The following is a 57,671-nucleotide window of genomic DNA, read 5'->3' on the forward strand; positions in this document are numbered from 1 at the left end:
ACCGCAGGCATGGTTCCAATGGAATGCTGTCGCCGGTAAAGTATGAACAGCAATATTTTATGAAGCTTGAAAGTGTCTAGCGAACTGGTGGCGATTCAGAAGGTGAGAATTACCGGTGGGCGAAGCTGCACCTCAACAAAGGGCTATCCTTCCGGCGAAAGCTAGAGGATGTTGGCTTCAGAGAGAAGAATACGTCAAAAAGGATTAATGGCCGCCAGAGCCGGAAGAAGGGGTGGATTCTGACTAACCACGGCCAGCCTAATGAATATGACCTGATTGAACGAGAGGACTCCCGCATCCTGAGAGAGAGTGAAGAAGTCTTTCCGGAGGATGCACTGCCAGATGGTCAAGACTACACGGTGTAACCATCTATTAGGAAGGGAGGCTGCAACCCCGATCACCCCGATCACAGAAAAGGGCCGGAGATATTGCCAATCCGGCCTTTGGAAAAATGACTGAGGGTGATGGGCAGCACCGATCACTCACTGGATCACACCCATATCAAGGGGTATCACTTTCCTCTTAGGCCCGCGTTATAAGTACAACGGTAAGCATCCTGCCTACCGTCATTCTTTGAACCATGCCCTAGTGGGAGACTTCTCCCGACCTGAAATTATCTCCCAATAGAGTCCATTCCAGGCTTTTGAGAGACATCTCCCACTGGGCCTAGAGTCTATTGGGAGGCCACTATGGCAATCATCGGTTACGCCCGCGTATCAACTACCGGGCAATCACTCACCGCTCAGCTCGAAGCACTGTCATCCTGCGACAAAGTATTTCAGGAGAAGGTCAGCGGCAGCAAGACAGACCGGCCTGAGCTGGTCGCGGCACTGGACTATATGAGAGACGGAGACGAGTTCATCGTCACCAAGCTGGATCGACTGGCGCGCAACACCAGTCACCTGCTGGAGATCGTCGATAAGCTGAACGCGAAGGGTATCACCCTGAAGATCCTGAATATTGGCATTGATACCGGTACGCCAACCGGCAAGCTGATGCTCACTATGATCGGAGCCATCGCCACATTTGAGCGGGAAATGATGCTGGAACGACAGGCTGAAGGTATCGCTCAGGCCAAAGCGAAGGGGATGTATAAAGGGAGGAAGCCGACAGCTCGGAACAAGGCCGGAGAACTGAAGGCCCTACTGGCGACAGGCATGACCAAGCGAAATGCAGCAAGCGAGCTTGGAATCAGCGAGTCCAGCTTATACCGAATAGCATCCAAGTTTGAAAAAGTACTTGCATAAAATCAAAAGACAAGGGATAGTTAATTCGGACGCGGCATACGAGTGAAGGTATTAACCGTAGCGAAGATGGCGCTCCGCTTCCGAGACCCGGGCATTCTATGTTCCGGGTCTTCGCGTTTATGGGAACAAGGAATGCTCTACATAGTGTATCTGGATGAGTTTGGACATATCGGTCCATACTTGTCTCATGACCATCCTAAGCATAAGACTCACCCCGCTTTCGGGTTAGCAGGCATTGTACTTCCGTACTATGAAGTTAGGAACTTTACTACGTTCTTTTTTCAACTGAAGAACAATCTACTCGCGATGGACCTCAAAAAGGCCGGTATCCATCCTGCCAAGTGGGAAAAAAAGGGGGCCAATTTATACCGCACAGGAAACGTCAAGAAGTATAGAGAGCTACGGCAAGCCACCTTCCGTCTGATCAGCAAGATTGATGAAATTGGCGGCTACGTTATATACGTAGGCTCAGAAAAGCCGCGCACCGAAAAAATTGATAGCAAGGAACTCTATCACCGAACTCTGCGAGAGCTGATTAAACGGATAGATGATCAATGCAAGCCCAGTAACGATAGATTCATGGTCATCCTTGATGAGCAAGAAGAGAACGTGATGCGCGGGGAGATAGTTGAACGAACAGGTATCGAAATGTTCGGAAGCAAGAACCGGCGTCAATTAATTGAACCCCCGATGCAAGCTGAAAGCAACCTTTACCAGACTCTCCAGTGTGCAGATTGGTTCTGTGGGCTCTTAGGAAGAATGGCTCACCTTGAGTTTGAACCTGAGCACAAGAAAGAATTTGAATGGTACAACACGTACTTCAAAGCTCGCATGAAGAGTATCTGTAAAAGAAGTGGATTGCAGCGAAACGGCCACAAGCCGGCTTCGGCAAAGAGTCTTGAACGACTAGTCAAGAGCGTGAATTCACGACGATAGTAAAGTGATACGCTTTGGGCACACATGTCCATCAACCACGATGGTTTGAAGGGCTGCTAACCCATATGATACGTGGCTTCTGTGGCAGCTGTGCCCTGTTCAATAAATAAAGATTCGAATTGGACTGGGTACTGAGATCCAATCAGTTGAGCATTTCAACACCCTACAGGTTAATCATCGTCGTCATCATCATCTTCCCCATCCGATTGAAACAGCTCACTCTCAATGTCGGAAAGAGACAGCTCCCCTGAGCGCAGATCCCTTAACTCAGATCCAATCGCTCTTGCAACAGGTAGCGCAGGCGCTCCTTCAAGAACACTCGCATAAGTAAGGCCGAATCCTCCATTCTCAAGTTCAATCATGAGTACCCCCATATCATTAAGCTCTTCAATAACCGCTTGAACAAAAACGCTTCTAAGCTGCTTTCGCCCTGAAATTTTCTTAAGCCTAATGCCTGACAAGCGCACTCTAGTTCGCTCAAAGCGCTTCAAAGCCAGCGCCACAAGTACGGCCGTTTCATATGATGAACGTTGCATATCTACCTCTCAGTATCATTAAAGTCCGAACCACTATAATCCAGAATACGGATCTTTGAAATACTTTTTTAGAATTTGAAAGATAATAAAACCAAATCATTTTGAGTGTGAGACTAAAACGGTCCCGTTTGAGAGAAGATACCTCCTCTTGCCGGTGATACACTTTTGGCACACATTTCCATCAACCACGATGGTCTGAAGGGCTGCCAGCCCGCATGATGCGTGGGTTCTGTGATAGCTGTGCCCTGTCCGCCTCTGGGCACCACGAATATTAAAGAGCCCGCATAGCAATATGCGGGCTTTTTTATTGCCTGAAATCCGGCGTCATCTCAGGTTCGATTCATCAGAGCCATCTATGGCTCTACTCCTGCGGACAGTCTGCGGCTGTGTAAATCTGTTCCGGACAGATTTGTCCTCGCACTGGAATCTTCTCACCAATTCGCCCAGCCTTTCTCCCGACTTTGCGCCAAACCGCTTTCTTGTTCTGAGGAAGATTCCACAGTATCGACTGATCATTTTTTAAACAATTTAAACGGGTGTTACAAAGCGTGGGGGACAGGGGGATTTTTCTTCAACTTATACTCAAAGTTATCCACAGATTCTGTGGGTAAACCGTAACAGAATCGCCATATAAAGAGTTTTTCTGTTAAAAACAACTCTTAATTCTGCTGATTATTAAAAAAAATGACTTGCCAACGCATTACTCTGAAAAACCTGACGGCTGTGTAAAAAACACCATAAAATCCTTGATTTTCAAGGGTTTCCGGTAATCCGGCCGATGCCGGACTGACACCATGGTAAAGCGTTGCAGGCCTGTTGCGGGCTGCAGGCAGTTATCGCCAGCTTATCCCTTAGTTATACACAGAATTCTGTGCATAAATAAACAGGCTTTCACTGAACAACCTCTGCCAGGGTGAAATTCCGATCAGGTTATTCACACAAAGAACTGCTTTTTCAGCGACTTAGATCAACGTCTGCAGATACTGCTACAGCAATTTCCCTTGCTGAACAAAAGGCCATTGGGTTAACTGACAGCTCTGCCCGGAACTACAGGATTACCCCCGTTGGAATTGCTCAAGCGCATGCTCTTTCCGGTCATTATGCTGCTGCTGGCGTTCAGCCTGTGGAGCAGTCCCCAGCTGCAGCAGATTGCTGCCGGTGTCGCTATCTTCCTGTTCGGCATGCTGTCACTGGAACGTGGCTTCCAGAGTTTCAGTGGCGGCCTGATCGAACGTGTCCTGCAGCGCTCCACCAATACCACCGGCAAAGCCCTGCTCTTTGGTGTGGCCGCCACCACCCTGATGCAATCCAGCTCACTGGTATCGGTGCTGAGCATCTCCTTTCTGTCGGCCGGGCTGATCAACCTCGGTGCCGGACTGGGCGTTATTTTTGGTGCAAATCTGGGCACCACCACCGGCGCCTGGCTGATTGCCGGCTTTGGTCTCGATATCAACCTTTCCCAGCTGGCGATGCCAATGCTGGTGTTTGGCGTCATGCTGCTGTTTCAGCCCAATCAGAGCCGCGCCGGTATCGGCCATATTCTGGCCGGCATGGGTTTTCTGTTTCTCGGCATTGATTACATGAAGGATGGCTTTGCCACTCTGCAGGGCAGTCTGGATCTCAGCACCATCAGCCCACAGGGCATTGCCGGGCTGCTGCTGTTCACCCTGTTCGGCATTATTGCCACGGTTGTGATGCAATCCAGCCATGCCACCCTGGTATTAACCCTGACCGCGCTGGCGGCCGGTCATGTGCAGTATATGGATGCGCTGGCACTGGCTATCGGCGCCAACGTCGGCACCACGGTTACCGCCGTGCTGGGCAGCCTTGGCGCCAATACGGCAGGCAAGCGGCTTGCTCTCGGACATTTGCTGTTTAACCTGCTGACCGGTGTTGTGGCCTTGGTGTTAATGCCGGTGCTGTTGTGGCTGGTTGAACATCTCAGCGTGCTGCTGGGTATCGGCGCCGATAACTACACACTGAAGCTGGCCCTGTTCCACACCCTGTTTAACCTGCTGGGCGTCATGCTGATGGTGCCGCAGCTGCTACGCCTGCAAGGCTGGTTGTTACGTCTGGTGCCGGAACGGGCCACCAGCCGTATGCAGCCGCAATATCTGAATCAATCGGCGATGGAATCCCCTTCTGCTGCCGTTGCCGTAACCCGCAGCGAAAGCATCCGCCTGTACGCGTTATCCACCGACCTGGTACTGCAGGGGCTTGGCTGGCAGGCCGATGAATTTCACCGAGGGCAGCCGATTGCACTGTTAAGCGACCAGAGCCACTCTGCCATTCATACCAACCTGCAACAGCTGTACGAACAACAGGTGAAGGGAATTTACTCGGCCATCATCAGTTTCATCAGCAGCGCACGGGAAAAAGCCAGCGGCCGTCAGGACGAACAGCTGCGCGAGTTGCGTGCCGCCGATCACTATCTGATTGAGGCCATCAAGGGCGTCAAACATCTGCAGCGCAACCTGCTGTTTTATATTCACAGCGAAAACCCGGATATGGCGCAGGCCTATCAGCAATTACGGCAGCAGATCGGCGACGTGCTGCGCGCCATCCAGCAGGTACGCCAGATCGATGACGTGGTGGAAAGCCGCCTCGCCCTCGACCACCAGCTGCTGCTGACCGAACGCGAGCGCGAACAGTCCGACAGCCTGATCGAAGGTCTGATCCGCACCCGTAAAATCAGCGCCGAGATGGCCACCTCACTGATGACCGATAAAGGCTACTGCCAGGAAGTCTGCCGCGCGCTGATTCAGGCTGCGCGCTATCTGTTTATTGATGAGCAGAGCCCACAGGGCGACACACCGGAAAGCCTGCAGCTGGAGCACGCCGACCTGTCGGCCATTAACAAGCAACTGGAACAGCAACGCAGTGATGAAGACACTGCCACCCCGCCACCGGAGCAAGGCTTATGAAATTTTCCCGACTGGTGAAAAAGCTCAATGCGCTGTTTAACCAGCAGCAAAGACACCAGCAGCGCCAGCGCAAAGAACTGGCTGCCGCGCTGAATAAGCTCAAACACAAACAGCATGAACTGAAAGCTAAGTTACAGAATTGCGACAGCGAACTGGAACGGGCGGAACTGGAAGAAAAGATTTCCATTCTCGCCACACAACGGCGCAAAGGGCTGGAAATGCTGCGCGAACTGGACAATAACGAAGACGATAACCTTTAGCCGCGCCCCACCCTAAAGAGGTCCGCTGCGTCCTTTACCCGCAACGCAGAAACCGCTAGAGTCTTTGCCGCTTGCATGACTGCACGATTTATCTGGCACCAGAAAAGGAATTCACTATGTCGAACGTCGCCGGCAAAGCCTATGGTATGAATGTACTCACCCCGCTGCGGTGGTGGACTGCCCTCTGGCAAAAACTGATTTTCTGGGTGGTGGTAAAAACCTTCCCCTACTTCCTCAAGGGTTTACTGACCCTGTCGCTGATTCACTACGCACGCTGGACCATAATTAACCGCTGGTCATTTCCACGCTTAGACAAAAGCCAGCCGAAAGAAAAACTGACCTACAGCTATATGCTGTTTGAAAGTAATTTTAACGGCAGCTGGGATCAGTACATCGACTCCTTTTCTTTTGCGATTCCCTCCGGCCTCGACATGTTCTGGCGCTGGAATATCAAATATCCGAAATCCATTCCGCTGCACGATTTTTATAACTATATCCGTTTTAACCAGATAGAGAGCGGCCATTACTACAACGCCTATCCGCTGGCCGCGGCCAACGATGTAAAAACGGCGCAGAAATTATTCACCAATCTGAACAATTTCCAGAAAAATACCGCAAGCCTCAGCGATGAAGAATTCTTCCAGACTTACCAGCAGTTTCTTGCCAGCAACCAGCACAACCTTGGCAGCATGGGTGAAAGCCCGCTGATGAGCGCATCGCACGAACTGGTGCAGGAACACCAGCACGCCAATCTTATGATGGCCCGCGTGGCCGGCAAGCAGGAGGCCTGAGCATGGCAAACACTTTCGGAAATTCCTACGGCCTGACCACGCTCTGTCCGCTGATCAACGGCGTCCATGACAAACAGACCTCATTCGACAAAATTACCCGCCGCCGCATTCAGCGTCTGGAAGAAGATGCCGGCAGCCCTTTTGCCCGTATTCCCAATACCTATTTTGCCCGTCTGTTTATTCTTAACGACGTGTTTTTTCAGCAGGGTAACGACGTTGCCCGCGATCACCTGAAATCCAAGTACCTGGTATTTACCAGTAACTTCCACGGTGAGCTGGAACCCTATCTGAAAGGCATGTGGGATAACGCTGAAGCCGATGTGCGCAGCCTGTGGCAATATGCTGTCGCCTTTGACAAAGTGCAGAACGCCGATGATTTCATCGCCTATATCAAAAAGTGTCAGCTCACTACGACGCTGTTCTTTAACGGCTCGACCGATGTGTCATTAAAAGAGCAACTGAAAGCCCTGTATGTAAAACAGGTTTTCAGCGAATTTACTCTCGCTCATCAGGGGCAGGATGCCGCAGCACTGCGTACAGCTTTTAATAACTTTATGGCAGAAATCAAACTGGCCGACCTGGACCAGCCAAGCTGGGCGCCCGGTCAGACCCGTCTGCAAAACATGTACTGAATTTCCCAGGGATTTATTCAGCGCGTGCGCGGCACGCCTGGCGACAAGGACTGATTATGAACCGACCTCTCGATCTGTACGATATTCAGGGCAATATCTGTAAAGGCTATGGCCGCTTTGGTTTTCCCAAGGCACGTTACTTTTTTCTCGAATTTCACGACTACGCCGGTGGCCGCAATTTTCTGCAGCAGTTAATTCCGCTGATTACCACCGCCGAACCCTGGAGTGAGAAAAAGCACCCGGATCAATCCGATAAGCCAGCAGCCACCACCAATATTGCCTTTACCTATCACGGTCTGTGCGCACTGGGCTTACCACGCCGCTCCCTCGACGGTTTTCCGCAGGAATTTAAAATGGGTATGAAACCCCGTGCCGCCATTCTGGGTGACAACGGCCCAAGCAGCCCGCAGCACTGGGACCCGGTATGGCAGGGTGACACCGTACACGCCTGGGTTTCCATTAACGGTCAGACCCAGGAAGCGGTGGAACAACGCTTCTCTCAGATCGAAGATCTGATACAAAGCGTACAGGGCAGTGTCAGCATCCGCCCGGGCCATAAAGGCCCGAACGGCAGCCTGCTGCCTTATCAGGATGCCTCCGCCGTTTTTGAAAATGGTAAAGCCACGCCCAAAGAACACTTTGGTTTTGTCGATGGTATCGGCAATCCTTACTTTGAAGGCTGCGGCCATGACCCGGAGCGCCTGCCCGGACGCGGCAAGCTGAACCGTGATGGTAAGTGGGAACCACTGGCGACCGGTGAATTTATTCTTGGTCATGTCGACGAAGCCAAAGAATACCCGCTGGCACCTGAGCCGCACCTGCTGGCACGCAACGGAACCTTTATGGTGTACCGCAAGCTGCATGAAAACGTAAAAACCTTTAACGACTATGTCGATAATATGGCGAAGGATTTTAACGGCAGCCGTGAATTATTAATGGCCAAATTTTCCGGTCGCTGGCCGGATAACGGCGCTCCGCTGGTACTGGCACCGGACGATAAAGCCAAGGCCGAACTGGACCAGAAAATGGCAGAGCTGCAGAAAAAAGCCGCCGAAGGTGATGCCTGTGCTATTGGCCAGTTAAAAGCACTGGAAGAGCAGTGGATCGACTTTACCTATAACGACGATAAGCACGGGGCAAAATGTCCGATTGGTGCTCATATCCGCCGCACCAATACCCGTGGCTCGCTGGAAACCGAAAAAGGTGCCTTTGACCGTCCCGGTGCGCTGGTCGACCGCCGCCGTTTAATGCGCCGTGGTCTGCCTTATGGCGGCCATGACGAGCTGACCAATGACAGCAGCGAACAGGGCATTATCTTTATGTGCCTTGGCGCCAGCCTTGAGCGTCAGTTCGAGTTCGTGCAGCAGCAGTGGGTGAATTATTCCAACGATTTTCATCTTGGTAACGACCGCGATGTTTTAATCGGTGCCAACAACGGCAAGCTGACCGACAAGGCCATTCTGCAGGTGAATCCGAAAGACGGTAAAGCACCGTTTTTCTGCACCCACCTGCCACGTATGGTCGAAACCCGTGGCGGCGATTACTTCTTTATCCCGAGCATTACCGCGCTGGATATGATCGCGCAGGGGATTATTGATCCGACCTGATGTTTGCTTTTTTGCAGTCATAAAAATGCCGCTTTAACAGCGGCATTTTTTTATTCCGGATGCTTAGGGCCTGTTTTTTTAACAGCAGTTCCGGCAACGGAATATCAGAATCCAGCGGTAAACCCTTAAACCCAGCGGTTGCCGGCATTTCGGACAACACAGGCGACCAGCCATCGCTTCCACCGCCAGTGCGATTAAAAAGCCCACCGCCGCCCAGATCGCAGGCACAGGGATGTCAGGGTCAACAATCAGGCTGAGCAGCAAACAACAGGCAAGCCAGATCAACTCGGCACTTACCAGCAGCCACTTCAGCTGCCGGTAACGGGCTCTGACCTCATCCATAATATGTTCTCCGATCACTACGGTGCTGATAACTCAACTGCTTACGCAGACGGAGTATCAGATATTAATTAACCGCGTTATGGCCACTGTTTCCTTCTTCCTGTAATTCCCGCAGCGGCCGTATTTCCACACTGCCGTAACGGGCCGGCGGAATTTTCTGCGCCAGCTGAATGGCCTGATTCAGGTCATTGGCCTCCAGCAGATAATACCCTGCCAGCTGTTCTTTGGTTTCGGCAAAAGGGCCGTCGGTTACCAGCAGTTTATCGTCGCGCACACGGATGGTGGTGGCCGACGGCGACTGCTCCAGCGGCGCACCATCGAGGAAATTCCCGCTCTGCTGCAGAGACCCTACGCAGGCGATGCACTCACGGTTAAGTGCATCCCATTCCTGTTGCGACATCTGGTTCATTGCTGATTCCTGGTAATACACCAGAGCCAGATATTTCATATTCTCTCCTGTTCTTATTTCCGCTCTTATTGCGGTTTTTTTATTGCCACTGCTATTGCTGCGGTGCTTTAAAGCCGCTGTTAACCATCCACGGAATACCCCAGGCATCGACCAGCATACCAAAACCTTCCGCCCAGAACGTTTCGCCAAATGGCATATGCACGCTGCCGCCTTCGCTTAACGCATTAAATACCCTGATCGCCTGCTGCATATCATCAATCTGCAGTTGCTGATAAAACCCCTGCGGTTGCTGATACTGGCCCGGCATCGCATCAGAGCCCATCAGTGTGCCCTTACCGTACGTAAGACAGGCATGCATGATTTTATCGCGGTCAGCATCAGTGATAACGCCGGCACAGCCATGTTCATCGGCGTTATTTTCTTCCGGCGGTAATGCTGCAAAGGTCTGCATCACATTAATTTCGCCGCCCAGCAGCTCAGCATAAAACTCAAAGGCTTCGCGGCAACGACCATCAAAGGTCAGATAGGTCGCGCAGCTCTGCGGCTGACGGGTGATTTTCTCAAACACTTTATGGGTGTCGGCAATACCACTGCCCGGCTCAAAATCCGACAGCTCATATAACCGGCGCAGTTCCAGCTGAGCATTACCGCCGCCATCCAGTACCGGCCAGCGTTTCATCCACTCAATGGCTTCGGCTTTATCTTGCACCTCAATCATGGTGAAACCCGCAACCAGCTCTTTGGTTTCGGTAAAGGGGCCATCGGTAACCAGCGCCTGACCGTTGCTGAAACTGATGCGGGCGCCCTCTTTACTGGGTTGCAGACCCGTCCCATCGATAAGCACACCGGCATTGGCCAGTTCATTATTAAAGGCTGCCATCTGCGCAATCAGCTCATTGCTCGGCATACAGCCCTGCTCGGTTTCGGCATCCGCCTTTCTGATCACCATAAAACGCATAGTACTTTCTCCGTATAAGTTAACGCCTGTTGGCATTAACTAATCGAATGGTGAAAGACGAAATCGACAGACAGATGAAAATATTTTTAATTTTTTTTATCTGCCGCCTGACGGCACTCGTCGATACGCCGCTGCAGGAAACGCAGCTCACTGCCGGAACTGGTCAGACTCAGTGCTTTTTCGTAGGCAGGCAGGGCTTCCGCCGGGCGCTGCAGACGCCTTAAGAAGTCGGCGCGGGCCGCATGCAGGAGGTGATAATCGTCCAGCTGGCCATGGCTCAGCAGCTCATCCACCAGAGTCAGCGCCACCTCAGGACCGCCGCCTTCGGTCATCATCGACACCGCCACCGCATGGTTCAGCGCCACAACCGGACTGGGTTCCTGTGTATAAAGACGCTGGTACAGTGCGGCAATCTGGCGCCAGTCGGTTGCGGCAAAATCGCGGGCTTCAGCATGCACGGCAGCAATGGCAGCCTGCAGGCTGTAACTGCCCACCGGCCCCAGCTGCAGCGCCCGAGTAATCCATTCCAGCCCTTCGCGGATCTGTGCGCGGTTCCACAGATCACGGTTCTGGTCTTCCAGCAAAATCAGTTCACCCTGCTCATCTATACGCGCCGCCCGGCGGGCATCCTGCAACAGTAATAAGGCCAGCAGCCCCATACTTTCGCTGTGCTCTTGCGGCAGCAGGGCGCAGAGTAAACGCGCCAGCCGGATCGCCTCAGAGCTTAAATCGTTGCGCAGTGTTTCATCGCCACTGGCCGCCGAATAGCCTTCGTTAAACAGCAGGTAAATCACCTTCAGAACACCGTTTAAGCGCTCCGGCAACTGGTTCTGGGCGGGGATTTCGTAGGGAATATTGGCGTCACGGATTTTATTTTTTGCGCGCACAATGCGCTGGGCGATGGCCGGCGCCTTGCTGACAAAGGCTCGGGCGATGGCTTCGGTAGTCAGGCCACAGACTTCGCGCAGTGTTAATGCCAGCTGTGCTTCCTGTGCCAGTGCCGGATGGCAGCAGGTAAAGATAAGCCGCAGCTGGTCATCGTGAATACTCATCTCACGCTCAGGGTCAAAGTCGTAAAAGCCGCTTTCCAGATCGGTCAGTTGCGGCAACAGGTTGTCATTGAAATGGCTGCGGCGACGCAGCTGGTCGATGGCTTTAAAACGCCCGGCCGAGATCAGCCAGGCAGCGGGATTATGCGGAATGCCATCATGCGGCCATTGTTCCAGCGCGCTCAGATAGGCGTCCTGCAGGGCATCTTCTGCCAGATCAAAGTCTTTCAGCAGGCGCACCAGTGTGGCAAACACCTGACGCGCGACCTGCTGATATATCTGCTCAATCCCTGTCTGCATCACGCATGCATCCTGTCAGCGCCCTGTCACCATAGCCGGCGTCAGTCGCCCGCCAGCACCATGGCCTTAATTTTTACCGCTTTTTCAAAATGATCGAGGCAATGGGTTTTAATCCACCATTCGGCCGCTTCCATTAACAGCTCCGGATCATCGTTTTTATTGGCGAAAAACGCATAAAAGGATACGCCGACATTATCGCCCTTGGCGGCTATTTTCTTGTCGCAAACCTGCACGATCTTAGCGCGTAGACTGGCTCTCACTGTATTTCTCCGCTGTGTTTCACTGTTTTATCGCCAGGGTCAGCGCGTATTCGGCCAGTTCATCCAGCGTCATATCACCATCGGGTTTATACCAGTTGGTGGTCCAGCTCAGTGCGCCGGTTAAGAAGCGGCGCAGAATAAAAGGTTCAATCGCCACCATGCCGGCAGCACGGGCTTCGGCCAGCGCATCCAGCCACAGCTGTTCATAAATATCGCGCAACTTCAGGATGTGCTGCTGGCTGTCGGGTTTGAGTGAACGCCATTCATACACCAGCACACTCATGGCTTCGCCGGTTTCACCGAGAATGGATTGCAGCTCGCAACGGATCAGTGCCAGCACTTTGCCGCGCGGGTCCTGCGCCTGCTTCAGCGCAATGCGCATCAGCGCGGTATTCAGCTGAATGGTCTCTTCCATTACCGCACGCAGAATATCTTCCTTACTGCGGTAATGGTGAAACAGGCTGCCCGACTGTATGCCGATTTCAGCAGCCAGATCACGCACGGTGGTGCGTTCGTACCCCTGCTGTTTAAACAGGCGCGCGGCGGCAGCCAGCAGGCGGCCACGGGCACTGCCCGGGTCGGTAATAACCCCTTCGGCAATCAGTTGTTCTATCACGGGTTTTCCTTATCTGAAGACGTCTGTATGACGCATGAGCCTATTAGGATGCGCCTATTGTAGGGGCAATCCCGGTCAGGCCGCAAAACTAAAAACCAAGCGCTTGCTTGGTTGTTCGATGATTGATAGTCTTAGGCAAACGCTAACAACAGGATTTCACCATGCAGGATACCGTCCGCATCGGCTGCGCCTCCGCCTTCTGGGGCGATACCGGCACCGCCGCCCACCAGCTGGTACAGCAGGGTCAGCTCGATTATCTGGTGTTCGATTATCTGGCCGAAGTCACCATGTCGATCATGGCCGGTGCACGCCTGAAAAATCCCGAAGCCGGTTTTGCCCCGGATTTCGTCCAGACGCTTAAGCCACTGCTGCCGGCCATCGCCTCCCAGGGCATTAAGGTGGTCAGTAACGCCGGTGGTATCAATGTTGAAGGCTGCGCCGCGGCGTTGCGCGCGTTAATCGCCGAAGCCGGGCTGAACCTCAGCGTCGGCACCGTACAGGGCGATAACCTCAGCGCCCGTCAGGCTGATTTTGCCGGCGTAAAAGATATGTTCAGCGACGAGCCGCTGCCCGGCCGCTGCCTGAGTGTTAATGCCTACCTCGGCGCTCCGGCCATCCGCGATGTTCTGGCGGCCGGTGCCGATATAGTCATCACCGGACGCGTGGTCGACAGCGCTGTGGTGCTGGGCCCGCTGATGCATGAATTTAACTGGAGCGAATCCGATTACGATCAGCTCGCGCAGGGTTCTCTGGCCGGCCATATCATCGAATGTGGTGCGCAGTGTACCGGCGGTAATTTCACCGACTGGCAGCTGGTTGAAAGCGGCTACGCCAATATGGGCTTCCCCATTGTTGAATGCTCTGCCGACGGCAGCTTTGTGGTCAGCAAACCAGCAAAAACCGGCGGCCTGATTTCGCCTTTTACCGTGGGCGAACAGCTGCTGTATGAAATCGGCGATCCGGCCTGTTATTTATTGCCCGATGTCTGCTGCGATTTTACTCAGGTAAATATCGTCCAGAGCGGCGAGCAGCAGGTCCGCGTCAGCGGCGCCCGCGGTTATGCACCACCGGCCGACTATAAAGTCAGCGCCACCTGGATGGACGGCTTCCGCTGCACCGCGACCTTTATGATCGGCGGGCGCGATGCCGTGGCAAAAGGCCAGCGCGTGGCCGAGGCCATTCTGCAACGCGTCAGCGTGCTGCATTCGGTACTGGGCATGGAGGCTTTTACTGCACAGGATATTGAAATTCTCGGCTCTGAAACCACCTATGGCGCCAATGCCCGCGCTGCAGACAACCGCGAAGTGATTGTTAAAATCGCCGTACGTCACGCCGATAAAAAAGCGCTGGAAGTGTTCGCCCGCGAAATTGCTCAGGCCGCCACTGCCATGGCACCGGGCTTAACCGGTATTGTCGGTGGCCGGCCAAAACCCAGCCCGAATATCCGCTTATTTTCTTTCCTCTGGCCGAAAGCCGATGTGCCGGTACAGATTCAGCTGGATGACAATAAAACAGCCGTGGCTATCGACTGCGCTGACCATGCTCCGCACTGGCCCTCAGCCAAAATTAATGCCACCGCTGAAACGCCCGACTCTGATATCAGTGTGCCGTTAATCAAACTGGCGGTAGCGCGCAGTGGCGATAAAGGTAATCACAGCAATATTGGTGTCATGGCGCGCGATGCGGATTACCTGCCATTTATTCAGGCCGCACTGGCGCCGGAAAATATCGGCCAGTGGTTCGCCCACGTGCTGGCCGATAACAGCGATGTTGAGCTGTTCGCCCTGCCCGGCTTAAACGCTTTTAATCTTTTATTGCGCAATTCCCTCGGCGGCGGTGGCATGGCCAGCCTGCGCATTGATCCGCAGGGTAAAGCCTTTGCTCAGCAGTTACTGGATTTACCGGTTGCGGTAACACCGGACATTGCTGCCCGGGCCGATGCTGAATATCAGCAGCTGCTGAATCGTTAAGGACACATCATGACCATTCTCACCTCAGAACTCGACAGCAACAGCGAACAGTTCCGCAATAACCAGCAGGCTATGCTGGCAGCGCTGGAAGAATTCCGTGCGGTCGAAGAAAAAGTGCGCGCCAAAGAACAGGAAGCGCAGGAAAAATTTCATAAACGCGGCAAATTACTGCCACGCGAACGTTTAAGTCTGCTGCTGGATGCCAGTTCCGAATTTATCGAACTGGGCTCACTGGTTGGCCATAAAATGCACGACGATAAAGACGGCAGCGGTGCCGGTGGTGGCATTATTGCCGGTATCGGCCGGGTTGCCGGTATCCGTTGTTTAATCGTGCTGAATAACAGTGCGATTAAAGGCGGCACCATTTCTCCCGGCGGTCTGGATAAAATCCTGCGTATTCAGGAAATTGCCCGCGAGAATAAACTGCCGGTAGTGACTCTGGCGGAAAGTGGCGGCGCCAACCTCAATTACGCCACCGATGTATTTATTCCCGGCGCCAAAGCCTTTGCCAATCAGGCGCGTATGAGTGCTGCCGGTATTCCGCAGGTAACGGTGGTGCATGGTAACGCTACCGCCGGTGGCGCCTATCAGCCCGGTTTATCCGATGTGGTGATTGCTGTACGCGGTAAAGCGAAAATGTTTCTCGCCGGGCCACCACTATTAAAAGCCGCCACCGGTGAAATTGCCACCGACGAAGAACTGGGTGGTGCTGAACTGCACGCCTGCGATGCCGGCACCGCCGAGTATCTGGCCGAAGACGATGCCGATGGTATCCGTATTGCGCGTGATGTGATGGCTGCCCTGCCGTGGAACGCCCAGCTGCCCTATCAGCCAGCCGCCGAATTTAACGAGCCGCTGTACAGCGCTGACGAATTACTCGGTGTGGTTCCGGCCGAAGCCAAACAACCTTACGACGTGCGCGAAATTATTGCGCGTATCGCCGATGGTTCAGAATTTCAGGATTTTAAAAACGAATTTGACCAGCAAACCGTGTGTGGATTTTCCCGCATTGGTGGCTTCTCCTGCGGCATTATCGGCAATAACGGGCCGATAACTGCCAAAGGTGCAAACAAAGCGGCACAGTTTATTCAGCTGTGCGAGCAGAATAATATCGCCCTGCTGTTCCTGCATAACACCACCGGTTTTATGGTCGGTACTGAATCCGAGCGCAACGGCATTATTAAACACGGTTCAAAAATGCTGCAGGCCGTCGCCAACGCTACCGTACCTAAGCTGTCGATTGTGGTCGGCGGTTCTTATGGCGCCGGTAATTATGCGATGTGTGGCCGTGGCCTTGATCCGCGTTTTATTTTCGCCTGGCCAAACAGCAAAACCGCCGTTATGGGTGGTGCTCAGGCCGGTAAGGTATTACGCATTGTCACCGAAGAAAAACAACGCAAGATGGGTGTTGAGCCCGATGAAAAAATGCTCACGCAGTTAGAGCAGATGACCGCCGCCAAACTGGAAATGGGCTCAACCGCCCTGTTCGGTACTGCCCGTCTGTGGGATGACGGCCTGATTGACCCGCGTGACACCCGCACTCTGCTGATGCATCTGTTAAGCATCTGCCACGAAGCGCAGCAGCGGCCGTTACGACCTAACACCTTTGGCATCGCCCGTTTTTAAACAATAATTTCAGGAAATTTTCTCATGCGTCTGACTCAGGAACATAAAGAACTTAAGCGTACCGTTAAAAACTTCGTCGAAAACGAGATTAACCCGCATGTCGACGAATGGGAAAAAGAAGGTATTTTTCCCGCCCATGAACTGTTCAAGAAAATGGGTAACCTCGGCCTGCTGGGTATCAGCAAACCGGAAAGTGCCGGCGGTTTAGGTCTGGATTTTTCTTATGAAATGGCCGCCGCTGAAGAAATGGGCGGCATTGCCTGTGGCGGTGTGCCTATGGCCATTGGTGTTCAGACCTGTATGGCGACGCCGGCCATTGCCCGTTTCGGCAGTGATTATTTAAAAGAGAACTTCCTCGCCCCCGCCGTTGCCGGTGATATGGTTGCCAGTATCGGTGTCAGTGAGCCCGGTGCCGGCTCCGACGTTGCCGCAGTAAAAACCACGGCGAAAAAAGACGGTGACGATTACATTATTAACGGCACCAAAATGTGGATCACCAACTCCACCCAGGCCGATTTTATCTGCCTGCTGGCCAACACCTCAGACGACAAGCCACACTCGAATAAATCCCTGATTGTGGTGCCGATGAATTCTCCCGGTATTACCCTGTCTCCACGTCTGAATAAATTAGGTATGCGCTCATCCGATACCGCCCAGATTTTCTTCGACAACGTGCGCGTACCACAGCGCAACCGTATCGGTGCTGAAGGCGCGGGTTTTATGATGCAGATGCTGCAATTCCAGGAAGAGCGTATGTACGCCGCCGCCATGTCACTGGTCGGTATGGAAACCTGCATTAACCAGACCATCGATTACTGCCGTGAACGCCATACCTTTGGTCAGCCACTGATTGATAACCAGGTAATCCACTTCCGTATGGCCGAATTGCAGACCGAAGTCGAAGCCCTGCGCGCCATGGTATATCAGGCCTGTGAAGGTTATCTGAACGGCGAAGATATGACCCGTCTGGCGTCGATGGCGAAATTAAAATCCGGCCGCCTGACCCGTGAAGTTTCCGACAGCTGTCTGCAGTACTGGGGTGGTATGGGCTTTATGTGGGATAACCAGGTCGCCCGTTTCTACCGCGATAACCGTCTGGGTTCTATTGGCGGTGGCGCTGACGAAATTATGCTCGGCATTATCTGCAAGTACATGGGCATTCTGCCTAAGCGTAAAAAATCCTGAGCGGAGGCGGTATGGAATTTACAACCCTGCAACTTGAGCAGCAGCCCGCCGTCTGGCGTGTACGCCTTAACCGTCCGCAGCTCGCCAACGCCATGAGCCTGACCATGGTGGAAGAACTGCTGGCGCTGATGAACAGCGCCCAACAGGCCGACTGCCGTGTACTGGTGATTGAAGGTAATGGCGATCATTTCTGTGCCGGTGGCGATATTAAAGATATGCAGGCGGCCGGTGGCGACAGCGCCCGTCTGGCCGAATTTAATCGCGCCTTTGGTCATATGATTGAAACCGCCAACCGCTTACCGGCGGTGGTTATCTGCGCTTTAAAAGGCGCTGTGATGGGCGGTGGTTTTGGTCTGGCCTGCGTCAGCGATCTGGCCATCGCCAGCAGCACTGCCCGCTTTGCCTTGCCGGAAACCTCGCTGGGTATTTTACCGGCGCAGATTGCTCCTTTTGTGGTGCAACGCATTGGTCTGACTCAGGCGCGCCGTCTGGCATTATTCGGCAACCGTATAAATGCTGAAGAAGCGCTGCGTTTAGGGATTGTTCATCAGCTGTGTGCCGACAATGCCAGCCTCGAAGCCGAGGTTAATAACGCCATTCAGCAGGCATTAAAATGCGCACCAGCCGCCACTGCCAAAACCAAGGCACTGCTGCATGCGGTCGCCGATGCTGAACAACCGCTGGCGCAATTACTGGATCAGGCCGCACAGAATTTTGCCGCCGCCGTCATGGGCGAAGGACGGGAAGGCGCCATGGCCTTTATGCAGAAGCGTCCGGCCGCCTGGGCTCAGGCTGCTGTGCAGGAGGAAAAGGCATGAATAAAATTCTGGTCGCTAACCGTGGCGAAATTGCCGTACGCGTATTACGCAGCGCCAAAGCAGCCGGTTACGAAACCGTTGCCGTTTACTCAGAAGCCGACCGCAGCGCACCCCATGTACAACTGGCCGATCAGGCTGTGTGCATTGGTGCCGCCGCCGTTGGCGACAGCTATTTAAATGCCGCACGGATTATTGCCGCAGCACAGCAGACCGGTGCCGACGCCATTCATCCGGGTTACGGTTTTTTATCTGAAAATGCCACCTTTGCCCGCAGCTGCGAGCAGGCCGGTATTATTTTTATCGGCCCGTCCGCCAGCGCCATTGAATTAATGGGCAGCAAGCGTTTATCAAAAATCGCCATGATCGAAGCCGGTGTGCCCTGCATCCCCGGTTACGAAGGTGCAGATCAGAGTGACGAAGCCCTGCACTGCGCAGCGCTGGCCATTGGCTTGCCGGTAATGCTGAAAGCCTCTGCCGGTGGTGGTGGCCGGGGTATGCGTCTGGTGAGTGATGCCGCGACCTTAAATGAACATATCCGTTCGGCCCGCTCCGAAGCGCAGAATGCTTTTGGCAGTGGCGAATTAATTATTGAAAAAGCGGTGCTGCAACCACGCCATATCGAAATTCAGGTATTCGGCGATCAGCACGGCAATGTGGTGTATCTGGGCGAGCGCGACTGTTCGGTACAACGCCGTCACCAGAAGGTTGTGGAAGAAGCACCATCGCCGTTTGTGAATGACAACCTGCGCCGCGCAATGGGCGAAGCAGCCGTTGCTGCGGCAAAAAGCTGCGGTTATTACGGTGCCGGTACGGTGGAATTTCTGGTCGATGCTGAGCAGAATTTTTATTTTCTGGAAATGAATACCCGTCTGCAGGTCGAGCATCCGGTGACTGAACTGGTTACCGGACTGGATCTGGTTGCGCTGCAATTACAGGTTGCACAGGGTGAGACGCTGGGCTTCACGCAACAGGATATTACCCTGCGGGGCCACGCCATTGAGGTGCGTTTATACGCCGAAGATCCGGCCAATAATTTCACCCCGCAAACCGGAAAACTATTACTCTGGCAGGCCGCCGATCAGCACAGCATTAACGATGGTATCCGCATCGACTCCGGTATTCAGCAGGGCCAGAAGGTTACCCCGCATTATGACCCGATGCTGGCCAAACTGATTGCCTTTGGCCGCAACCGCGAAGAAGCACGGCGGCGTTTATTGCGCACCCTGCGTGAGTCGCACTTGCTGGGCATTGCCGATAACCGCGCCTTTTTAGCCGCGATTCTGGCTCATCCGGCCTTTATTAACGGCGAGGCAACCACCGCATTTATCAGCGAGCACCTGAGCGACCACGCCAGCATGCAACCGCTGCAGCCTGAGCTTAATGATCTGGCACTGGCGGCAGCATTAATCGCTGCGCCTCAGGGTTTTACCAGCAGCCACAGCACGGCACGGCCGCTAAAATTAAAACAGGGCGAAACGGTATTTACCCTCAGCATCCGCCGTGACGGCCAGCAATTGCTGGTTAACCATAACGGCGAAGAGTGCGCCCTGCGCCTGCTGGAAAAAACCTCAGACCTGCTGCGTTATGAAATTGATAATGTGCAGCAAAGCATCGCCTGGGCGGAAGATAACGGCCAGCTCTGGCTGGACACGCCGCGTGGTAACCTGTGCTTCAGCGATGTCACGCTGGTCAGCAGCCGCGCCCAGAGCGCCGGTTCCGATCAGGTGCGCGCGGCGATGGACGGTGCCATTGTTACCGTACTGGCTGAAGCCGGCGAGCGCGTAACGAAAGGCCAGACACTGGCGGTACTGGAAGCCATGAAAATGGAACATCCGTTAAAAGCCGGTGTGGATGGTGTGGTGCAGGACATTCTGGTGCAGGCCGGAGATCAGGTAAAAGGCCGCCAGTTGCTGATCCAACTGCAGGCAGATGAAAGCGCCGAATAATTCTTACATATTAATAAAAAACAGGAGCTGAGCATGGCCAGCCTCAACAATAAAACCATTATTATTACCGGTGCCAGCCGTGGCATCGGGCGCGAAATTGCACTGGCCTGTGCCCGTGACGGCGCCAATATTGTGATTGCCGCCAAGTCCGACGAGCCGAACCCGAAACTCGAAGGCACCATTCATTCCGTTGCCCGTGAAGTGGAAGAAGCCGGTGGCCAGGCGCTGGCGATTAAAGTGGATGTACGCAGCGAAGAAGACGTCGATAACCTGATAGCAAAAACCGTTGAGCGTTTTGGCGGCATCGATGCCATCATCAATAATGCCGGTGCCATCGCGCTGGCCGGTGTGGAAAGCACGCCGCTGAAAAAACTTGATCTGATGATGCAGGTAAATTTCCGCGCGGTGTTTCTGCTCAGCCAGAAAGCGTTGCCACATCTGAAAAAATCCGACAATCCGCATATTTTAAGCCTGTGTCCGCCGCTGGATATGGATCGCCGCTGGCTGCGTAACCATTCGCCTTACACCCTGACCAAATACGGCATGTCGATGCTGACGCTGGGCATGTCGGACGAATTCAAACGCTATGGCATCAGCGTTAATGCATTATGGCCACGTACCGTTATTCACACCGCGGCAACCTCGTTTGGCGGTAAGCAGTCTTTTGACCGCGCACGTAATCCGCTGATTATGGCCGACGCCGCTCACACGCTGCTGCAAACCAGCGCACGTGAAGTCACCGGCCAGTTGCTGATTGATGAAGATTTTCTGCGCAGCCGTGGCGAAACCAATTTCGATCAGTACCGTGCCAACCCGGACAGCGATAAAACCGATTTAATGCCGGATTTATTTGTCCAGGCGCCGGATGCCTATGTGTATGGCGCACAGCCACCGCTGGGCGGTTTAAGCGAAGAATAAGGCAGGATAAATATGAGTCTGATCAGTTTACGCAGCGATGACAGCGGTAAGGTTGCCATTATCTCCTTCGATAACGGCGCCAACACTCACAATCTGCAGTTTGCCCGGGAGTTTGAGCAACACCTGCAGGCGGTGGAAGATAATATCGATTTTAAAGCGCTGGTAATTACCTCATCCGATGAAAAAAGCTGGAGCCAGGGTCTGGATGTACCCTGGCTGATGGGCTCCATTCAGGGTGGCCAGCATGATGATGTGAAAGAATTTATGCACACCATGGATCGTTGTCATGCACGGCTGATGCAGCTTCCTGTGCCAGCGATTGCCGCCATTAACGGCCATACTTTTGGCAATGGCTGTGTGATTGCCTGTGCTTGTGATTTCCGCGTGATGCGCAGTGACCGTGGCTACTTCTGTTTTCCGGAAGTGGATATGAGCATTCCCTTTGTGCCGGGTTTAATTGATGTGGTGCTGAAGAGTCTGCCGGCGTATCGCTACAACGACATGCTGCTGACTGGCCGCCGGGTCGGCGCGGCGGGATTACTCGCCGATCATTTCCTTACCGCTATTTTTGAAGGTAAAGACGCAGTACTGGAAGGTGCGCTGACGTTTGCCCGTACCTTTAATAAAAAACGCACTATTTTTGCCGAGCATAAAAAGCGCTTTCACAAGCCGGTACTGGATGCTTTGCGCGAAAAAAACCCACCGTTTATTGATGCCATGAAACTGCTCTGAGCAGAGCGCTGAACCGCTGACGCGAACACCTGGCCAGCCGCTCTCTGCGGCTGGTTTCTTCTGACAATTTCATCAGTTTAAATTCCGCCAAAAAAACAAGACCATCGTCTCATATTGTCATACTCCCTTCACAACCACAGGTCTAAGATAGTTCCTGCATGGAAGCTTATCTCCGTTGAGTGATCTCACGCCGCCACCGGAGAGCAATAAAAATAACTCTCCACTCTCTCTGTGAGGTCGGTATGAAAAAACCTTCTGTGCGCGCGCTGACCGCCGCATTATTGCTGTCAGGCACTGCGCTGGCAGTCCAGGCCGAAGACAAAGTCTGTCTGTATGAACATGCAGAATATCAGGGCGCCGAATGGTGTTATGGCGTTGGTGATAACAGCTGGATCGGCTCTTCCCGCAACGACAAAGTGTCGTCCATTAAACTGTACGGCAACAGCTATATCGAAATTTTCGAGCACAGCAATTACGGCGGTAAACACAGCCGGGTGATGGCCAATACCTACAAAATGGGCAATATGAATGACGGCATCAGCTCGTTTAAAGTGCGTAACCGTAACAGCAATGATTTTGCCTGTTTATTCGAGCATCCGGGCTTTCGCGGTACACCACACTGCTTGCAGGCCGGTGAAGGTGAATCCGATCTGAATAATGTATTACTGGGCCGTAACAAAGCCTCTTCGCTGCTGGTTGCCGGTAAAGCCAATGTCGAGATTTTTAATTACCCCGGCTTTAACTACAGCAAAGAAAACCGCATCCTGACGCGCAGCACGTCCAATCTGGAAGAACGTCCGGCCGGTTGGGTTGAAGATAATATCGACTCTTTCCGCGTGACTTCACGCGCACCTACCGCTCAGGAAGCTGCGATCGATATTACCGAAGCCGCCGGTTACCGCAGCCCTATCCGCGAAACCAATGCTCTGGCAGCCCACAACGCGTTTAACAGCACCGCGTATTTTGGCGGCCAGCTGATTCCCGGACCAAACCATCGTCGTGCGCTGATCGAACAGTTACAGCTGGGCGTGCGTTTCTTTGAACTGGATGTCAGTAAAGGTGGCAGCTACACCAAGGTCTGTCACTCGGTTGATTGCGGCACCACCTTTACCACCACGCTGCGCCGCATGCTGGGTGAAGTGGACAGCTGGCTGAAAGGCGCCGACGCCAATGACGTGGTGTTCTTCTACCTGCAGGACGATATCAACGGTGACAGCAGTGGCTATCAACAGCTGCAGAACGACGTCGCCTGGCTGGGCGATATCGTCTACACCGCCGGCAGTTGTCAGACCCTTCCCTACGACCTGACCTTCGAGCAAATCCGCCAACAGGGAAAACGGGTCTTTATTTATAAAGATGACGGCAGCACCGGCTGTGATATTGCCAAAAGTGTTGCTGTTAACTTTGAGCAAAACAAAGGTGTCAGTGGCCTGAACGTTTATGAAAATCACTTTAACAGCAGCCGCTATGTTCGCTCACAGGAATGCATTAACTATTTCTGTAACGACAACGTCAGCGCTGCAGATGCATTAACCGGCCTGCAGAACGGTATCAACGCTTTTGGTCTGGATATGATTGATGAAGGCGATATGGATAACAGCGGTGACCGCCTGAACAACCAGCTTTGGGCAGTCGGACCGGAAGGTGCAGGCTCAGCCTACAGCAACGGCCGCATTGCCCGTTTCCACGCCAGTGGCAATCGTTTTATGAGCGTTGCTGCCGACAACAGCCTGAACTATGCCTGCCGTAACAACAGCGGCCAGTGGGCCATCACTCAGGCGATGGGTAATGCCGCCAACGGTACCGCTGCATGTGCCGCTGAATATCCGGGCTATAGCTATACAACCCCGGCCAGTGCCTATGAAGCCCGCCTGCTGCGTAATGCCATCACCTCCGGCAGCGACGTGCATGTGAACTTTGCGGTCAGCAATGGTCAGTGGTTGCCGGATCGCTGGTAACAGCGTCTGCCGCTCGGCTCTGACCTTAAAATCCCGCGCCTGCGCGGGATTTTTTATTTCCGCTACAGCACAGAAAACTCTGCAGGCATAATGCTGTTTCCAAAGACAGCAGCCAACATCCGATGCGCAAATCAGGCAAGCCGACCACCGCATTAACTGAGCGCAGTTTTTATCGCGCCGGCCCCGACCATCGCAGCGTACTGGGTGGCGTCATTCCGGATTTTCTTACCATCCGTCAGCTGTTTGATTTTCGCGGTGTCGAAATTGGTCGCTGGGTAACACAGGATGAGCAGGAACATGCCGCGGCCTGTTTCTACGATGCATTGTGTGATTTAGCCCAGATTCTTGCCGGCCAGCCATTACCTACAGCAAAAACCCTGCGCCTGCGGCGCGAGCTGATCTCGTTACGCGGCACGCTGGCATTGCAATATGGCCGTGGTGGCCGCCCTGGCGTATCGGCCCATTATTCGCCGCTGCAACGCAGTTTTGCTTTAGCCAAAAATGCCGGTCCCGGCAGCATTGCTCACGAATGGTTTCATGCCTTCGACCACTATATGGCCACCAAAGCTTTTACCGGCGCACCGGCTATGAGTTTTGCCTCGTCCCTCTGGCTACAGAATAAAAGCGCGACAGAGCATCCGCTGAATACCTTATTGGGCGACTGCTTTAAAGCCATTCTGCTCAGCGTTGATGGCAACGATCCCAGCCCGTTGTTTATTGCTTCAGCCGCGCAGGATAAAGCGCTGAATATCCACTACTACAGTCAGCCGGAAGAACTCTGCGCACGCGCTTTCGAGGCCTTTATTCAGGACGCCAGTATCAAAAATGTTTTTCTGGTAAAAGGCAGTAAAGCATCGGCGGAAGCGCAATCAGGCCTGTATCCACAAGATGAACAGCGCCGCACTATCAATCTGGCTTTCAGCCGCTACTTCTCCGCCCTGTGTCAGGCATTGCTGCGCCAGCCCACAGAATTCAACCGTTGACCTGAAGCATTTATAAAGCCATTTCTTGTAATCTGGCTGTTGTTGTCCGGTAAGATAAGCCTCAGGATATACGTCAGGCAGTGCACTGTCCGGCAATCCTCAAATGTAACGAGTTGAAAAATATTGTCTTTGGCGCTGGAACTTCTGCCAGAGCTGAGGCAAAGGTTACCCCATGTTATTCGATATCCGCACCCTGGTTGCCGTAATGGCAATCACCACCCTGGTCAGTGCCATCACCCTGTTTTTATTCTGGCGCCTGCTGCCGGAAGAGCGCGGCTTACGCCCTGCTGTATTTGGTGCTGCATGCCAGTCGCTGGCCACCATACTGATTCTGCTTCGTGGTCAGATTGCCGATGTTTTATCCATCTTTGCGTCGAATATATTATTACTGCTGTCATACGCATTGCTGTATCAGACGATGCGTATTTTTTGCGGTAAGACGACCGAGTGGCGCTTGCCTGCAATCATTATTATTGCTCTTGCTCCGGTTTTCTTATTTTTTCCCGGCAATGAATATCTCGGCATGCGGGTAATCGCCAGCGCGATTGGTATTGGCTCGCTGTGTTTTCTGATTGCACTTGTTCTCTACCGTGAACGACAGCAGCAACTACCAGCCCGCCGCGGTGTCGCCATTGCCTTTGCCGGAGCGTCAGTCTGCAGCCTGATCCGCATTGTTGTGACACTGAAGTACCCGCCCGGTGATATTCATTTTCTCGATAAAAGCGACGATTCCCTGATTTTTATCTGGGGCATTATCCTGGCATTTATTTATGCGTTTTCCATCATCATGATGACGTCAGAGAGACTGCGGGAATCACTGAAACAAAAGCTTAATGATGAGCAGAAAGCACACCAGGTTGCCGAGCGGGCTCTGCAGGAACAGCGGGCTTTTGTCACTATGCTGTCACACGAATTCCGCACACCACTGGCCATTATCCGCGCCAATACCGACGCTATAACCCTGCTCTCTGATCATCAGAACAATGATATTGATACCTCGGTGGAACGGATCAATCGTGCCAATTTACGCCTTACCACGCTGGTTAATGGTTGTCTGAACAACGACCGTGTACAGAATCTTCTGACCGACAGCCAGGAAACCTTCAGTGACGTCAACCTGACCTGTGTGTTGCAGGAAGTTGCCGATGAATATGACGTGCAGCTGCACGGTGATAACAGATCGCCGATCGTCGTACAGGGTGACCGTGATCTGTTATTTATTCTTTTTTCTAACCTTATCAATAACGCGATCAAGCATTCAACCGACCGCAGAAATATTGAATTTTCCTGGTACCTGGATGCTCACGCCGTACATATCGATGTCGCCGATGACGGCCCGGGCATTGCTGCAGAAGCCCGTGAAAAAATATTTGAAAAATACTTCCGCATTAACGCCGACAAGCGCACTCCCGGTACCGGTTTAGGATTGTATTTTGTGCGCGTTATCGCCGGACAACATCATGGAAAAGCAAGGCTGATCGACGGGGACAGCACCCGTTTCCGCATCAGCCTGCCGTTAAAGGAGAACACATAATGAGCGACATCCGCGTATTGCTTGTGGATGATGAAGACGACTTCCGTGCACCGATCGCCATGATTCTGGCCAGTCAGGGCATGGATGTGTGCCAGGCAGATTCTGCCGAAGCGATGGACTATGTACTGCAGAGTTATCAGCCTGATGTCATCGTACTGGACGTAAACCTGCCCGGAGAGAATGGCTTTGAAGCTGCCCGGCGCCTGAAACAAAAGAACAGCAGTAAAATTATTATGCTGACCGCTTACGGCGCGCTGGAAGATCGTCTGCAAGGTCTGAGCTCTGGTGTCGATTATTACCTGCCCAAACCGGTCGACAGCCGCGAATTGCTGTTAATTATCAGGAACCTGGCCGGCAGACAACAACAGAGTATTCAGCTGCCGCCAGAGGTTCCGGTTCTGCACCAGGAGGCTCCGCTGACAATCCCGGCCGGTGAACAGGTCTGGCTACTGAACCTGCCGGAATGGCAAATTATTATGCCGCAGAAAACCACGCAGAATCTGAATTTGTCGGAATTAAAATTATTGCTGAAGCTGGCCAAAACGCCGGGGACAGCAATCTCACGCAAAGAACTTTATGCCGCCCTCGGTTTTAAACAATATGCACCGGAAACCCGCAGTCTGGATGTGATGGTGTCGCGCCTGCGTCGTCGCTGCAAAGCTGATGGCCAGGAAATGCCGATTAAAACCGTGCACAGTATCGGCTATTCCTTTAACGGCGCGATTGAGATTATCGGCAGCTCTGCACTGGCCGAAGAGGTGGAGGCCATGTAGGCCTCAGCCGGCAACCGACAGTGCCAGCAGCTGGCTGATTTCATTCAGCGAGCGCCCACTGTCGGCACGCCACTGATCAAACGCCTGCTGCACTGTCGCCCGCGCTTTGGCAGAACCCGGCATGCTGTTGGTAACACCTTCAAGCTTCAGTGCGGCCAATACATCGTTGGAATAGATCGGCATATCCACCCCCATACGCCGCAGCCACAGCTGTCCGGTTTTGCCACCAAGACGGGCACCGGATTTTTGCAGGGTGGCGATATTGGCGCAGATATCTTCCGGCTGCCAGGCGGCAAAGAATGCGGCAACCGAGCCGTACTGTGCTTCCAGTCCGGCCAGATAATCGGCGTTACTCTGAATAGAACGGGTCTTGCTCCAGTGTTTGATCAGCCCGTCTTCCTTCATCATGGCTTCGAGCTGCTCGTCCGATAACTGACGGCAGTAGGCGAGATTAAATCCGCCGAATACCTGTTCAAAGCGCGGCCATTTATCGTCCACCACCTGCCAGCGGAAACCTGACTGAAACACCGCGCGCGAGGCTTCCGACAACCACTGTGGCGCCGGAATCTGCAACAGCTCTGCCGTGCTTTTGGGCTTCGTCAGGCGCGCTTTGACACTGGCTTCAGAATGGCGCGACAGCGCACGTTGTTCGATTTCACTGAAATGGCGGAAAGACATAGCACCCCTCGTAACTGCGGTCAGAAAACCCGTTCAGACTACCAGCATCCGCCACCGTGCGCGCACAAAAAAGCCCGCACAGTGGCGGGCTGAAGCAGATGCAGGAGGAATTCACATGCTCAGGTAGGCAATAGCAAACAGTAATACCGAGCTGACCAGGGTTGCCCACATATGGATATGCAGCATTTCATGTTCGCTGAGCTCATGCTCAAAGGTTTCAGTATCGTCCACGACAATAATCTCAATTGGCCGTCTATGACCATTATTCTAGATCAGCTATGAACGGACGTTCTGTTTATTGCCGGAATTTTCGTAACCATTCTGTGCTGTTTTGTAATCCGGCCACGGAAACGGCTCATTACACGCCCGGCACAGCCATTCAGCACCATAAATCACTTAATACTGTCTGGGGGCTGAAGTGATGTGCGATCTGCGCCTGTAACAGTTCAGCACAGGCGAGGGCATCGGTCTGCGCATGATGCGGGCGGTAAAACGGCAGATGGTAACGGCGGCGGCAATCGGCCAACCGTACCGAGTCGGGTTTGCGGCCACGCAAACGCTGCCAGAACCCCGGCTCACGGCGCACGCGGTATGCCAGAGCCATGGTATCAATCACCGGAAATTCGATGCTTTCACCAATCCTTGCCTGCAGTGCATTGCTGAGAAAACGCCGCTCGATACTGCGGTGATGCGCCACCACCACGCGCCCGGCCAGCTGGGCCAGCAGGTCGTCCAGCACCTTGCTGAGATCCGGAGCCGCGGCAATATCGCTGTGAGTAATACCGTGCACCACGATGGATTCACTGGATAAACGTGCCCGCGGCCGCACAATCCAGTGCACAGCACCGGCGCAGGAGATCCGTGCCAGTGTCATGGGCACCAGCCCGATGCTGACAATACCGCCCTGCTGCGGATCAAGACCGGTGGTTTCAAAGTCCATGGCCACCATAGGCACATCGGCAATGGCCGTGCTGCCGGCCGGTACGCCGGCCTGGTAATACTGCTGCAGGGCCGGGTGACGGGCACTGGCGGCCAGTTCGCGGAAACGGGCCGGCCAGTCGACCGCCGACAAATCTTCTCCGCTGAGACTGGATTCATTCTGCAACTGACTGCGGGGCAGATAAAACACGGCTTATACCGCCCGTCCGGGCTGATACCGAAACTTCAGAAACTTCTGCGCATTGCTGAGAATCTGGAAAGCGTCTTTCAGGTTTTTACGCTCAAAATCCGACAGATTTTCCGGCTCGATATTATTATCCGGCTCGGTTCCCGATTGCAGATCCAGCGCCTGATGCCGGATGCGCACCATGGCAATTAATTCCAGCGCGTCGCGCAAATCCGGGCCATTACCCGGCGGTAAAATACCGGCTTCGATGATATCTTCCAGGCGTTCAAACGAATTATGCGCAGCAGAGCCAACCGCCAGCGCATGCACACGGATCAGATCGGCCAGCGGCGCCGTGCCACGTCTTTTCATATTGATGGAATTGGTATGCTTACCATCGGTCTCCATCACAAAGCCTTTAAAAAATCCCAGTGGCGGCGTGCGCATTAATGCAGCGCGTGCCATACAGGCAAGAAAGCGCGAATTACTGCGTGCCTTACGCCGGATAAGGTCGTTCAGCATGTCGCTCCATTGGGTTTCGCCCCATACCCCTTCAAGATCAAAAAAGATGGCGCTGTTAAGCAGGAATTCCGGTGAGGGGCGTTCAATCCATTCGCTGAAATATTGTTCCCACACTTTTAATGGCTGGCGCCACTGGCGGTTGGTTGCCATCACCTTACCTTTGCAATAGGTATAACCACAAGCCGCCAGACCATCACACACAAAGGTCGCGAGATTGGAAAAATATTCATCGTGTAATTGCGGATCAAAGCGGTTATCCAGAATCAGGGCATTATCCTGATCGGTAACAATTAACTGCTCTTCCCGTGCCATGGAACCCAGCGCCAGAAAACAATAAGGCACCGGTGGCGGGCCGAATTTTTCTTCCGCCATTTCCAGCAGGCGCTGTTTAAAGCTGCGGCCAATCACCGCCATGGAGCCGCCAATCATGCGTGAATTAGCGTCCTCAGCCACCAGTCGGCTGAAGCAGGCGCGTACATCGCTGGCCAGTGCCGTCAGCTCTTCCACCGTTTGTGCATTAAAAATACTGCGCACCACAAACAGACTGTTCTGCGATTCATAACGGATAACATCCGCCAGCGCGATAACCCCCAGCGGTAAGCCCTGTTTAATGACCGGCAGGTGATGCACGTTATAACGCAGCATTAATAAAATGGCTTCGAACACAAACTGATTGTGCTCTACCTTGGTTAATTCGGCGGTCATGATATCGGTTACCGGCGTATCGAATGGCAACCCCGGCGTCACCAGCCGGTCGCGGATATCGCGGTCAGTCACAATGCCCACCAGACGTGACGCCGCCATCGGCTGATCATCCGAGGTGGTCACCACCAATAACGAAGAAACACCTTCTTCGGTCATACGGATAGCCGCATCACGCGCCGTCGCAGCGGCCGGTAAGAGTACCGGTTCGCGGCTGACCAGGGTTTCGATACGGGCTGTCATCAGCTCGTTGGCGTCTTCGCGCCGGGCAACAGCCTGACGCAGACGCGTGCGGTCCTCCACCTCAACCTGATCAGCAAATTCTTCGTTATTATCAAATAATTCGGTAAATAAAGGCTCCGGAATCATATACACCAGCGTGTCTTCCAGCGCATAAACCGGAAAGCGCACACGCTTATTACGCAGCAAACCGAACTCGGCAAAAAAGCCGCCTTCGCTTAAGCGGTTATAAAGTTCGCCATTACGCCGGAACACTTCGACGGCGCCACTGCGGATCACATACCAGTCATTAATTTCGGCGCCGAATTCCAGAATCTGCTGTCCGGCTTTGAAATAGGCAATGCTGATCTGTACAGCGACCTGCTGCAAAACCTCATCACTCAGGCCGGTAAAGGGCTGGTGCTGACGCAGGAAATCAACAATTTCGATATGTTCTGCTTGCATGGCAATTCCGTAAAAAAACAACAGCACAGGAAACCCTGTGCTGTTGTTACTTATAGCCGTTTCAGGCCGCTTTAAGCCGGTTTAGGCTCAGAAGACAAACCTTTAATAATGGAAAAGGTCGCTACCAGTAAAACGATGGTAAAGGGTAATCCGCTCGACACCGCCATCGCCTGCAAAGCCACCAGCCCACCGCCGAGAATCAGGGCAATGGCCACCAGCCCTTCAAAGGTACACCAGAATACCCGTTGCGGGGTTGGCGCATCGACCTTGCCACCGGCAGAAATCACATCAATAACCAGTGAGCCGGAATCCGATGAGGTAACAAAAAACACGATTACCAGAATAATACCGATAAAGGACGTGATCTGCGCTAACGGCAATGCATCCAGCATGGCAAATAACTGCAGCGGCAGTGCCGATTCTGCGGCGGTTTTGTAGCCGTCCTGAACGTACTGTTCAATTGCGGTGCCGCCAAATACCGTCATCCATAAAACACAGGCGGCCGATGGCACCAGCAATACCGACACCATAAATTCACGCACCGAACGGCCACGGGAAACACGGGCGATAAACATACCGACAAATGGCGACCAGGAAATCCACCAGGCCCAGTAAAAGGCTGTCCAGCCGGAGGTGAAATTCGCATCCTCCCGCCCAACCGGATTGGAAAGCGCCGGCAGGTTCTGGAAATAGGCCAGCATATTGTCAAAAAAGCCGGTCACAATCGCCAGTGTCGGGCCAACGATAATGACAAACAGCAGCAACAGAATGGCCAGTATCATATTGATTTCAGACAGACGCTTAACCCCGGCGTCCAGACCGGCAACCACCGACATCATGGCAATAGCGGTAATACCAATCACCAGTACAACCTGCGTGGTATTGCCTTCCGGCAGGCCAAATAAATAATGCAGACCGGAGGCTGCCTGAGAAGCACCCAGACCCAGCGATGTGGCCAGACCAAACAATGTCGCCAGCACGGCGATAATATCAATGATATGCCCCGGCCAGCCCCACACGCGCTCACCCAGCACCGGGTAAAACACCGAGCGGATGGTCAGTGGTAAACCTTTATTGAACGAAAATAACGCCAGCCCCAGCGCCATAATTGCGTAAATAGCCCAGGGGTGAAGTGCCCAGTGATAAATGGTTGCCGCCATACCGAGACGGGCCGCCGCTTCGGCGTCACCCGCCGCAGCTCCCAGCGGAGCCCAGTCGGTGCGTACGCCATTTTCGGTGCTGATACCGGCAAAGGAACTGCCGAAGTGTGAAAGCGGCTCAGATACGCCGTAGAACATCAGGCCAATCCCCATACCAGCGGCAAACAGCATGGAGAACCAGGCGGTATAGCTGTAATCGGGGGTGGCTTCGGTGCCGCCTAAGCGAATGCGCCCCAGAGGCGAAACAATCAAACCAAGACAGACAATCACAAAAATATTACCGGCACTGAGGAAGAACCAGCTAAGGTTGGTGGTCAGCCAGCTGCGGATGCTGCCGAACAGTGGTTCAACCTGATTGTGAAACAGCAGAGTCAGCAGCACAAAAGCGATAACTGCCAGACCCGACACCGCAAACACGCGGTTGTGGATATCGAGCCCAAAAGGGCCAACATTGACAATGATGTTGTCCTGACCGACCTGATAATCAGTGTCGATCGGATTCACATCGCCATCGGGGATCATAGGATCATTTTTTTCAGCCATTGCGGCCAGCCTCCCGTGGTTTATTCAGACCTGCTTATTGCTTACGCGCAGGCTCGGATTTCAGGCGCCGATACAGGATCGGGCAAGTGCATACCAGACTGCTTCACCGGGAAGAAATGCCTGCCAGGGCATCAGTCTGATACAGAAAATGGCCTGAACAGCCTAGCAAAAAGGACGGTGTTGGGCAAAAAACGCCCCTGAACTTTCAATAACCACGGCCATTCCAGCCGAAGTGAGGGCTAACAAATACGGGAGAGAGAGCAACAGCAGACAGTCAGGAAGGCAACCTCAGCGCGTCAGAAAATTCTGCACGGCGGTGATCTGATCACGCGCCATCAGCATCGGTGCATGACCGATTCCGGGAAACTCAACCAGCTGGGTATCGTTATGCTGCAGCATGCTGCGCGCCGTTTCGGCCAGCAGTAAATCGGATTCGGCACCACGGATCACCAGCACCGGGCAGTGCACCGCACTCCAGACTGCCGATAAATCGACATCCCCGGTCACCGCGGCAAAGCCATCGGCAATGGCCGGGTCGTAACGCAGGCATAATCCATCGTCACAGCTCTCAGTGCCATGCAGCGCCAGATGCGCCCATTGCTCATCGGTCAGCGGGCCGAAAGGCTGTGCTACCTGACGTAAATACTGTTCAGCTTCGCCGACGTGAGCAAAATGCGGCGCTTTGCCCACATACTGCCCCAGCCGTGCCAGCGCACTGTAAGGAATAAAAGGCCCGACATCATTCAGCACCAGCTTGCCGATGGTGTCGCCGGGAGCGGCAGCCAGCATCATGCCGATCAGTCCGCCCATCGAGGTGCCTACCCAGTCACAACGGCTGACAGCAAACTCGCTGAACAGATGCGCCAGCAATTGCTGCATCTGTGCGATATACAGCGGATAACCGTACAGCGCCGGCTGTTGCAGCCAGTCGCTGTCACCACGCCCTAATACATCGGGGCAGATTACGCGGTAATGTTCAGCCAGTTTTTCTGCCAGCGAATCGAAGTCGCGGCTGTTACGGGTCAGGCCATGAACACAGAGCAGCAAGGGCTGTTGTTCGTGCAGGCTGTTATGCCACTGCATATAGGCCATGCTGCGCGTCCCTTCCGGGGTCTGAATGTCCAGCCGGTGTTGGCTGTGCAGAATGCTCATAATCTCTCCCTGCCTGAAATAGCGGCAAATACCGCAAGCGCTGTCTGTGTCAGCTCAGGTTTTGTGTTAACCACTGCTGTACCTGGGCGTAGGGCTGTTGTTCGAGCCTGCCCATGGCTCCCAGCGAGCGGGCTTTTATCTTGCTCAGCCAGGGCACATAAATACCACATAAATAGCGGGTTAACAGCTCGATGGAGGCCGACTGGCCGAATTGCGCCTGAATAGCCTGCTGCACCGGAGCACAGAGCGCACGCGCATCCAGCCCGCTGAAATTGCCCTGCGTATTACGTACCGGCCACGGCTGATGTTCACCACGACATACCGAGCAGCGACCGCAATCTTCACTCAGGTTATCGCTGAAATAACCGGCCAGCGTACGGCTGATACAACGCGGCTGACGGAACAGCTCCAGCATATGCTGTATACGCTGAATTTCGCTCTGCTGTTTGGCGGCAAAATGCTGATATAAATCATTGGCCAATGCCGGCTGCAATAATGCGGTATTTACCCGGTAAACATCAGTCATCTGTTTGCTTTCCAGCTGCAGCCAGCCTTTTTCCTGACAGTATTCCAGCGCCCGCAGTGCGCGCAGCCGTGGTGGTACATCGCTGCCTGTCTGAGTCTGAGCTTGCTCCAGTGCCGGAATATTCAGTGTGTACCAGCTGCGGCCTTTATCGCTGCTGTTGAATACCGTACGCAGAAACTGCTGCGGCTCCGGCTGAAAATGCGCCAGTAATTCTTCTTCGTTACTGTTAAGGCGGTATTTATATTCGGCAAAATAGCTGTATTGCGAGGTTAATACGCCACGCATTTCCAGATTAACCAGTAGGGTTTTTAACGGTAATAAACGGATATTGCTGGCCGCCGACAGCGGTGTCATCAGCACTTCCCACTGACCATTCTGGGTTTGTGTACTGATCGTCTGCAGCACCTGCTGAATACTGCTCAGCTCCGGCGTATCACCGTAGACAAAGTTTTCCAGCACCGTCAGGCCCGATTCATCACCGAGCATGATGCAGTCTGAGGCTTTGCCGTCGCGTCCGGCACGGCCGATTTCCTGACTGTAATTTTCGATGGATTTGGGCAGGTCGTAATGAATCACCTGGCGGATATTGCTTTTATCCACACCCATACCAAAGGCAATGGTGGCAACAATCACCGGCGTGTTGCCGCGCATAAAGCGCTGCTGAATGGCATCACGTTCTTCGTGACCAATACCGGCATGATAGGCTTCAACGGTAAAAGGCAACTGAGCGTTCAAGGCGGCGGCGACTTCCTCGGCGGTATTCTGCAGGGTGACATAAATAACCGCGGCAAAATCCTCGTGTTTTTCCGCACTCTTTTTCGCCAGATAATTCAGCCAGGTGGCGCATTTGGTAACGCGCTCATGCTCTGCCGTCGGTTGGGCCAGCAAGCGTAAATTAGGCCGGTAAAAGCCGGTGCAGACCACATGCTCAGGTTTAATAGCAAAATGCTTTTGCATATCGGCAATCACTGCGGTGGTTGCCGTAGCCGTTAACAGCAACACCTGTGGAATAGCAAATTCACGGCAGTAATCGGGTAGTTTTAAATAATCCGGGCGGAAATTATGCCCCCACTCAGAAATACAGTGCGCCTCATCGACCACCAGCAACGAGATGGGAATCTGCTGAATAAACTGGCGGAAGCGTTCATTTTTAAGGCGCTCAACCGACACCATTAAAATTTTAATGCTGCCGCTGCGCACGCCGTTCATCACTTCCTGTGCTTCGTCGCGGCTCTGGGTAGAATCAATGGTCGCTGCGGCAATACCCTTACTGCGTAAAAACTGCACCTGATCCTGCATTAATGCCAGCAGAGGCGAAATAACCAGCGTTAAATTTGGCAGTAATAAGGCCGGCAGCTGATAGCAGAGCGATTTACCTGAGCCGGTCGGAAAAATAGCCGCGGCCGAATGCCCGGCCAGTAACGCCTCAACCACCGGCTGCTGACCGGGACGCAACGCTGCAAAGCCAAAGTGGTGCTGCAGTGCGGCCTGCCAGTTCATATTCGTCATCGTTAATTAATCCTTATAATCAGACGCATTTTTATGCGTTTGATGTTTGCGGTAAGTCAGCGGGCTGCAGTTTTGCCAGCGTTTAAAAGCCCGTGAAAAAGTGCCCTGATTGCGGTAGCCCAGCAGCATGGACACTTCCAGCAGACTGAGGCTGTTATCGGCCAGATACTGGCAGGCTAATTGTTCACGGGTACGATCCAGTAACGCTTTCCAGCTCAGATTTTTTTCATCCAGCCGCCGCTGTAAGGTTCTTACTGAACAGTACAGGCGCGGCGCCAGCGATTCGATGGTCGCTTCTCCTTCCGGCAGCAGACGCACCATTTCCGCCTGCAGCTGGCGCAGAAATTCATCCGGCTCCGGCACCGCACGCAACATCGACAGCGCCTGCTCTTCCAGAAGATGCCGTAACCCCGGCTCACCGCGCATTAATGGCAGGCTCAGAACCTCAACACTGAATACCAGGCGGATGCGGTCGCTTTCCATCAGCACCGGACAGGCAAAAAAATCTTCCAGCGCCTGCAGCTGCTGCGGGTTACAGCGATGACTGAAGTGCACCTGCTGCAGGGCAACATCACGCACCAGATTCTGCCGGGTAATATGCACCAGCGCGGCAATGGCTGTTTCGTCCACCAGCGCCATCCCCGGTAACGGCTGCCAGGCGATTTCCACACACTGAGTGCTATCCACGCTGCGGCTGTGAATCTGCGCCACCGAAGCACCATAAAATAAACGCTCAAAGCGCTGATAACTCAGCAGCGCCTGACCGAGATTGTCGCAGGCCGCCGCGAGATAACCCAATACGCCGGTATGCTGAAGCGTCACCAGGCGTGCTAACGCCAGCGAGGCGGCCTGATCCTGCGGACGCAGGGCAAAAGCCGCTGCCAGCATCTGCGCCCAGTCGTTAATCGGCACATTGTCGGTCGGCCCGTAGGCTGCAACCGCTGCGCGCAATGCCGGGGCATCCAGCCCGTTCTGATCAAGCCAGTCGGTAAGCAGCCGGATCCAGCTGCCGGTGACACGGACAATACCTGCATTCTGTGGAGTTGGCATGAAATGCTAAAAACCTGGCACGAGAAAGTCATTTTGCTTTTCAGTTTCCCGGTAGATTGGCCAGCATGTCAAACCCAGCGGAGAAAAAGATGGAAGACTTCTTACACGCCCTTGTGTTTATCGTTCTGGCCGGCCCGGTATTTTTTGCCGTGATGTTTGCCGAACGCGCCTGGCTGATACGTCAGGGAAAAACCGATGCCTACGACCTGAAAGAATCGGCGGCCAATATCGGCACCGGCCTGATTTATAAAGTGCTTGATGCGCTGTCGATTATTTTTATTGGTTCCGTGATTTATCTGGCCGTACAGAGCTATGGCTTTCAGTGGCAGTCATCATCACCGCTGCTGAATTTTATTCTGCTGATGGTGCTGGTCGATTTTAATTTCTACTGGGTGCACCGCTTTATGCACAAAGTGCGCTACGGCTGGGCCGGGCACTGGGTACACCACAGCTCTGAGCGTTTTAATTTTTCCACCGCACTGCGGCAGACCCCGGTTGTGTCCTTTAACGGTATTATGCTGATTGCCATGCTGCCTGCGGCAGTAATTGGTTTCAGTCTTGAACAGGCGGTGATTGCTCTCGAACTTAACCTGTTTTTCCAGTTTTTTGTCCACACCGAAGTCGTGCGCAAACTGCCGCGCTGGTTTGAATATGTATTTAATACACCGTCACACCACCGCGTGCATCATGGCAGTAACCCAAAACAGATCGATACTAATTTTGCCGGTGTGCTGATTATCTGGGATCGTTTATTCGGCACCTTTGTCGATGAAAAAGATGCCGGCGAAATCCGTTATGGCGTCGACTTCCGACCGGCTAACAGTCTGAATCCGTTTCGATTAGTGATCGCCGAGTTTGTCAGCATGTGGCGGGATATTCTGCACTATCGTGATATCCGCATTCTGTGGAAGCACCCATCCTGGGTAGAAGAGCATTACGGCCGAAAATAAGGCATTTAAGAGAAGGACTTGAAGAGAAGGACTTGAAGAGAAGGACTTGAAGATAATTATTCAAGACTCCGGGTTCAATACGCTGGCTTACAGCGTATTGAACAACGCCGGGATAACTCCGCGGGCTATTGCGCCGAAGTCATCCCTTTCACCATAGACAACAGGCTTTCAGGATGAGCGTTGGATACTAATGTGTAACTGGTGCCCTTATGGTCAAAGGCTAAATGCGCAAAGAGCGGAAACTGGCTGAGCAGCACCGGTGTATTGCCAATGGTCAGCGGCACGGCGGGTACGGTTACCGGCTGGCTTCCCTCTGGGGTGGCAATAGCAAGCAGAAAGAATTTATCGCCATAGTAATAAGCCGCACTGCTATTGCTTTGCTGATAAAACTTACGCTGAGAGAAACCCCAGGTATTATTTTTATCCTCCGGCCAGACAATGTTGTTAGCAGTCTTTTTACTCAGCTCTTTCTGCGACAGGGCTTTCTTACTTAAATCCAAAACCCTTACCTGAGTATTCTGCGGTAAGTTAATCTCCGGCAGCGTCAGGCCTTCTTTATTGAATTCGATGCTGTTGTTTCTGATGGTCGATTCAACACCATTATTAAATATAAACCGGGCCTGCATAAACAGGGAGTGATGATAATCGACAAAGGCTTCTATCTTTCTGATTTCATCGCTTTCATCTCTGGCGACAAAATCGATACCAACCGCCAGACGGTCAGCAACGTGAATAGACGGCGTAAAGGTCTGCTCGTAATGCTCTTTGTTGAACAGATAGACGTCTTTGATTGTCTCCAGAGAACCGCCCGCCTGATAAGCCTCAAGCCCTCTGACGATGAATGCCCGCTGGTTCGGTTTATCATGCAGGGTGATCACCCCTGCATGCTGGCTGACTTCAATACCGCTGAGAGAATCCGGCTGCAGCACCGTCTGATAAAAGCCATCCGGTTTTTTGAACAGCACATCACTGATAACCGCAGCACCAGCGCCCGCCTGCGCCTGCTTTGTTTGCGTCTGCTCTGTTTGCGCCCGATAGTTATCAAACTTGGCCAGATTATCGTGGGTGCGGTTGATCCAGAAGCGGTCTTCACTGTTTGTACCGGCATTAATATCCGCCAGACTGGCAGGGCTTAAGACAGCAGCACCAAGACAGAACGCCAGCCCGCTGTTGGTAACAAAGCGAGTAATAAAACGAGAGATCAAAGAACGAACATCCATATTCCAGCCCTTAAGTGATTATCCGGATGCTCACCCTAGCATGATATGTGGAGCGGAGAACACAGCAACGTAATCAGGTTTTTACCTCAGTCTCAATACGGCGATGGACTGCTTATACTAGCGAAAATGCATTATCAGAGAGCGCCTTAATCCAGCATTCTGCCTGTATATCGGCCGTAGCCAGCAAGCATCTTCGTTATCATCAAGCATCGCCTGCTGCCATTTGGGTGTAGCGTTTTAGAGTGGGTGTCCTGCTAATTTCTCTGAAGTTTTCGCCATTTATGCGCCTTATCTGATTTTTTATTACATAATGCCTGCGTATTTTGGTGGTGGAAGATCATTCTACGTTAACGTTAATCACGCGATTTATATTATCGCCAATCGTCTCTTTCAAATCGCTCAAGCACCTCAGCCGGACAGAGTTTGCTGGCCGTTATTTGCAAACCAGTAATTTCAGACAAATCATCCATGGCATCAAAGAACTCCCTTCTGCTGGAAAATTCATCCAGGCCCAGATTACCTGACAGCGAATAATAATTGTCGCCATAACGGGCAATGCCCTGACGATTCAGAACCAACACTGGGTAAACCATAAAGGTGGTTTGGTTACCGGCACTGGTTGCGGTTGCTATTCTGAACATCAGACAGATTTTATTCACATCATCAAAACGGATTTCAGTGATGCTTTCTTTATAAAGACGGACCTTATGCTCCACCAGACGGTCTTTCTCAATAAGAATATGAAGCCTGTAACGTAACATCAGAAAACCCGGTATAAGAAAAATTACAACCGCAATAAAAATCATCACCCACATCGCCGGAGACAGTACCGGTTCTAATACACTCGCCAGCAAGAATGCCAGCCCAATACCGATGAATACCTTACCCCAGAGATGAACACTCTTGGCAAATGGTGAGTCTATATCAATGAATCCCTGATCTTTATTTATGCTGATCATAAATACCTTCCCTATACTTAAATCCTAAGAGCTATTCACAGCCAAAGATACTTACCAGATCCCCCTATCACGTCAGCAGGGCAATCTTTTGAGAATATATCCAGGCCTGCTAATCGCAACGAGACGGACATAAAATCGCACACCTAAAAGCTCGCCAGCAGAAAACAGCTGCGACAATCACTATGATTTACCGATCTGACGTGCATCGTAAATAAGTAACGGCAACCCTAATCTGTGGAAATACTCTTCGATGTCGGTATCTCAATCCTGTTAATTAACGACACCAGCACAAAGCTCAGCAGCATCAGTAAATACCAGGAGGACAGCTTGGCCAGCGGTACCATTTGCCAGCCATTCTGCTGATTGGGGTAAACCCAGATATTGGTGTAGGTGGCGATATTTTCTGCCAGCCAGATGAACAGGGCCACCAGCAGCCAGCCAACCAGTAACGGCATATGGCGGTGCTCGCGGTGCATACGGAAATAAATATGGGTGCGGGCAAATAAAACGATGGTTGCGCCCAGCAGCAGCCAGCGCAGATCCCAGATAAAATGATGACTGAAGAAATTCAGGTAAATCAGAACCACCAGAATAATGGTCCAGTGGCGGCGCGGGTAATACGAATAACGGAAATCGAATATCCGCCATACGCGGGCAATATAGCTGCCCACGGCGCTGTACATAAAGCCGGTAAACAGCGGCACATTGCCAATGCCAAATACATAATCTTCGGGGTAAACCCAGGAGCCGATGGCGTCTGAGGTTTTGAATAATTCCATCACGGTGGCCACCAGATGGAATACAACAATCACCCAGGCTTCGCGCAGGGTTTCCAGCTTAAAGGCCAGTAACAGCAGCTGAAAGGCGATAGCGGCGAGAAAGATAAAATCGTAACGATGCAGAAATTCGAGCGGATACCAGTAACGGGTAACGATCATTACCAGCAAAAGAAATCCGCCGAACAGGCAGGCGTAAGCCTGCTTCAGACCAAATAACCAGAATTCGTGCAGCCAGTCCCTGGCGCGATGATAGTGCACGGTTTATTTCTTAACCGGTTCTTTCAGCGCTAACGGACTGATATTACGGCTGACCAGCAAGTCCTGTGCTTTGTTCATCTTTGAGCGGTCAGTAAAGGGGCCGACAAATACACGGTGCCAGGTGCTGCCATTAACGGTCGATTCCTGACGGTAGGCATTCAGGCCTTCGAGCAGCAGGCTGGCGCGCAGGCGCTCGGCATCGTCAGCAGAGCGGAAAGAACCGGCCTGTAAACGATAGGTGTAGCTGACTTCGGCATCTTTGGGCGTCGATTTATACACATCGACTTTAGGTACTTCGACGGTCTGTTTTTCCAGCAACTGGTAAAATTCATAGCTGGGTTTGGCGACTTCTTTTGCCGCTTCTTCTTTGGCTTTTTCCACCCCCAGCTTCAGCGCTTTTTTGGCATCGCCTTTTACGGCTTCCAGTTCATCGCCGGCGGGAATAGTCGCCAGATACAGAATAAATCCGATAAAGGCGACTGCCAGTGTTGGCGTGGTTACCCACACCCACTTGGGAATACGACTTGCGCTGTCCGACATTTCGTTGTCCTGTTATGTAGTGCCCATTAACACTGATTAAAGGCGCTGATTTCTGGTGTAGCGTACGCCGTTAAGACAAGGCGAAGTCGGGCGAGAAAGCGGAGCCTACATATTCGTAAGTGAGCATTTCGAGCACGACTTCAACGCCGTATTAACAAGTACGGTAGCCAGAGCAGTTACATTTCCTGCGGCGCAGAAACACCTAATAACCCCAAACCATTGCTGATCACCTGACGCACGGCTTCCGCCAGTGCCAGACGGGCGTTACGCACATCGGCATCGTCCACCAGGGTTTTTTCTGAGTTGTAGTAGGTGTGGAAATCACCGGCCAGATCGCGCAGGTAATTCGCCACGCTGTGCGGCTCGTGATTATTGGCAGCCACTTTAACGATTTCCGGGAAACGGCCCAGTTTTACAATCAGGTCTTTTTCGCTTTCCAGTTCCAGTTTTGGCAGTGCCGCCAAACCTTCGGCCAGCGTCCAGCTCTGACCCGCTTCCGCCAGTTTACGGAAAATAGAGCATACACGGGCATGGGCGTACTGGATGTAGTAAACCGGGTTATCGGACGACTGTGAACGCGCCAGGTCGATATCGAAGGTTAACTGGCTGTCGGCTTTACGCGCGGCCAGGAAGTAACGGGTCGCATCGCGGCCCACTTCGTCGATCAGATCACGCAGGGTCACATAGCTGCCGGCACGCTTGGAAATTTTCACTTCTTCGCCGCCGCGCATAACCGTCACCATCTGGTGCAGCACGTAGTCTGGCCAGCCTTTTGGAATGCCGGCATTCAGCGCCTGCAGACCGGCGCGCACACGGGTGATGGTGCTGTGGTGGTCGGCGCCCTGCTCGTTCACCACGCGCTCAAAACCACGCTGCCATTTGTCGAGGTGGTAGGCTACGTCCGGAACAAAGTAGGTGTAACCGCCGTCTTTTTTGCGCATTACGCGGTCTTTGTCATCACCGAAATCGGTGGTGCGCAGCCACAGTGCGCCGCCGTCTTCGTAGGTGTAGCCATTATCGATCAGGGTTTTTACGGCGGCTTCCACTTTGCCTTCGCTGTACAGGGAAGACTCAAGGAAATACACATCGAAATCGACGGCAAAGGCTTTTAAATCCAGATCCTGTTCGCGACGCAGATAAGCCACGGCAAAGTGACGGATGGCTTCGAGGTCGTCGGCGTCTTTGGCTCCGGTAAAGCTCTGGTCGGCAGATTCAACGGTATCGCCGTTCATATAGCTGTTGGCCAGCTCGACGATGTAATCGCCACGGTAGCCGTCTTCCGGCCAGCTGGCATCGTCCGGGGTCAGGCCTTTGCAGCGCGCCTGTACCGACAGCGCCAGATTGTTAATCTGCGCACCGGCATCGTTGTAATAAAATTCGCGGGTTACATCCCAGCCGGAAGCATCGAGCAGACGGCAGATACAGTCACCAACGGCAGCACCACGGCCGTGGCCGATATGCAGCGGTCCGGTCGGGTTGGCCGACACAAATTCCACCTGCACTTTGCGCCCGGCGCCATCGTTGTTGCGGCCGTAGGCTTCTTTCTGCTCCAGCACGGCTTTTACCAGACTGGCGGTCGAGGCATCGCTCAGATAGAAGTTAATAAAACCCGGACCGGCAATTTCGACCTTTTCCACCAGCGTGTTGGCCGGCAGGGCATCCACCAGCAGCTGCGCCAGTTCGCGCGGATTTTTATCGGCAGGCTTGGCCAGCATCATCGCCAGATTAGTGGCCAGATCGCCGTGGGCTTTGTCGCGGGTGTTGTCGATCTGGATGCGCGGTTCGAGATCAGCGGGAAGGGTTCCCTGGGCCTTAAGAGAGGCGACGGCAGCGGACAAAAGCTCAGCAATTTGCGGTTTCATAGAGGAAATCTGGCCTGATTAATTTGTGTTCAGAAGATGTTTTCAGAAAAGGGCGCGATTATCGCAAAAATGCCGGTTTGGGTGAAGGGCGCCGGGGAGATTTAAGAAGCAACCTTAAATGTCTGTTTTTACAGCAAAAATGCTGTTTGGCCCCAGCTTATACGCAACTTTCCCGCAGTTAACCCACAAAGTTATCCACATTTTATTTTTTGTAAACACCTGTGCAAACGCCGCGCCATAACACAGCAGCAGCGCTCATCCTACTGATTTTTATTACAAAATTTCCTTGCCAGAGCCTGCTATCCGTGGCCTGCGGCTGAATTCGTACAGGCGTTTAAAATTCGCACGATCTGACAACAACGCCCGCATAAAGTGCCCTGCAGCCCCTTACCCCAAACTTTTCCACGATTTTATCCACAGAAACTCTGGATAACATTCACATCAGGCGCAGCAGGCTGATCGTTGTGGATACGGACCCTGAACAACAGGCATAAAAAAGCGGAAGCTGCTTTCGCACCTTCCGCTTTCGCTGTCGCACCAGCAGAGCCGGGAATTACGCCAGTGCGGCGATTTCCTGACCGGCAGCTTCCAGAGCGGCATTCTTGCTGTCGTCGCCCAGGTTCAGGCCTTCGGCATAAACAAAGCGCACATCGCTCAGGCCGATAAAGGAGAAGATGGTGGTCAGGAACGGCGTCTGTGTATCGGCCGGTGTGCCCTTATACAGGCCACCGCGGGTAGCCAGAATATGCACCGGTTTGTTGTCGAGCAGACCAACGGCACCCGCTTCGGTGTACTTAAAGGTGATCCCGGCACGGCACAGGAAATCGAGGTAAGACTTCATCTGCGCCGGAATGGTGAAGTTGTACATAGGCACGCCCACCACCACTTCATCGGCTGCTTTGATTTCGGCGATCAGGGCATCGGAGTAAGCCACAATGCTTTGCTGCTCTGTTGTGCGCTGTTCAGCCGGGGTCATAAAGGCACCAACGCTGTTGGCATCCAGATAAGGCGGAACGTCTGTGGCCAGATCGCGAATCACAACCTCGCCGTTCTGGTTAGCGGCTTTCCAGCCAGCGATGAATTTTTCGGCCAGCTGACTGGACTGACCGTGGTCGCCGAAGATGCTGCCTTTGATGTACAGAAGTGTTGCCATGTTTGTGCTCCTCAATGTGCTGTTCGCAGGAATTGAGGGCATTTTGCTCCGGACGATTTCGATTAAAAATCGCAAAAATCCGTGGCTATCTTTCTAAAAAGTTGTTCTTTTGCTGAAAACAGCAGGCCCACGGGTGATTTTTTCTCGTTCCTACGCTCTGCGTGGGAATGCAACTGTACCAGCAAGGGCTACCACGCAGAGCGTGGGAGCTAGGTGAAAAGCTGAATCGCGGAGAGGTTTTCTGCGCCTCTGGGGCCGCCGCAGAAACCGCTGATATGTCTGGCCTGTCCGCAGGGATGCGGACAAGTGGCTCCGGCCATGGATGGCCGATGAGACGCGCGGCCAGTAAATATCAAGGTTTCAAGGAATACGGCCCAGAAAGCGCGAAGCTGGGGTCGGCCCGCCGGCAAGGGGATAAGTTCCCCTGGGAGGCAGCAGGCCTTGATGTTAAAAAATGCTGTTTTTGCCAGCTACGGTGCTGATTAAAACTGTGGCCCCCATCGGCTGATTTTTGCATTCAGACCACCCGCACCAGCGCGCCTTTTTCCCAGCCCAGCCGTCCGGTACGCACTTTCTGGCGCTGAATACCGGGTACCGGCGCCAGCATAAACAGGTCGCCGTTGCGCCCCGTCAGAGTGCGCGGTACGCCGCAGCCTTTGGCCAGTGCGGCGTGAGCTTTCATATGCACTTCTTCACCATGCACGGGAATGGCAATTTCCGGCTGCACCCAACGGTACAGGGTTTCCAGCTCTTCCTGTGCCGGATGGCCGGAGGCGTGAATCGGCAGTTCGGCATCGTCGGCGGTAATCACCTCCACACCGATGCTGTGCAGCTGGTCGATAATGCCCTGAATGGCTTCTTCGTTTCCGGGAATGGCACGGGCGCTGAAGATGACCCGGTCGCCGGGTTCCAGCTCAAAATCCGGATGGGTGCCAGCAGCAAGACGGCGCAGCGCGGTATGAGGTTCGCCCTGGCTGCCGGTCGCCACCGCCAGCACTTCGTGGCGCGGTAAATAGCCCAGATGCCCGGTATCCACCGAGCCGGCACTGAACGGCCAGACACCCGCCCGCTTGGCGCACTGGTGCATATTAATCATCGAGCGGCCATAAAGGCCCATATAACGACCGGTATCGTCCGCCACATGAGACAGCGTTAACAGGCGCGCAATATTACTGCCGAAACAGGTAACGATAACCCGACCTTTAGCGCTTTCGATGTAATGGCGCAGGCCATCGTACAGATCGCCTTCCGAGGCGGAATGCCCGGCCACGGTGGCATTGGTGGAATCGCACACCATCGCCAGCACACCTTCCTGCGCCAGGCGGGTAAAGGTTTCCTGTTTATAGCCGTGGCCCACCACCGGCTCGGGGTCGAGCTTCCAGTCGCCGGTATGAAACACATTGCCGGCGGCGGTGCGGATCATCAGCGCATTCGGGTCGGGCACCGAATGCGTTAAGGCTAAAAACTCCACCTCAAACGGGCCGATGGCTACACGCTCGCCGGTTTCCGGCACGATGATTTTTACCTGATGCAGCAGGCCATGTTCGGCCAGTTTCTTTTTCAGCACTTCGGCGGTAAAGCGCGTGCAATACACCGGGCAGCGCAGCTTGTGCCACAGATAAGGCACCGCACCGATATGGTCTTCGTGGGCGTGGGTGATGATTAAACCGGCCAGCTGATCTTTACGCGCGGCAATAAATTCCGGATCGGGCATTTGCGTATCCGGCTCGCCCGAATGGTGGCGGGTGCCATCGGCGCTGACCCGCCCCGGCTTGGGGAAGGTCACGCCGCAATCGACCATCAGCCACTGATCGTCGTGGCCGTAGAGGTTCATGTTCATGCCGATCTCACCGGTACCGCCAAGGGGCAGGAAGAAGAGATCGTGTTCGCTGGGGCTCATGGTTATTCCGCTTTTGTGGCGAGTGATTGTAAATACAGCAAAGAACTGTTGCGGCGTTCGTGCCACTTACTGCGGCAGGCTGAACTCCACCGCACCGTTAAGCTCAACCGATTCCTCACCGCTAACGGCCAGTTCGAGCCGGATGTTGCCATTTTCCAGATGGGCCACCCGGTAGCTGCCACTGCGCAGATTCAGGCTCTGCATATTGGGGTAGGCAATATTCACGTATTCGCGATTGCCCAGATTACCACCGCTGCCGCTCAGGTCGAGGCTGCTGACGCCGACCACAAAGCCTGAACCGTCCGGCTCATCAATATATTTGCAGTCGGGGTAAGCACTGCAGTCGCGGCTGACAATATCAATGCTTCTGCGCGGACCACTGGCAAACTGCATGCTGGATATTTCAACCCGGTCAGCCTGCCACGGCGTCCCCATAATGCTGCCTTGCAGTGGCTGGTTTTTAAACTCATAGCAATGCTGGCGCAGGGGCTGTGGCGGCTGTAACGCTGATTTACGGATGTCTTCGCGCAGGGTGCGACCGAATTCCACGTAATAACGCTGACCACGGGCAACCATATAAACCTGAACGTCGCGCTCCGGATAACAGAACGCCGAAAAACCCATCACCACGCCCTCATCATTCACAGCCTTCACCCGGAAACTGTCCGCCTTTAAGCTCCAGCCGTCTTTCAGGGCCAATACAGCATCCGGATCACTGACGTAATGTTTGGCGGCGTAATCAAAATTATATTTGGCCAGGGTCTGATACAGGTACATGGCGGTATCGGCTTTCCATTTTTCCTGCTGATCAGCCGGGCTGAATTCGGCTTCAGTTGCAGGCGCAGTATCAGTTGTTTTGGCACCTGCCGCACCGGCGGTCTGATCCTGACCACAGGCAACCAATAGCGCCAGCAAACACATGGTTATGAATCTCATTTTTTCTTCCTTAAAAGTCATCAGTGCTGCTCAGCGACAGCCCGGCGGCGATTCTAACGCCGCTCTCTGTTCTCCACCATCCGCCGTGCAGCATAACGGCGGCGCCACTGTACTTGTGGCCCATCATCACAATGCTTACACTGCCGCCCTGCTTATCTGACCCCTGTTCTGTTTATGTCCCTCTCTCCACTGAATGCACTGGTACTGCGCACCTCGCTGCCGGTGATGTTTGGCTATTTACCCTTAGGTGCGGCCTTCGGCGTGCTGTTCAGCGAGCTGGATTACCACTGGCTGTATGCCACGGCGATGGGGCTGTTTATTTACGCTGGTGCCGGACAATTTCTGGCGGTGGGATTACTGGCTAATCAGGCAACGCTGACCGAAATGGCGGTGGCCACCCTGCTGCTGAATTCTCGCCATATTTTTTACGGCCTGTCATTAATCAGCCGTATGCCCAACCGTGGCTGGCGCCGCCTGTATCAGATTTTTGGCCTCACCGATGAAACCTACTCGCTGATTACCGCCACACCGCTGCCGGCGGATATCGACCGCGGCCAGTTCCAGCTGCGCATCACCGCCGTGAACCAGCTGTACTGGGTGATAGGCTGCACCCTTGGCGCCTGGCTTGGCAGCCAGCTGGAATTCAACACCGCCGGCATCGCCTTTGTATTACCGGCGCTGTTTATGGTGCTGACCATCGAGCAATACAAACACCTGCGCGATATCCGCCCTTTTATTGCCGCCCTGCTGATTGGCTTCGGCACATTGCTGCTGATCAGCCGCGAACAGATGCTGCTGATTGCCATCCTGCTCAGCCTCAGCGTACTGATGATGCAATACGCCGCGCGCCGCACACATAAGAGGCCTGAAGCATGAACGAATTCTGGTATCTGAGCAGTGTGATTGCGCTGCTGGCGGGCGTTACCTTCCTGACCCGCGCCCTGCCTTTTATGGTACTCGGACGGGTGGCCGACCACCCACTGCTGGAACACCTCGGCCGTTTTCTGCCGCCCATCGTCATGGTGCTGCTGGTGATTTATTCGTTTAAAAACGACGTGGCATTCTCGCTGGATTTTCTGCCCGAACTGGGCTGCCTGCTGCTGGTAACGGCGCTGCACCTGGCGTTCCGCCAGGCGCTGATCAGTATTGTCGGAGGGACGGCGATGTATATGCTGCTGGTGCAGATGGGGGTGGGTTAATTAAAAATAAAATGTGACTCATAGTCCGTAGACCGTGAAAGCAGTGTGTTCCAGACTTCTCAAAAACGGGAGAACACGATGGACACATACAGCACACAGCAAATCTGTGAAGAAGGGCGTAACGGTCTGATGATATATGCAGAAGCGAATCCCGATCACTGGCGCGGCGGTTTTATCTGGACCCTGGTTGACGAAAAGAACGCCGAAATAACAGACGAAGGCCTTGCCTTCACAATGGAAGATGCTCTGAAAGAGGCCAGACACGCGGCCAATCAGAAACTGCCACATATCTCAGACTTAGATGTATCTGACAGCAGCCAGCCTTCAATCTGCTCAAACAGATCTTCAGGCTGAAGCCTGAGCTTTCCTTTCAGCGCGCACTCCCACACAACCAGAGTGCGCCAGCCCAGCTCCTGAAGCTCCGATAACTGCCTCTGATCCCGCCCCCGGTTTCCTTCCAGCTTTTCCTTCCACCATTCAGCCCGTGTGGACGGCCACTTGAACTGAGGGCAGTTATGCCGGTGCCAGAAGCAACCGTGAACAAAAATGACCGCCCGGTATTTCTTTAATACCAGATCGGGCTTACCGGGCAGGCGTTTATCATTCAGCCGGTAACGGTAGCCACGGGCAAACAATTCCTTGCGGATAAGGAGCTCGGGTCTGGTGTTTGTACCGCAGATAGCCGACATATTGCGGCTGCGGGTAATCTCATCGTGGACATCTGTCACCAATCAAAGCCCTCAGCTAACATCCTGACTATTTCACAGATGGCTGGCCAAAACTCAAAATACTGTATATATAAACAGACAAATATATTCATGCTCTATGTGTCGGCAGAGTGATACAATGTCACACAATTGACCCAGAGGCCACATATGAACACCGCCCAGCTTTCGTTCAACATTGACGGATATGAAGATTTCTCTGATACAGATCTGCTCAACAAAGTACTGGAAATCTATGACCAGAAATTCGTTGCTGAATATCTGAACGACTTCTCGCCGGGTCACTGGTGCCGGGAAACCATCAACCGCTGGGTTAAAGGCAAAGCCACACCGAACCTGAGCCATGCCGAGTTCCTGCATCTGCATAAGCTGATTCCGGAGCCCCGGGTAACAGCCGATGACTGTGACTTCCGCTTTATTGACCTGTTTGCCGGTATCGGTGGCATACGTAAAGGCTTCGAAGAACAGAAAGGCCTTTGTGTATTTACCAGCGAGTGGAACCCCTTCGCCCAGAAAACCTACAAAGCGAACTATGGGTCCGTTGACGAGCATATTTTTAATTCGGATATCCGCGATGTAACTCTTTCTGCTGATGAGTCCGTATCAGAATCAGAGGCATACAGACATATCGATAAAACCATTCCTGATCATGATGTACTGCTTGCAGGCTTCCCATGCCAGCCGTTCTCCATTGCCGGGGTATCCAAAAAGAACTCTCTGGGAAGAGCTCACGGCTTTGAATGCAATACCCAGGGTACACTCTTCTTTGATGTGGCGCGAATTATTGCGGCTAAAAAGCCCAAAGCATTTGTACTCGAAAATGTGAAAAACCTTAAAAGCCACGATAAAGGAAAAACCTTTAAGGTCATCATGAATACTCTTGATGAACTCGGCTACTGGGTTTCTGACAGCGAACATGAGGGGCCGAATGATCCGAAAATTGTCGATGCGCGGCACTGGCTCCCCCAGCATCGTGAACGGATTATTCTTGTTGGCTTCAGAAAAGATTTAAATATCCACGAGGGGTTTACTCTCAGAAATCTGAAAAAATACTACCCTAAAAAGGAAATCAGTCTGGGAGATATTCTGGATCCAGAAGTCGATCCTAAATACATACTCACACCGAAACTCTGGCAATACCTGTATCAGTATGCTGCAAAGCACAAAGCCAAAGGTAATGGCTTTGGCTTTGGCCTGGTAAATGAAAACAGCGTGGCAAGAACACTGTCTGCCCGGTATTACAAAGATGGCTCAGAGATTCTGGTTGATCGCGGCTGGGACTTCTCAAAAGGGTTCGAAAATAAGAAAAACCTTGAAAAAAGACCACGCAGACTGACGCCGGAAGAATGTGCCCGCCTGATGGGATTCAGCAAACCAGGAAAAAATAGTTTCAAAATCCCGGTTTCTGATACGCAGGCATATAAGCAGTTTGGCAATTCCGTTGTCGTTCCTGTATTTGAAGCTGTAGCGAAACTTATCCGGAAAAGAATCTGTCAATAATTCAGGAATACATCCTGACAATCAATAATGGCGCAAGGGAACTATGCACGAGAAAATATCTGACATTTTTAAAGCAGTAGCCATAAAAACGCTGAGATCTACTGACATTCCAAAAATAAACGTTACCAACGAAGAAAGAAAAGGGTCGAATCAACACGAGATTGGTGGTTTAGTAAAGGCTGGGTTCTCAAAATACCTAGGAACGGTATCTGATGGAAAACCAATTAACTTCAACGCAACGTTAGCGTATTTTGACGATGATAATTCCGAATCAATCGTATGCGAAGATGTCCTCTCTTGGTATGACACACGATTTAACGATGATTCCAGATCGCCTGAATACAGGCTTTATTACAAAGCAAACGATGTTACACGCCTTTTCGGCGAAGGTGATTTCTTTCTAATATCACTAACCAAAGAAAATAAGCTATTTATAATAGCGACCCCAAGAGGAAGTAACGCTGAAAGGCAGATGCGCTACCTATTTGGCGGAGAGAAAATCGAAGTAAGCCCGTCATTAAAAAAAGTCCCATTTGAAGAAAAAGACATTATCCTTCCGATCCGCTCGCTTCTATCAGAACACGGTATAATTCTGGATAGTTCGCGAGCAGAAGACGAGAATAACTTAACTCGAATGCTGGATATTTTTGGTAACGACTTCCCATCAACCAAAGAATTTTCCTTATTCGCCAGAAGTAATATATCTGACGCTATAGATCCCAAAGAAGATCCTGACAGCTCCTTGCTGGAGCGCATGGAGGAGGAAGAAAGTCTGTTCCGAATTCTGGAGAGACATATTGTCGCCAAAAGACTCAAAAGTGGTTTTGGCAGCAACGGTGAAGATGTAGATGAGTTCATCAGGTTTTCACTGAGCGTCCAGAACAGACGAAAATCCAGAAGTGGTCACGCCTTTGAAAACCATATTGAAGAAATCCTGAGAATTAATGACGTGAAGTTTCATCGTGGAGCCAAGACAGAAGGAAAGAAAACCCCAGATTTCCTGTTCCCTGGACCTCAGGAATACAAACTTGGGTCTTATCCTGAATCTAAAATCAGGATGCTTGGGGCAAAAACAACATGCAAAGACCGGTGGCGCCAGATACTAAGCGAAGCAAGCCGGATTAAGCGTAAGCACCTCATTACGATTCAGCCAGCGATATCCGAAGATCAAACGAATGAAATGCAACATGAGAACGTTCAGCTGATTATTCCAACGCCCATTCAGACTACCTATTCACCCGCACAACAGAGACAGCTGATTTCCTTCAAAGACTTTATTGATGAAGTTAAAGCGCTTTGATAGCACCAGATGAAAGGGAGCGTAAATGTAGGTATCAACGCTCCCTCCCCAACTTACCCCCAACCTTATCCACAAAACCACCAATCAATAACTTACCTAATCCCCTTGACACCCTGTCTTATCTTTTTCAACTAACCCCCTGAATCTGTTACAAAAAAATTGCACAAAAGCCTTGCTGCATCAGGCTTTTTCTGAGTTTCCGGCTTTTCTGCCTGAACGTTCAAACTTTCATCAATCTGTTACGCTGGCCCGGTTTGTCTTACCTGTAGCCATTCATCCCAAAGTTAGTCACAAAGTTATCCACTGAAGATGGGGGTAACTTATGGCTCTGTCAGCTGAAAATAGGCAGATGAGCTATTGCGCCGCGGCTGATACAATATGTGCCTTTATTTTTCAGCCGTTGATCAGACGAGGGACACCATGCCTGAATACCGTTCCAAGACCTCCACTGCAGGTCGCAATATGGCCGGAGCCCGTGCGCTGTGGCGCGCTACCGGGATGAAAGATGACGATTTCCAGAAGCCGATCATTGCTGTGGCGAACTCCTTTACCCAGTTCGTACCTGGCCACGTGCACCTGAAAGACCTGGGTCAGCTGGTTGCGCGCGAGATCGAGAAAGCCGGTGGTGTGGCAAAAGAGTTCAACACCATTGCTGTGGATGACGGTATCGCCATGGGTCACGACGGTATGCTGTACAGCCTGCCATCGCGTGAAGTGATCGCCGATTCGGTTGAATACATGGTGAACGCGCACTGCGCCGATGCCATCGTCTGTATTTCCAACTGCGACAAGATCACTCCGGGAATGCTGCTGGCGTCGCTGCGTCTGAACATTCCGGTGATCTTTGTTTCCGGTGGCCCGATGGAAGCCGGTAAAACCAAGCTGTCTGAGCACAAGCTGGATCTGGTTGATGCGATGGTTATCGCCGCCGACGATTCTGCCAGCGATGAGAAAGTGGCCGAATACGAGCGCAGCGCCTGCCCGACCTGTGGTTCCTGCTCCGGTATGTTTACCGCGAACTCAATGAACTGCTTAACCGAAGCGCTGGGTCTGGCGCTGCCGGGTAACGGCTCGCTGCTGGCGACGCACGCCGACCGTGAACAGCTGTTCCTTGAAGCCGGTCGCCGCATCGTGGAAATCACCAAGCGTTATTACGAAGAGAACGATGAGTCAGTTCTGCCACGTTCTATCGCCAGCTTTAAAGCGTTCGAAAACGCGATGACGCTGGATATCGTGATGGGGGGTTCAACCAACACCATTCTGCACTTGCTGGCTGCCGCTCAGGAAGCCGAGTGCGACTTCGACCTGAAGGACATCGACCGTCTGTCACGTGTGGTTCCGCAGCTGTGTAAAGTGGCGCCAAACTCGCCGCTGTACCATATGGAAGACGTACACCGTGCCGGTGGCATCATGGGTATTCTGGGTGAAATCGACCGCGCAGGTCTGCTGCACAGCGACCTGCCGACCGTACACAGCAAGACCATGAAAGAAGCGCTGGATAAGTGGGACATCATGCGCAGTCCAAGCGAAGAGGTGGTGAAGTTCTACAAAGCCGGTCCGGCCGGTATCCCGACCCAGACTGCATTCAGCCAGAGCACCCGCTGGCCAACACTGGACGGCGACCGTGAAAACGGCTGTATCCGTAATCTGGAACACGCCTATTCGAAAGAAGGCGGCCTGGCGGTTCTGTACGGCAACATCGCCCTCGATGGCTGTGTGGTAAAAACCGCCGGTGTGGATGAATCCATTCTGGTATTCCAGGGCAAAGCGAAAATCTTCGAAAGCCAGGACGATGCGGTAAAAGGCATTCTGGCCGATGAAGTGGTTGCCGGTGATATCGTGATTATCCGCTACGAAGGCCCGAAAGGCGGCCCGGGTATGCAGGAAATGCTGTACCCGACCTCTTACCTGAAGTCCAAGGGTCTTGGCAAAGCCTGTGCACTGCTGACCGATGGCCGCTTCTCCGGCGGTACTTCTGGTCTGTCGATTGGTCACTGCTCTCCGGAAGCTGCAGCCGGCGGTGCCATTGGCCTGCTGCAGGACGGCGATATCATCAATATTGATATCCCGAACCGTTCTATTAATGTCGATCTGAGTGCTGAAGAACTCGCACATCGTCGTCATGAGCAGGACAAAAAAGGCTGGAAACCAGCGGCCGAGCGCCCACGTAAAGTGAGCACTGCGCTGAAGGTTTACGCTAAGTTCGCCACCAGCGCCGATAAAGGTGCGGTACGCGATAAGAGCCTGCTCGACTGAGCCTGTTCTGACTCCGGCCGGAAATTGACCTGCGAGACGATCTTCGGCCAGTTATAATGCCTGCACTCATTATTGTTATGGTGCGGGCATTTTTATATACGCCAGCCGCGATTCAGGAATTATTCATGCTGCGTTTTGCTTTTAACCCTTTTTCTTTTTCCACCCCACTGCTCACCGGTTTACTCAGCCTGTCACTGTTGAGTGGCTGCGCCGCTCAGCGCATTGCCAACGAAGACAGCGTGTCGCAGGCCACCACCGAAAAGGTCAGTGAGTTAGGCAACGATTCCGAGCGTGCGCTGAGCCAGGCCGAAGCCGCTTATGCAACAGCCAGCAGCGAAGATCTGAGTTTTTATGCGCCACTGCATATGGAGCAGATTCAGCAGGCATTAAAGCAGGCGCGCAGCCATGAACTGGCCGGTGATGCGCAAGCCAGTATTGAATCTTCTGCGCGGGTGCTGAGCCTGCTCGACAGTGCTCTTAAGAATAAAGCGCGGGCGCAATCAGCGTTATCTCCGCTGTTTGCTCAGAAGGCGGTATTGGATGAAATCAAAGCCGGCAGCGTAATGAGTGCGCGCTATCAGCGTGAAATGAAAGAGCTGCGCAGTCTGATCAGCATGATCGAAGCCGGGGAGAGCGACAAAGTCATCGATAAATCCGCAGGCGTTCTGAAATCCCTGCAGCAGCTGGAGCTGGATACCATGCTGCGCCTGCACTGGCAGCCAGCCAACGAAACGCTGGAAAAAGCCGATGACGAGGATGCCGATACTCATGCGCCTGCGACCTTCAGCGATGCCGAATTACAGGTAGAAAAAGCGGCGCAAACCATTCGCCGTCATTATCAGGATCGTGCCCTGACGGAAAGCACGGGTAAAGAAGCTTTGCGCGCCGCACAACATGCCCTGTATATCGCCCGTGAAGCCAAAAATATTACCCGGCTGGACTCCGCTCAGGCAGAACAGGCGGCTCTGGAATTTGAAGGTTATCTGCACCAGTTAAGCATGACCTTAGGAGCCGGGGATATGCGTCATATGGCCCTGAAAGATCAGACGCTGGCCATCGTTCAGTATGCTGAAGAGCAGGCGCGTCGTAACGCGGCACAGCAAGCCACGTCACCAAACAACAGCGCAACGGCTATACCGGAGACGGCTTCTCCTGTTGTTGTTGAGCAACCGGACGCAGAAGCAGCACCGGCAGATGAGCAGCAACAGAACCCTGCCGAAGACACGACAGCTCCTGAAGAAGCTGCGCCTGAAAAGGAGAGCAGCGCGGAGCCTGCGGCAACGGAAACCAGCGCGGTAACAACAGAGAGTGCTGAAGAGGGTGTTGAAGAGAGCGCTGAAAAAGAAGAAATAAAGCCTGCAGAAAAACCGCAGGCCGAAGATTAATAACCACAGCTAAACCCGCCGCAGAAATCTTCTGCGCGGGTTTATCAATCTCCCGTCATCGCATATTCAAAACCCTTAATCCGCAAACCGCGATTAATGTAATCACTCACATGCACACCAAAACAACCGCTGCGGAATACGCCCTGGGGTTGATACGGAACACCGAAATCATCGGCCGGTGCCATGGATAAGTTCACAATGCGCTCCGGTTGTGGCTGCTTATCGGGGCCGAGAATCATAATAACTTTAGGCTTCAGCTGGTAACCGGGATCAGCGGATAAAATAATACCCACCTCACCGTTACTCATTTCCAGCAAATACCCCGGCGGGTAAAGCCCAATCATGGAAATAAATTTTCTTACCAGCTCTTCATCAAACTGGGTACCGCGGTTACGGTTCAGTATCCGCATCGCATCCAGCGATGACATGCCCGGCTTATAACAACGGTCACTGGTCATGGCATCATAAGCATCAGCAACGGTAACAATGCGGGTAAACAGCGATAATTTAGTGCTGTCGATACCACGCGGATAGCCTTTGCCGTCCAGCCGCTCATGATGGCTGTATGCCACATCCACAGCACCCGGATAAATATCCGAACGGCCCATTAATAATTGTTTGGCGTAAAGCGTATGCCGTGCCATCTCAGCAAATTCTTCCGGATCAAGCGGACCGGGTTTATTCAGAATTTCTGTTGGCACTTTCATCTTGCCGATATCGTGCATTAATCCGCAGATACCGAGATTTTCCAGCTCATAAGGGGCCAGATCCATTTGTTTACCTAACGCAATGGATAGCAGGCAAACGTTAACAGAATGCTCGGCGGTATATTCGTCCTGGTGTTTTAAACGGGTCAGCCAGAGAATCGCGTTAGGATTATTTACAACGCGTTCGACGCAATCTTTAACCGCTCTCTGTGCTTCCTGAAGATTAAATGCCTGCCCCAGCTGAGCACTGGCCAGCAGACGTTTAATCTGCAGTTTGGTCGCCTGGTAAGTGCGGTTGGCAGCACTCAGCTGCTGCGCCATTTCCTGTTTTTCAACATAGCGGGTGCGTTTTTGCGGCGCACTTTTTCCCTTCTCATCCAGCTCATTCCATTCTTCCTCGACAACATCGACGAATACCCACTTGCATAGGGTTTGAATAAGCAATAAATCATCATCGTTTTCCAGCAGGAATCCCTGAAAAAGAAAAGGTGACTCCGTCCATGGCCGGTCCAGTTCAACAATGTACATCCCGGCTGTAAGTTCCGACACGTCCATTCGCTTGCGCGTGTGTCGTTTATTGATCTGAAACTTGCGGCCATTACGCGTTGTTGTAATGGATCCGATCATTGATAAATACCTTTGTTATTATTGTTATTTTAAAGGCAGTGGCTCTGTCTGGCACTTTATTCTCTGCAGGAGATTTGTAGCTGGTTTTTGCCGTCTTTTGTTTCAAACTGCAACCGGTTAACAATGGCGTCCGGGATTTCTGTAGGGTGATGGGTCACATACAGCAAGGTAGTGTCATGCTGTTCTGCCAGACGATTAATAAAGGCCAGAACCAGCATACGGCTGGGGTCATCCAATCCCTGACAAGGCTCATCCAGAATCAGTAATGGCGGCTGTTTGATTAATGCCCGGGCAATCAGCACCAGGCGCTGTTCACCATAGGAGAGATGCTGCAGGCTCTGGTTGGCTTTATGACGCAGGCCGATAATATCCAGCCACTGCAGCGCCAGCTGCTTATCGTCATCACCGGTTGCCTGATACAGGCCGATGCTGTCATACAGGCCTGAAATAACGGTACTCAGCACATTGGTGGTC

Annotated in this window: 51 protein-coding genes (1 of these 51 running past the window's edge); 26 read left to right on the forward strand and 25 right to left on the reverse strand. The window is 52.9% G+C overall.

Going from position 1 to position 57,671, the window contains the following annotated elements:
- Window positions 1-689 precede the first annotated feature (689 nt).
- Both LGT44_RS00470 and LGT44_RS00475 read left to right on the forward strand, forming a co-directional pair.
- A complete protein-coding gene (locus tag LGT44_RS00470; RefSeq protein ID WP_230330719.1) occupies window positions 690-1,247 on the forward strand; it encodes a recombinase family protein in 558 nt (185 codons plus the stop codon).
- Window positions 1,248-1,289: 42 nt separating this feature from the next.
- Window positions 1,290-2,183: a DUF3800 domain-containing protein gene (locus tag LGT44_RS00475; RefSeq protein WP_230330720.1), complete on the forward strand. Its 894-nt coding sequence runs from the start codon at window positions 1,290-1,292 to the stop codon at window positions 2,181-2,183.
- A gap of 170 nt (window positions 2,184-2,353) precedes the next feature.
- On the opposite strand, the gene LGT44_RS00480 is transcribed toward LGT44_RS00475, so the two are convergent.
- Window positions 2,354-2,719, reverse strand: a complete 366-nt coding sequence (locus LGT44_RS00480) for a hypothetical protein (protein WP_230330721.1) — start codon at window positions 2,717-2,719, stop codon at window positions 2,354-2,356.
- Window positions 2,720-3,783: 1,064 nt separating this feature from the next.
- On the opposite strand from LGT44_RS00480, the gene LGT44_RS00485 reads away from it, so the two are divergent.
- From LGT44_RS00485 to LGT44_RS00505, 5 genes are all read left to right on the forward strand, one after another.
- Window positions 3,784-5,643, forward strand: coding sequence for a Na/Pi cotransporter family protein (locus LGT44_RS00485; protein WP_230330722.1), 1,860 nt, complete (start codon window positions 3,784-3,786; stop codon window positions 5,641-5,643).
- On the forward strand, window positions 5,640-5,903 hold the full coding sequence (locus LGT44_RS00490) for a hypothetical protein (protein ID WP_145470672.1): 264 nt from the start codon (window positions 5,640-5,642) through the stop codon (window positions 5,901-5,903). The genes LGT44_RS00485 and LGT44_RS00490 overlap by 4 nt, the downstream gene beginning before the upstream one ends.
- Window positions 5,904-6,019: 116 nt before the next feature.
- Entirely contained in the window at window positions 6,020-6,694 is a 675-nt protein-coding gene (locus LGT44_RS00495) for a hypothetical protein (protein ID WP_230330723.1), read from the forward strand.
- A 2-nt stretch (window positions 6,695-6,696) separates the two neighbouring features.
- The gene (locus tag LGT44_RS00500; protein ID WP_230330724.1) at window positions 6,697-7,326 is read left to right on the forward strand and encodes a hypothetical protein; all 630 of its coding nucleotides are present in this window, start codon (window positions 6,697-6,699) and stop codon (window positions 7,324-7,326) included.
- Between the two features lie 56 nt (window positions 7,327-7,382).
- Entirely contained in the window at window positions 7,383-8,933 is a 1,551-nt protein-coding gene (locus LGT44_RS00505; protein WP_230330725.1) for a Dyp-type peroxidase, read from the forward strand.
- Window positions 8,934-9,011: 78 nt separating this feature from the next.
- Here the strand turns inward: LGT44_RS00505 and LGT44_RS00510 are convergent, their stop codons facing one another.
- From LGT44_RS00510 to LGT44_RS00535, 6 genes are all read right to left on the reverse strand, one after another.
- Window positions 9,012-9,275, reverse strand: a complete 264-nt coding sequence (locus LGT44_RS00510; protein ID WP_230330726.1) for a hypothetical protein — start codon at window positions 9,273-9,275, stop codon at window positions 9,012-9,014.
- A gap of 64 nt (window positions 9,276-9,339) precedes the next feature.
- Window positions 9,340-9,723: a YciI family protein gene (locus LGT44_RS00515; protein WP_145470663.1), complete on the reverse strand. Its 384-nt coding sequence runs from the start codon at window positions 9,721-9,723 to the stop codon at window positions 9,340-9,342.
- 52 nt (window positions 9,724-9,775) lie between these two features.
- Window positions 9,776-10,642, reverse strand: a complete 867-nt coding sequence (locus tag LGT44_RS00520; RefSeq protein WP_230330727.1) for a YciI family protein — start codon at window positions 10,640-10,642, stop codon at window positions 9,776-9,778.
- Window positions 10,643-10,728: 86 nt separating this feature from the next.
- Window positions 10,729-11,991, reverse strand: coding sequence for an RNA polymerase sigma factor (locus tag LGT44_RS00525; RefSeq protein WP_230330728.1), 1,263 nt, complete (start codon window positions 11,989-11,991; stop codon window positions 10,729-10,731).
- A gap of 41 nt (window positions 11,992-12,032) precedes the next feature.
- Window positions 12,033-12,251, reverse strand: coding sequence for a DUF6500 family protein (locus LGT44_RS00530; RefSeq protein WP_230330729.1), 219 nt, complete (start codon window positions 12,249-12,251; stop codon window positions 12,033-12,035).
- A 19-nt stretch (window positions 12,252-12,270) separates the two neighbouring features.
- The gene (locus tag LGT44_RS00535) at window positions 12,271-12,867 is read right to left on the reverse strand and encodes a TetR/AcrR family transcriptional regulator (RefSeq protein ID WP_230330730.1); all 597 of its coding nucleotides are present in this window, start codon (window positions 12,865-12,867) and stop codon (window positions 12,271-12,273) included.
- A gap of 161 nt (window positions 12,868-13,028) precedes the next feature.
- Here LGT44_RS00535 and LGT44_RS00540 point away from each other — a divergent pair, with 161 nt between their 5' ends.
- From LGT44_RS00540 to LGT44_RS00590, 11 genes are all read left to right on the forward strand, one after another.
- Window positions 13,029-14,837, forward strand: a complete 1,809-nt coding sequence (locus tag LGT44_RS00540) for an acyclic terpene utilization AtuA family protein (protein ID WP_230330731.1) — start codon at window positions 13,029-13,031, stop codon at window positions 14,835-14,837.
- A gap of 9 nt (window positions 14,838-14,846) precedes the next feature.
- Window positions 14,847-16,463, forward strand: a complete 1,617-nt coding sequence (locus LGT44_RS00545; RefSeq protein WP_230330732.1) for an acyl-CoA carboxylase subunit beta — start codon at window positions 14,847-14,849, stop codon at window positions 16,461-16,463.
- Between the two features lie 24 nt (window positions 16,464-16,487).
- Entirely contained in the window at window positions 16,488-17,648 is a 1,161-nt protein-coding gene (locus LGT44_RS00550) for an acyl-CoA dehydrogenase family protein (protein ID WP_145470655.1), read from the forward strand.
- Window positions 17,649-17,659: 11 nt separating this feature from the next.
- On the forward strand, window positions 17,660-18,466 hold the full coding sequence (locus LGT44_RS00555) for an enoyl-CoA hydratase/isomerase family protein (RefSeq protein ID WP_230330733.1): 807 nt from the start codon (window positions 17,660-17,662) through the stop codon (window positions 18,464-18,466).
- Window positions 18,463-20,412: an acetyl/propionyl/methylcrotonyl-CoA carboxylase subunit alpha gene (locus LGT44_RS00560; protein ID WP_230330734.1), complete on the forward strand. Its 1,950-nt coding sequence runs from the start codon at window positions 18,463-18,465 to the stop codon at window positions 20,410-20,412. Before LGT44_RS00555 ends, LGT44_RS00560 begins: the two co-directional genes overlap by 4 nt.
- A gap of 33 nt (window positions 20,413-20,445) precedes the next feature.
- Window positions 20,446-21,330, forward strand: a complete 885-nt coding sequence (locus LGT44_RS00565; protein ID WP_225692378.1) for an SDR family oxidoreductase — start codon at window positions 20,446-20,448, stop codon at window positions 21,328-21,330.
- Between the two features lie 12 nt (window positions 21,331-21,342).
- Entirely contained in the window at window positions 21,343-22,062 is a 720-nt protein-coding gene (locus LGT44_RS00570) for an enoyl-CoA hydratase/isomerase family protein (protein WP_230330735.1), read from the forward strand.
- 242 nt (window positions 22,063-22,304) lie between these two features.
- Window positions 22,305-24,020, forward strand: coding sequence for a peptidase inhibitor family I36 protein (locus LGT44_RS00575; RefSeq protein ID WP_230330736.1), 1,716 nt, complete (start codon window positions 22,305-22,307; stop codon window positions 24,018-24,020).
- A 122-nt stretch (window positions 24,021-24,142) separates the two neighbouring features.
- Window positions 24,143-25,003, forward strand: a complete 861-nt coding sequence (locus tag LGT44_RS00580) for a CLCA_X family protein (RefSeq protein ID WP_230330737.1) — start codon at window positions 24,143-24,145, stop codon at window positions 25,001-25,003.
- Window positions 25,004-25,175: 172 nt separating this feature from the next.
- Window positions 25,176-26,537 carry a sensor histidine kinase gene (locus tag LGT44_RS00585; protein ID WP_230330738.1) on the forward strand — a complete coding sequence of 454 codons (1,362 nt, stop codon included), beginning with the start codon at window positions 25,176-25,178 and terminating at the stop codon, window positions 26,535-26,537.
- Complete coding sequence (locus LGT44_RS00590; RefSeq protein WP_230330739.1) at window positions 26,537-27,310, forward strand: response regulator transcription factor; 774 nt, start codon at window positions 26,537-26,539, stop codon at window positions 27,308-27,310. Before LGT44_RS00585 ends, LGT44_RS00590 begins: the two co-directional genes overlap by 1 nt.
- 3 nt (window positions 27,311-27,313) lie before the next feature.
- Here LGT44_RS00590 and LGT44_RS00595 read toward each other — a convergent pair whose 3' ends face one another.
- The 7 genes from LGT44_RS00595 to LGT44_RS00625 all read right to left on the reverse strand — a co-directional run bounded on the left by LGT44_RS00595 (window position 27,314) and on the right by LGT44_RS00625 (window position 36,941).
- Window positions 27,314-27,988, reverse strand: a complete 675-nt coding sequence (locus tag LGT44_RS00595) for a DNA-3-methyladenine glycosylase I (RefSeq protein WP_230330740.1) — start codon at window positions 27,986-27,988, stop codon at window positions 27,314-27,316.
- Between the two features lie 379 nt (window positions 27,989-28,367).
- Window positions 28,368-29,117: a 3'-5' exonuclease gene (locus LGT44_RS00600; protein WP_145470639.1), complete on the reverse strand. Its 750-nt coding sequence runs from the start codon at window positions 29,115-29,117 to the stop codon at window positions 28,368-28,370.
- 3 nt (window positions 29,118-29,120) lie between these two features.
- Window positions 29,121-31,001 (reverse strand): DUF294 nucleotidyltransferase-like domain-containing protein, encoded by a 1,881-nt coding sequence (locus tag LGT44_RS00605; protein WP_230330741.1) that lies wholly within the window; start codon window positions 30,999-31,001, stop codon window positions 29,121-29,123.
- 71 nt (window positions 31,002-31,072) lie between these two features.
- Window positions 31,073-32,704, reverse strand: coding sequence for a BCCT family transporter (locus tag LGT44_RS00610; RefSeq protein WP_225692373.1), 1,632 nt, complete (start codon window positions 32,702-32,704; stop codon window positions 31,073-31,075).
- Between the two features lie 288 nt (window positions 32,705-32,992).
- Entirely contained in the window at window positions 32,993-33,856 is an 864-nt protein-coding gene (locus tag LGT44_RS00615; RefSeq protein WP_230330742.1) for an alpha/beta fold hydrolase, read from the reverse strand.
- Between the two features lie 49 nt (window positions 33,857-33,905).
- The gene (locus LGT44_RS00620) at window positions 33,906-35,891 is read right to left on the reverse strand and encodes a RecQ family ATP-dependent DNA helicase (protein WP_230330743.1); all 1,986 of its coding nucleotides are present in this window, start codon (window positions 35,889-35,891) and stop codon (window positions 33,906-33,908) included.
- A gap of 6 nt (window positions 35,892-35,897) precedes the next feature.
- Window positions 35,898-36,941 (reverse strand): AraC family transcriptional regulator, encoded by a 1,044-nt coding sequence (locus LGT44_RS00625; RefSeq protein ID WP_230330744.1) that lies wholly within the window; start codon window positions 36,939-36,941, stop codon window positions 35,898-35,900.
- Between the two features lie 89 nt (window positions 36,942-37,030).
- Between LGT44_RS00625 and LGT44_RS00630 the strand changes: the two genes are divergently transcribed.
- The gene (locus tag LGT44_RS00630) at window positions 37,031-37,891 is read left to right on the forward strand and encodes a sterol desaturase family protein (RefSeq protein WP_230330745.1); all 861 of its coding nucleotides are present in this window, start codon (window positions 37,031-37,033) and stop codon (window positions 37,889-37,891) included.
- A gap of 125 nt (window positions 37,892-38,016) precedes the next feature.
- Here LGT44_RS00630 and LGT44_RS00635 read toward each other — a convergent pair whose 3' ends face one another.
- From LGT44_RS00635 to LGT44_RS00670, 8 genes are all read right to left on the reverse strand, one after another.
- Complete coding sequence (locus tag LGT44_RS00635; RefSeq protein ID WP_230330746.1) at window positions 38,017-39,111, reverse strand: hypothetical protein; 1,095 nt, start codon at window positions 39,109-39,111, stop codon at window positions 38,017-38,019.
- Window positions 39,112-39,482: 371 nt separating this feature from the next.
- A complete protein-coding gene (locus LGT44_RS00640) occupies window positions 39,483-40,070 on the reverse strand; it encodes a hypothetical protein (RefSeq protein WP_230330747.1) in 588 nt (195 codons plus the stop codon).
- A gap of 227 nt (window positions 40,071-40,297) precedes the next feature.
- Complete coding sequence (locus tag LGT44_RS00645; protein WP_230330748.1) at window positions 40,298-41,107, reverse strand: DUF817 domain-containing protein; 810 nt, start codon at window positions 41,105-41,107, stop codon at window positions 40,298-40,300.
- Between the two features lie 3 nt (window positions 41,108-41,110).
- Complete coding sequence (locus LGT44_RS00650; protein ID WP_145470616.1) at window positions 41,111-41,647, reverse strand: SPOR domain-containing protein; 537 nt, start codon at window positions 41,645-41,647, stop codon at window positions 41,111-41,113.
- Window positions 41,648-41,823: 176 nt separating this feature from the next.
- On the reverse strand, window positions 41,824-43,509 hold the full coding sequence (gene argS / locus LGT44_RS00655) for an arginine--tRNA ligase (protein ID WP_230330749.1): 1,686 nt from the start codon (window positions 43,507-43,509) through the stop codon (window positions 41,824-41,826).
- Window positions 43,510-44,062: 553 nt separating this feature from the next.
- Window positions 44,063-44,662 (reverse strand): FMN-dependent NADH-azoreductase, encoded by a 600-nt coding sequence (locus LGT44_RS00660; RefSeq protein WP_145470612.1) that lies wholly within the window; start codon window positions 44,660-44,662, stop codon window positions 44,063-44,065.
- 517 nt (window positions 44,663-45,179) lie between these two features.
- Window positions 45,180-46,562 carry a ribonuclease J gene (locus LGT44_RS00665; RefSeq protein ID WP_230331860.1) on the reverse strand — a complete coding sequence of 461 codons (1,383 nt, stop codon included), beginning with the start codon at window positions 46,560-46,562 and terminating at the stop codon, window positions 45,180-45,182.
- A 66-nt stretch (window positions 46,563-46,628) separates the two neighbouring features.
- Window positions 46,629-47,498 carry a hypothetical protein gene (locus tag LGT44_RS00670; RefSeq protein WP_230331859.1) on the reverse strand — a complete coding sequence of 290 codons (870 nt, stop codon included), beginning with the start codon at window positions 47,496-47,498 and terminating at the stop codon, window positions 46,629-46,631.
- Window positions 47,499-47,672: 174 nt separating this feature from the next.
- Between LGT44_RS00670 and LGT44_RS00675 the strand changes: the two genes are divergently transcribed.
- The 3 genes from LGT44_RS00675 to LGT44_RS00685 all read left to right on the forward strand — a co-directional run bounded on the left by LGT44_RS00675 (window position 47,673) and on the right by LGT44_RS00685 (window position 49,051).
- A complete protein-coding gene (locus LGT44_RS00675; RefSeq protein WP_230331858.1) occupies window positions 47,673-48,374 on the forward strand; it encodes an AzlC family ABC transporter permease in 702 nt (233 codons plus the stop codon).
- Entirely contained in the window at window positions 48,371-48,697 is a 327-nt protein-coding gene (locus LGT44_RS00680; protein WP_145470606.1) for a branched-chain amino acid transporter permease, read from the forward strand. The genes LGT44_RS00675 and LGT44_RS00680 overlap by 4 nt, the downstream gene beginning before the upstream one ends.
- 78 nt (window positions 48,698-48,775) lie before the next feature.
- A complete protein-coding gene (locus LGT44_RS00685) occupies window positions 48,776-49,051 on the forward strand; it encodes a hypothetical protein (RefSeq protein ID WP_230331862.1) in 276 nt (91 codons plus the stop codon).
- Here LGT44_RS00685 and LGT44_RS00690 read toward each other — a convergent pair.
- A complete protein-coding gene (locus LGT44_RS00690; RefSeq protein ID WP_328296325.1) occupies window positions 48,970-49,425 on the reverse strand; it encodes a very short patch repair endonuclease in 456 nt (151 codons plus the stop codon). The two genes, LGT44_RS00685 and LGT44_RS00690, sit on opposite strands and share 82 nt — an antisense overlap.
- 147 nt (window positions 49,426-49,572) lie before the next feature.
- Here LGT44_RS00690 and dcm point away from each other — a divergent pair, with 147 nt between their 5' ends.
- The 4 genes from dcm (at window position 49,573) to LGT44_RS00710 (ending at window position 55,863) form a co-directional block, all read left to right on the forward strand.
- Window positions 49,573-50,922 carry a DNA (cytosine-5-)-methyltransferase gene (dcm, locus tag LGT44_RS00695; RefSeq protein ID WP_230331857.1) on the forward strand — a complete coding sequence of 450 codons (1,350 nt, stop codon included), beginning with the start codon at window positions 49,573-49,575 and terminating at the stop codon, window positions 50,920-50,922.
- Window positions 50,923-50,965: 43 nt separating this feature from the next.
- Entirely contained in the window at window positions 50,966-52,222 is a 1,257-nt protein-coding gene (locus tag LGT44_RS00700) for a type II restriction endonuclease (RefSeq protein WP_230331856.1), read from the forward strand.
- Window positions 52,223-52,642: 420 nt separating this feature from the next.
- A complete protein-coding gene (ilvD, locus tag LGT44_RS00705) occupies window positions 52,643-54,478 on the forward strand; it encodes a dihydroxy-acid dehydratase (protein WP_230331855.1) in 1,836 nt (611 codons plus the stop codon).
- A gap of 56 nt (window positions 54,479-54,534) precedes the next feature.
- Entirely contained in the window at window positions 54,535-55,863 is a 1,329-nt protein-coding gene (locus tag LGT44_RS00710; RefSeq protein WP_230331854.1) for a hypothetical protein, read from the forward strand.
- A gap of 44 nt (window positions 55,864-55,907) precedes the next feature.
- Here the strand turns inward: LGT44_RS00710 and LGT44_RS00715 are convergent, their stop codons facing one another.
- Both LGT44_RS00715 and modF read right to left on the reverse strand, forming a co-directional pair.
- Window positions 55,908-57,197, reverse strand: a complete 1,290-nt coding sequence (locus LGT44_RS00715; RefSeq protein ID WP_230331853.1) for an HD-GYP domain-containing protein — start codon at window positions 57,195-57,197, stop codon at window positions 55,908-55,910.
- 56 nt (window positions 57,198-57,253) lie between these two features.
- On the reverse strand, window positions 57,254-57,671 hold the final stretch of the coding sequence (gene modF, locus LGT44_RS00720; protein ID WP_230331852.1) for a molybdate ABC transporter ATP-binding protein ModF. It continues 1,016 nt past the right edge of the window; 418 of the gene's 1,434 nt are visible here — the last part of the coding sequence; its start codon lies beyond the right edge, outside the window; its stop codon occupies window positions 57,254-57,256.

The sequence above is a fragment of the Thalassolituus alkanivorans genome, assembly GCF_020447205.1.
Classification (GTDB): Bacteria; Pseudomonadota; Gammaproteobacteria; order Pseudomonadales; family Oceanobacteraceae; genus Venatoribacter; species Venatoribacter alkanivorans.

What these genes read in the sequence shown, in the direction of transcription:
- LGT44_RS00670 (WP_230331859.1), bottom strand. Translation starts at nt 47,498, where the DNA reads ATGAGATTCATAACCATGTGTTTGCTGGCGCTATTGGTTGCCTGTGGT.
- LGT44_RS00500 (WP_230330724.1), top strand. Translation starts at nt 6,697, where the DNA reads ATGGCAAACACTTTCGGAAATTCCTACGGCCTGACCACGCTCTGTCCG.
- LGT44_RS00480 (WP_230330721.1), bottom strand. Translation starts at nt 2,719, where the DNA reads ATGCAACGTTCATCATATGAAACGGCCGTACTTGTGGCGCTGGCTTTG.
- LGT44_RS00680 (WP_145470606.1), top strand. Translation starts at nt 48,371, where the DNA reads ATGAACGAATTCTGGTATCTGAGCAGTGTGATTGCGCTGCTGGCGGGC.
- LGT44_RS00495 (WP_230330723.1), top strand. Translation starts at nt 6,020, where the DNA reads ATGTCGAACGTCGCCGGCAAAGCCTATGGTATGAATGTACTCACCCCG.
- LGT44_RS00550 (WP_145470655.1), top strand. Translation starts at nt 16,488, where the DNA reads ATGCGTCTGACTCAGGAACATAAAGAACTTAAGCGTACCGTTAAAAAC.
- LGT44_RS00515 (WP_145470663.1), bottom strand. Translation starts at nt 9,723, where the DNA reads ATGAAATATCTGGCTCTGGTGTATTACCAGGAATCAGCAATGAACCAG.
- LGT44_RS00595 (WP_230330740.1), bottom strand. Translation starts at nt 27,988, where the DNA reads ATGTCTTTCCGCCATTTCAGTGAAATCGAACAACGTGCGCTGTCGCGC.
- LGT44_RS00520 (WP_230330727.1), bottom strand. Translation starts at nt 10,642, where the DNA reads ATGCGTTTTATGGTGATCAGAAAGGCGGATGCCGAAACCGAGCAGGGC.
- LGT44_RS00665 (WP_230331860.1), bottom strand. Translation starts at nt 46,562, where the DNA reads ATGAGCCCCAGCGAACACGATCTCTTCTTCCTGCCCCTTGGCGGTACC.
- LGT44_RS00640 (WP_230330747.1), bottom strand. Translation starts at nt 40,070, where the DNA reads ATGATCAGCATAAATAAAGATCAGGGATTCATTGATATAGACTCACCA.
- LGT44_RS00605 (WP_230330741.1), bottom strand. Translation starts at nt 31,001, where the DNA reads ATGCAAGCAGAACATATCGAAATTGTTGATTTCCTGCGTCAGCACCAG.
- LGT44_RS00575 (WP_230330736.1), top strand. Translation starts at nt 22,305, where the DNA reads ATGAAAAAACCTTCTGTGCGCGCGCTGACCGCCGCATTATTGCTGTCA.
- LGT44_RS00685 (WP_230331862.1), top strand. Translation starts at nt 48,776, where the DNA reads ATGGACACATACAGCACACAGCAAATCTGTGAAGAAGGGCGTAACGGT.
- LGT44_RS00525 (WP_230330728.1), bottom strand. Translation starts at nt 11,991, where the DNA reads ATGCAGACAGGGATTGAGCAGATATATCAGCAGGTCGCGCGTCAGGTG.
- LGT44_RS00715 (WP_230331853.1), bottom strand. Translation starts at nt 57,197, where the DNA reads ATGATCGGATCCATTACAACAACGCGTAATGGCCGCAAGTTTCAGATC.
- argS (WP_230330749.1), bottom strand. Translation starts at nt 43,509, where the DNA reads ATGAAACCGCAAATTGCTGAGCTTTTGTCCGCTGCCGTCGCCTCTCTT.
- LGT44_RS00580 (WP_230330737.1), top strand. Translation starts at nt 24,143, where the DNA reads ATGCGCAAATCAGGCAAGCCGACCACCGCATTAACTGAGCGCAGTTTT.
- LGT44_RS00505 (WP_230330725.1), top strand. Translation starts at nt 7,383, where the DNA reads ATGAACCGACCTCTCGATCTGTACGATATTCAGGGCAATATCTGTAAA.
- LGT44_RS00610 (WP_225692373.1), bottom strand. Translation starts at nt 32,704, where the DNA reads ATGGCTGAAAAAAATGATCCTATGATCCCCGATGGCGATGTGAATCCG.
- LGT44_RS00585 (WP_230330738.1), top strand. Translation starts at nt 25,176, where the DNA reads ATGTTATTCGATATCCGCACCCTGGTTGCCGTAATGGCAATCACCACC.
- LGT44_RS00510 (WP_230330726.1), bottom strand. Translation starts at nt 9,275, where the DNA reads ATGGATGAGGTCAGAGCCCGTTACCGGCAGCTGAAGTGGCTGCTGGTA.
- LGT44_RS00490 (WP_145470672.1), top strand. Translation starts at nt 5,640, where the DNA reads ATGAAATTTTCCCGACTGGTGAAAAAGCTCAATGCGCTGTTTAACCAG.
- LGT44_RS00545 (WP_230330732.1), top strand. Translation starts at nt 14,847, where the DNA reads ATGACCATTCTCACCTCAGAACTCGACAGCAACAGCGAACAGTTCCGC.
- LGT44_RS00615 (WP_230330742.1), bottom strand. Translation starts at nt 33,856, where the DNA reads ATGAGCATTCTGCACAGCCAACACCGGCTGGACATTCAGACCCCGGAA.
- LGT44_RS00540 (WP_230330731.1), top strand. Translation starts at nt 13,029, where the DNA reads ATGCAGGATACCGTCCGCATCGGCTGCGCCTCCGCCTTCTGGGGCGAT.
- ilvD (WP_230331855.1), top strand. Translation starts at nt 52,643, where the DNA reads ATGCCTGAATACCGTTCCAAGACCTCCACTGCAGGTCGCAATATGGCC.
- LGT44_RS00555 (WP_230330733.1), top strand. Translation starts at nt 17,660, where the DNA reads ATGGAATTTACAACCCTGCAACTTGAGCAGCAGCCCGCCGTCTGGCGT.
- LGT44_RS00710 (WP_230331854.1), top strand. Translation starts at nt 54,535, where the DNA reads ATGCCTGCACTCATTATTGTTATGGTGCGGGCATTTTTATATACGCCA.
- LGT44_RS00650 (WP_145470616.1), bottom strand. Translation starts at nt 41,647, where the DNA reads ATGTCGGACAGCGCAAGTCGTATTCCCAAGTGGGTGTGGGTAACCACG.
- LGT44_RS00675 (WP_230331858.1), top strand. Translation starts at nt 47,673, where the DNA reads ATGTCCCTCTCTCCACTGAATGCACTGGTACTGCGCACCTCGCTGCCG.
- LGT44_RS00470 (WP_230330719.1), top strand. Translation starts at nt 690, where the DNA reads ATGGCAATCATCGGTTACGCCCGCGTATCAACTACCGGGCAATCACTC.
- LGT44_RS00620 (WP_230330743.1), bottom strand. Translation starts at nt 35,891, where the DNA reads ATGACGAATATGAACTGGCAGGCCGCACTGCAGCACCACTTTGGCTTT.
- LGT44_RS00700 (WP_230331856.1), top strand. Translation starts at nt 50,966, where the DNA reads ATGCACGAGAAAATATCTGACATTTTTAAAGCAGTAGCCATAAAAACG.
- LGT44_RS00560 (WP_230330734.1), top strand. Translation starts at nt 18,463, where the DNA reads ATGAATAAAATTCTGGTCGCTAACCGTGGCGAAATTGCCGTACGCGTA.
- LGT44_RS00625 (WP_230330744.1), bottom strand. Translation starts at nt 36,941, where the DNA reads ATGCCAACTCCACAGAATGCAGGTATTGTCCGTGTCACCGGCAGCTGG.
- LGT44_RS00570 (WP_230330735.1), top strand. Translation starts at nt 21,343, where the DNA reads ATGAGTCTGATCAGTTTACGCAGCGATGACAGCGGTAAGGTTGCCATT.
- LGT44_RS00660 (WP_145470612.1), bottom strand. Translation starts at nt 44,662, where the DNA reads ATGGCAACACTTCTGTACATCAAAGGCAGCATCTTCGGCGACCACGGT.
- dcm (WP_230331857.1), top strand. Translation starts at nt 49,573, where the DNA reads ATGAACACCGCCCAGCTTTCGTTCAACATTGACGGATATGAAGATTTC.
- LGT44_RS00590 (WP_230330739.1), top strand. Translation starts at nt 26,537, where the DNA reads ATGAGCGACATCCGCGTATTGCTTGTGGATGATGAAGACGACTTCCGT.
- LGT44_RS00635 (WP_230330746.1), bottom strand. Translation starts at nt 39,111, where the DNA reads ATGGATGTTCGTTCTTTGATCTCTCGTTTTATTACTCGCTTTGTTACC.
- LGT44_RS00565 (WP_225692378.1), top strand. Translation starts at nt 20,446, where the DNA reads ATGGCCAGCCTCAACAATAAAACCATTATTATTACCGGTGCCAGCCGT.
- LGT44_RS00630 (WP_230330745.1), top strand. Translation starts at nt 37,031, where the DNA reads ATGGAAGACTTCTTACACGCCCTTGTGTTTATCGTTCTGGCCGGCCCG.